General features: G+C 50.5%; 56 protein-coding genes and 9 pseudogenes (1 of these 65 running past the window's edge). 43 read left to right on the top strand and 22 right to left on the bottom strand.

The genetic code is table 11. The features are described from left to right. The first annotated feature begins 465 nt into the window (after window positions 1–465). The 3 genes and pseudogenes from ppnP to KHX94_RS05825 all read left to right on the top strand — a co-directional run bounded on the left by ppnP (window position 466) and on the right by KHX94_RS05825 (window position 1728). Window positions 466–719: pseudogene (ppnP, locus tag KHX94_RS05835) on the top strand (pyrimidine/purine nucleoside phosphorylase). Window positions 720–849: 130 nt separating this feature from the next. Continuing rightward, window positions 850–1365 carry a GNAT family N-acetyltransferase gene (locus KHX94_RS05830; protein ID WP_213682725.1) on the top strand — a complete coding sequence of 172 codons (516 nt, stop codon included), beginning with the start codon at window positions 850–852 and terminating at the stop codon, window positions 1363–1365. A 63-nt stretch (window positions 1366–1428) separates the two neighbouring features. After that, a complete protein-coding gene (locus tag KHX94_RS05825) occupies window positions 1429–1728 on the top strand; it encodes a hypothetical protein (protein ID WP_213682724.1) in 300 nt (99 codons plus the stop codon). 6 nt (window positions 1729–1734) lie between these two features. On the opposite strand, the gene KHX94_RS05820 is transcribed toward KHX94_RS05825, so the two are convergent. From KHX94_RS05820 to nifL, 6 genes are all read right to left on the bottom strand, one after another. Next, window positions 1735–2271, bottom strand: a complete 537-nt coding sequence (locus KHX94_RS05820; protein WP_213682723.1) for a nitrogen fixation protein NifQ — start codon at window positions 2269–2271, stop codon at window positions 1735–1737. Beyond that, entirely contained in the window at window positions 2268–2522 is a 255-nt protein-coding gene (locus tag KHX94_RS05815) for a 4Fe-4S dicluster domain-containing protein (RefSeq protein ID WP_213682722.1), read from the bottom strand. The genes KHX94_RS05820 and KHX94_RS05815 overlap by 4 nt, the downstream gene beginning before the upstream one ends. Continuing rightward, window positions 2503–3423 (bottom strand): NifB/NifX family molybdenum-iron cluster-binding protein, encoded by a 921-nt coding sequence (locus KHX94_RS05810; RefSeq protein WP_213682721.1) that lies wholly within the window; start codon window positions 3421–3423, stop codon window positions 2503–2505. The genes KHX94_RS05815 and KHX94_RS05810 overlap by 20 nt, the downstream gene beginning before the upstream one ends. Continuing rightward, on the bottom strand, window positions 3399–3809 hold the full coding sequence (locus KHX94_RS05805) for a radical SAM protein (RefSeq protein WP_213682720.1): 411 nt from the start codon (window positions 3807–3809) through the stop codon (window positions 3399–3401). Before KHX94_RS05805 ends, KHX94_RS05810 begins: the two co-directional genes overlap by 25 nt. A gap of 151 nt (window positions 3810–3960) precedes the next feature. Further along, entirely contained in the window at window positions 3961–5520 is a 1560-nt protein-coding gene (gene nifA, locus KHX94_RS05800; RefSeq protein ID WP_213682719.1) for a nif-specific transcriptional activator NifA, read from the bottom strand. 6 nt (window positions 5521–5526) lie between these two features. Continuing rightward, complete coding sequence (gene nifL, locus KHX94_RS05795) at window positions 5527–7056, bottom strand: nitrogen fixation negative regulator NifL (protein WP_213682718.1); 1530 nt, start codon at window positions 7054–7056, stop codon at window positions 5527–5529. Window positions 7057–7429: 373 nt separating this feature from the next. Between nifL and KHX94_RS05790 the strand changes: the two genes are divergently transcribed. The 11 genes and pseudogenes from KHX94_RS05790 to KHX94_RS05735 all read left to right on the top strand — a co-directional run bounded on the left by KHX94_RS05790 (window position 7430) and on the right by KHX94_RS05735 (window position 14531). Beyond that, entirely contained in the window at window positions 7430–8449 is a 1020-nt protein-coding gene (locus KHX94_RS05790) for an alpha/beta fold hydrolase (RefSeq protein ID WP_244859349.1), read from the top strand. A 251-nt stretch (window positions 8450–8700) separates the two neighbouring features. Next, window positions 8701–9275 (top strand): annotated as a pseudogene (rsxA, locus tag KHX94_RS05785) (electron transport complex subunit RsxA). A 12-nt stretch (window positions 9276–9287) separates the two neighbouring features. Further along, window positions 9288–9812: an RnfABCDGE type electron transport complex subunit B gene (locus tag KHX94_RS05780; protein ID WP_213682717.1), complete on the top strand. Its 525-nt coding sequence runs from the start codon at window positions 9288–9290 to the stop codon at window positions 9810–9812. Window positions 9813–9822: 10 nt separating this feature from the next. Further along, window positions 9823–10245, top strand: coding sequence for a hypothetical protein (locus KHX94_RS05775; RefSeq protein WP_213682716.1), 423 nt, complete (start codon window positions 9823–9825; stop codon window positions 10243–10245). After that, window positions 10155–10895: an RnfABCDGE type electron transport complex subunit C gene (locus KHX94_RS05770; protein WP_213682715.1), complete on the top strand. Its 741-nt coding sequence runs from the start codon at window positions 10155–10157 to the stop codon at window positions 10893–10895. Before KHX94_RS05775 ends, KHX94_RS05770 begins: the two co-directional genes overlap by 91 nt. Further along, a complete protein-coding gene (locus tag KHX94_RS05765; protein ID WP_213682714.1) occupies window positions 10886–11302 on the top strand; it encodes a 4Fe-4S dicluster domain-containing protein in 417 nt (138 codons plus the stop codon). The genes KHX94_RS05770 and KHX94_RS05765 overlap by 10 nt, the downstream gene beginning before the upstream one ends. Continuing rightward, window positions 11295–12289: pseudogene (locus tag KHX94_RS05760) on the top strand (RnfABCDGE type electron transport complex subunit D). Before KHX94_RS05765 ends, KHX94_RS05760 begins: the two are co-directional and overlap by 8 nt. 2 nt (window positions 12290–12291) lie before the next feature. After that, window positions 12292–12927, top strand: coding sequence for an RnfABCDGE type electron transport complex subunit G (locus KHX94_RS05750; RefSeq protein ID WP_213682711.1), 636 nt, complete (start codon window positions 12292–12294; stop codon window positions 12925–12927). Continuing rightward, window positions 12914–13597 (top strand): electron transport complex subunit E, encoded by a 684-nt coding sequence (locus tag KHX94_RS05745; RefSeq protein WP_213682710.1) that lies wholly within the window; start codon window positions 12914–12916, stop codon window positions 13595–13597. The genes KHX94_RS05750 and KHX94_RS05745 overlap by 14 nt, the downstream gene beginning before the upstream one ends. Further along, on the top strand, window positions 13594–13863 hold the full coding sequence (locus KHX94_RS05740) for an RnfH family protein (protein ID WP_213682709.1): 270 nt from the start codon (window positions 13594–13596) through the stop codon (window positions 13861–13863). The genes KHX94_RS05745 and KHX94_RS05740 overlap by 4 nt, the downstream gene beginning before the upstream one ends. Window positions 13864–13979: 116 nt before the next feature. Then, window positions 13980–14531, top strand: coding sequence for a flavodoxin (locus KHX94_RS05735; RefSeq protein ID WP_213682708.1), 552 nt, complete (start codon window positions 13980–13982; stop codon window positions 14529–14531). A 1-nt stretch (window position 14532) separates the two neighbouring features. Here KHX94_RS05735 and KHX94_RS05730 read toward each other — a convergent pair whose 3' ends face one another. Next, window positions 14533–14805 carry a DUF3861 domain-containing protein gene (locus KHX94_RS05730; protein WP_213682707.1) on the bottom strand — a complete coding sequence of 91 codons (273 nt, stop codon included), beginning with the start codon at window positions 14803–14805 and terminating at the stop codon, window positions 14533–14535. A gap of 98 nt (window positions 14806–14903) precedes the next feature. Between KHX94_RS05730 and KHX94_RS05725 the strand changes: the two genes are divergently transcribed. Together KHX94_RS05725 and KHX94_RS05720 are read left to right on the top strand one after the other, a co-directional pair. Continuing rightward, entirely contained in the window at window positions 14904–15326 is a 423-nt protein-coding gene (locus tag KHX94_RS05725) for a MarR family winged helix-turn-helix transcriptional regulator (RefSeq protein WP_213682706.1), read from the top strand. 202 nt (window positions 15327–15528) lie between these two features. Continuing rightward, entirely contained in the window at window positions 15529–18075 is a 2547-nt protein-coding gene (locus KHX94_RS05720; protein WP_213682705.1) for an EAL domain-containing protein, read from the top strand. Between the two features lie 122 nt (window positions 18076–18197). Here KHX94_RS05720 and KHX94_RS05715 read toward each other — a convergent pair whose 3' ends face one another. From KHX94_RS05715 to KHX94_RS05695, 5 genes and pseudogenes are all read right to left on the bottom strand, one after another. Continuing rightward, a complete protein-coding gene (locus tag KHX94_RS05715) occupies window positions 18198–19094 on the bottom strand; it encodes a SphA family protein (protein ID WP_213682704.1) in 897 nt (298 codons plus the stop codon). A gap of 11 nt (window positions 19095–19105) precedes the next feature. Continuing rightward, complete coding sequence (locus tag KHX94_RS21015; protein WP_213682703.1) at window positions 19106–19882, bottom strand: FAD-binding protein; 777 nt, start codon at window positions 19880–19882, stop codon at window positions 19106–19108. Between the two features lie 23 nt (window positions 19883–19905). Beyond that, window positions 19906–20433, bottom strand: a pseudogene (locus KHX94_RS21010) (FAD-dependent oxidoreductase); the annotation flags it as partial. Next, window positions 20426–20536, bottom strand: coding sequence for an FAD-binding protein (locus KHX94_RS21740; protein WP_425314065.1), 111 nt, complete (start codon window positions 20534–20536; stop codon window positions 20426–20428). The gene KHX94_RS21740 and the pseudogene KHX94_RS21010, both read right to left, overlap by 8 nt. 113 nt (window positions 20537–20649) lie before the next feature. Further along, window positions 20650–21009: a cytochrome c3 family protein gene (locus KHX94_RS05695; RefSeq protein ID WP_213682702.1), complete on the bottom strand. Its 360-nt coding sequence runs from the start codon at window positions 21007–21009 to the stop codon at window positions 20650–20652. Window positions 21010–21386: 377 nt separating this feature from the next. On the opposite strand from KHX94_RS05695, the gene KHX94_RS05690 reads away from it, so the two are divergent. The 5 genes from KHX94_RS05690 to mtgA all read left to right on the top strand — a co-directional run bounded on the left by KHX94_RS05690 (window position 21387) and on the right by mtgA (window position 24270). Further along, window positions 21387–22502 (top strand): PAS domain-containing sensor histidine kinase, encoded by a 1116-nt coding sequence (locus KHX94_RS05690; protein ID WP_280529624.1) that lies wholly within the window; start codon window positions 21387–21389, stop codon window positions 22500–22502. Beyond that, a complete protein-coding gene (locus tag KHX94_RS05685; protein ID WP_213682700.1) occupies window positions 22459–22818 on the top strand; it encodes a sensor histidine kinase in 360 nt (119 codons plus the stop codon). The genes KHX94_RS05690 and KHX94_RS05685 overlap by 44 nt, the downstream gene beginning before the upstream one ends. Further along, the gene (locus KHX94_RS05680; RefSeq protein ID WP_213682699.1) at window positions 22808–23194 is read left to right on the top strand and encodes a response regulator; all 387 of its coding nucleotides are present in this window, start codon (window positions 22808–22810) and stop codon (window positions 23192–23194) included. The genes KHX94_RS05685 and KHX94_RS05680 overlap by 11 nt, the downstream gene beginning before the upstream one ends. Before the next feature lie 8 nt (window positions 23195–23202). Continuing rightward, complete coding sequence (locus KHX94_RS05675; protein WP_213682698.1) at window positions 23203–23466, top strand: response regulator transcription factor; 264 nt, start codon at window positions 23203–23205, stop codon at window positions 23464–23466. 96 nt (window positions 23467–23562) lie between these two features. Then, window positions 23563–24270 carry a monofunctional biosynthetic peptidoglycan transglycosylase gene (gene mtgA / locus KHX94_RS05670; RefSeq protein ID WP_213682697.1) on the top strand — a complete coding sequence of 236 codons (708 nt, stop codon included), beginning with the start codon at window positions 23563–23565 and terminating at the stop codon, window positions 24268–24270. Between the two features lie 54 nt (window positions 24271–24324). Here the strand turns inward: mtgA and KHX94_RS20245 are convergent, their stop codons facing one another. From KHX94_RS20245 to KHX94_RS05655, 5 genes are all read right to left on the bottom strand, one after another. Beyond that, window positions 24325–25434 carry a methyl-accepting chemotaxis protein gene (locus KHX94_RS20245; protein ID WP_244859348.1) on the bottom strand — a complete coding sequence of 370 codons (1110 nt, stop codon included), beginning with the start codon at window positions 25432–25434 and terminating at the stop codon, window positions 24325–24327. Window positions 25435–25481: 47 nt separating this feature from the next. Next, entirely contained in the window at window positions 25482–26216 is a 735-nt protein-coding gene (locus tag KHX94_RS20240; RefSeq protein ID WP_244859347.1) for a PDC sensor domain-containing protein, read from the bottom strand. A 334-nt stretch (window positions 26217–26550) separates the two neighbouring features. Then, window positions 26551–27219 (bottom strand): glutathione S-transferase family protein, encoded by a 669-nt coding sequence (locus tag KHX94_RS05660; RefSeq protein WP_213682696.1) that lies wholly within the window; start codon window positions 27217–27219, stop codon window positions 26551–26553. A gap of 16 nt (window positions 27220–27235) precedes the next feature. Next, window positions 27236–27460, bottom strand: coding sequence for a glutathione S-transferase family protein (locus KHX94_RS20235; RefSeq protein ID WP_244859346.1), 225 nt, complete (start codon window positions 27458–27460; stop codon window positions 27236–27238). Continuing rightward, on the bottom strand, window positions 27412–27846 hold the full coding sequence (locus KHX94_RS05655) for a glutathione S-transferase family protein (RefSeq protein ID WP_244859345.1): 435 nt from the start codon (window positions 27844–27846) through the stop codon (window positions 27412–27414). The genes KHX94_RS20235 and KHX94_RS05655 overlap by 49 nt, the downstream gene beginning before the upstream one ends. 88 nt (window positions 27847–27934) lie before the next feature. Between KHX94_RS05655 and KHX94_RS05650 the strand changes: the two genes are divergently transcribed. Next, window positions 27935–28510: a TetR/AcrR family transcriptional regulator gene (locus KHX94_RS05650; protein WP_213682695.1), complete on the top strand. Its 576-nt coding sequence runs from the start codon at window positions 27935–27937 to the stop codon at window positions 28508–28510. A gap of 50 nt (window positions 28511–28560) precedes the next feature. Here the strand turns inward: KHX94_RS05650 and KHX94_RS05645 are convergent. Together KHX94_RS05645 and KHX94_RS05640 are read right to left on the bottom strand one after the other, a co-directional pair. Next, window positions 28561–30578 (bottom strand): annotated as a pseudogene (locus KHX94_RS05645) (dipeptidyl-peptidase 5). 141 nt (window positions 30579–30719) lie between these two features. Further along, window positions 30720–31943, bottom strand: a complete 1224-nt coding sequence (locus tag KHX94_RS05640; protein ID WP_283105021.1) for an MFS transporter — start codon at window positions 31941–31943, stop codon at window positions 30720–30722. Window positions 31944–32309: 366 nt separating this feature from the next. On the opposite strand from KHX94_RS05640, the gene KHX94_RS05635 reads away from it, so the two are divergent. Continuing rightward, entirely contained in the window at window positions 32310–32855 is a 546-nt protein-coding gene (locus tag KHX94_RS05635) for a phosphatase PAP2 family protein (protein WP_244859344.1), read from the top strand. A gap of 30 nt (window positions 32856–32885) precedes the next feature. After that, window positions 32886–33239 (top strand): diacylglycerol kinase, encoded by a 354-nt coding sequence (locus tag KHX94_RS05630; RefSeq protein WP_244859343.1) that lies wholly within the window; start codon window positions 32886–32888, stop codon window positions 33237–33239. Between the two features lie 75 nt (window positions 33240–33314). On the opposite strand, the gene metH is transcribed toward KHX94_RS05630, so the two are convergent. Then, window positions 33315–37028, bottom strand: a complete 3714-nt coding sequence (gene metH / locus KHX94_RS05625) for a methionine synthase (RefSeq protein WP_213682693.1) — start codon at window positions 37026–37028, stop codon at window positions 33315–33317. 245 nt (window positions 37029–37273) lie between these two features. Between metH and KHX94_RS05620 the strand changes: the two genes are divergently transcribed. From KHX94_RS05620 to cobO, 6 genes and pseudogenes are all read left to right on the top strand, one after another. After that, window positions 37274–37936 (top strand): histidine phosphatase family protein, encoded by a 663-nt coding sequence (locus tag KHX94_RS05620; protein WP_213682692.1) that lies wholly within the window; start codon window positions 37274–37276, stop codon window positions 37934–37936. 108 nt (window positions 37937–38044) lie between these two features. Beyond that, a complete protein-coding gene (locus KHX94_RS05615) occupies window positions 38045–38884 on the top strand; it encodes an ABC transporter ATP-binding protein (protein WP_213682691.1) in 840 nt (279 codons plus the stop codon). Between the two features lie 13 nt (window positions 38885–38897). After that, window positions 38898–39913 (top strand): annotated as a pseudogene (locus KHX94_RS05610) (FecCD family ABC transporter permease). A 17-nt stretch (window positions 39914–39930) separates the two neighbouring features. Continuing rightward, window positions 39931–40986, top strand: a complete 1056-nt coding sequence (cobT, locus tag KHX94_RS05605; RefSeq protein WP_213682690.1) for a nicotinate-nucleotide--dimethylbenzimidazole phosphoribosyltransferase — start codon at window positions 39931–39933, stop codon at window positions 40984–40986. Continuing rightward, window positions 40986–41777, top strand: a complete 792-nt coding sequence (locus KHX94_RS05600; RefSeq protein WP_213682689.1) for an adenosylcobinamide-GDP ribazoletransferase — start codon at window positions 40986–40988, stop codon at window positions 41775–41777. Before cobT ends, KHX94_RS05600 begins: the two co-directional genes overlap by 1 nt. Before the next feature lie 23 nt (window positions 41778–41800). After that, on the top strand, window positions 41801–42403 hold the full coding sequence (gene cobO, locus KHX94_RS05595; RefSeq protein ID WP_244859342.1) for a cob(I)yrinic acid a,c-diamide adenosyltransferase: 603 nt from the start codon (window positions 41801–41803) through the stop codon (window positions 42401–42403). A gap of 186 nt (window positions 42404–42589) precedes the next feature. Here cobO and KHX94_RS05590 read toward each other — a convergent pair whose 3' ends face one another. Further along, window positions 42590–43132 carry a glutathione peroxidase gene (locus KHX94_RS05590; RefSeq protein WP_213682688.1) on the bottom strand — a complete coding sequence of 181 codons (543 nt, stop codon included), beginning with the start codon at window positions 43130–43132 and terminating at the stop codon, window positions 42590–42592. A 212-nt stretch (window positions 43133–43344) separates the two neighbouring features. Between KHX94_RS05590 and KHX94_RS05585 the strand changes: the two genes are divergently transcribed. Continuing rightward, the gene (locus KHX94_RS05585; protein ID WP_213682687.1) at window positions 43345–43710 is read left to right on the top strand and encodes a CidA/LrgA family protein; all 366 of its coding nucleotides are present in this window, start codon (window positions 43345–43347) and stop codon (window positions 43708–43710) included. Beyond that, window positions 43703–44407 (top strand): LrgB family protein, encoded by a 705-nt coding sequence (locus KHX94_RS05580; protein WP_213682686.1) that lies wholly within the window; start codon window positions 43703–43705, stop codon window positions 44405–44407. The genes KHX94_RS05585 and KHX94_RS05580 overlap by 8 nt, the downstream gene beginning before the upstream one ends. Window positions 44408–44434: 27 nt before the next feature. Here the strand turns inward: KHX94_RS05580 and KHX94_RS05575 are convergent, their stop codons facing one another. After that, window positions 44435–46087: a methyl-accepting chemotaxis protein gene (locus KHX94_RS05575; protein WP_213682685.1), complete on the bottom strand. Its 1653-nt coding sequence runs from the start codon at window positions 46085–46087 to the stop codon at window positions 44435–44437. 206 nt (window positions 46088–46293) lie between these two features. Here KHX94_RS05575 and KHX94_RS05570 point away from each other — a divergent pair, with 206 nt between their 5' ends. The 11 genes and pseudogenes from KHX94_RS05570 to KHX94_RS05520 form a co-directional block, all read left to right on the top strand. Beyond that, window positions 46294–47121 carry an HlyD family secretion protein gene (locus KHX94_RS05570; RefSeq protein WP_213682684.1) on the top strand — a complete coding sequence of 276 codons (828 nt, stop codon included), beginning with the start codon at window positions 46294–46296 and terminating at the stop codon, window positions 47119–47121. A 10-nt stretch (window positions 47122–47131) separates the two neighbouring features. Further along, entirely contained in the window at window positions 47132–47563 is a 432-nt protein-coding gene (locus KHX94_RS05565) for an efflux RND transporter periplasmic adaptor subunit (protein ID WP_244859341.1), read from the top strand. Between the two features lie 117 nt (window positions 47564–47680). Beyond that, window positions 47681–48375 (top strand): annotated as a pseudogene (locus KHX94_RS05560) (ABC transporter ATP-binding protein). A gap of 9 nt (window positions 48376–48384) precedes the next feature. Continuing rightward, entirely contained in the window at window positions 48385–49068 is a 684-nt protein-coding gene (locus KHX94_RS05555) for an ABC transporter permease (protein WP_213682682.1), read from the top strand. Next, window positions 49065–49742 (top strand): ABC transporter permease, encoded by a 678-nt coding sequence (locus tag KHX94_RS05550; protein ID WP_213682681.1) that lies wholly within the window; start codon window positions 49065–49067, stop codon window positions 49740–49742. Before KHX94_RS05555 ends, KHX94_RS05550 begins: the two co-directional genes overlap by 4 nt. A gap of 9 nt (window positions 49743–49751) precedes the next feature. Then, window positions 49752–50957: an ABC transporter permease gene (locus KHX94_RS05545; RefSeq protein ID WP_213682680.1), complete on the top strand. Its 1206-nt coding sequence runs from the start codon at window positions 49752–49754 to the stop codon at window positions 50955–50957. A 15-nt stretch (window positions 50958–50972) separates the two neighbouring features. Next, window positions 50973–52303: pseudogene (locus KHX94_RS05540) on the top strand (sigma-54-dependent transcriptional regulator). Next, a complete protein-coding gene (locus KHX94_RS05530; RefSeq protein WP_213682677.1) occupies window positions 52300–53616 on the top strand; it encodes a sensor histidine kinase in 1317 nt (438 codons plus the stop codon). Before KHX94_RS05540 ends, KHX94_RS05530 begins: the two are co-directional and overlap by 4 nt. A gap of 515 nt (window positions 53617–54131) precedes the next feature. Continuing rightward, window positions 54132–54644 carry a methyl-accepting chemotaxis protein gene (locus KHX94_RS21005; RefSeq protein ID WP_280529623.1) on the top strand — a complete coding sequence of 171 codons (513 nt, stop codon included), beginning with the start codon at window positions 54132–54134 and terminating at the stop codon, window positions 54642–54644. Then, complete coding sequence (locus KHX94_RS21000) at window positions 54641–56050, top strand: methyl-accepting chemotaxis protein (RefSeq protein ID WP_280529622.1); 1410 nt, start codon at window positions 54641–54643, stop codon at window positions 56048–56050. Before KHX94_RS21005 ends, KHX94_RS21000 begins: the two co-directional genes overlap by 4 nt. A 143-nt stretch (window positions 56051–56193) precedes the next feature. After that, a pseudogene (locus KHX94_RS05520) lies at window positions 56194–56747 on the top strand (cobalamin-binding protein); it runs 263 nt beyond the window's last position.

Genomic DNA, 56747 nt, shown 5'->3' with positions numbered 1-56747 from the left:
CTGCGTTGAGCACTCAATAGCTTGAATGCGCCAGTCAAGGAGGCCTCAGTTAGCCATTAGGTGTCAGTACAAACGGTCTTAGCCGCAATTCGGCAGCAGTGCTTGGTTAAAGCGCAATAGGGATTGTTAGTCGTTGGCAGAGGACACTGCCGGGATTGCGTTGAAACTTGGGACTAACGGCAGTTTGTAGCTGACCGCTAATGGTAAGGCGCTAAGGTCATGATCATGAGCCCTAGTTGATGGGAAAAGTGCGTCAGCTGTATAACACCAGCGCAATAGCACCATAAGGGTCATTCAGTTTTTTAACGCGAATGTAACAAAAGCACTTTGCACGGTGAAAATCTTAGCGCAGAATCGGATTTTTCACCGATAAATGCCGTTTACTCCCACAGCTTGAGAGGTTCTTATGTCAGCATTTCAGCAAGTTACCGTGGCGAAAAAGCCAATATCTATTTTGATGGCAAAGTGACCAGCCGCCAGCTGACATTTGCCGATGGTTCAGTCAAAACCCTGGGCATCATGTTACCGGGGAATATCAGTTTGGCACTGATGCGCCAGAGCTGATGCAGATCCAGGCCGGAACGCTGGAAGTGCTGCTACCGGGTAGCGAACAGTGGTTAAGCGTGAGCGCTGGTGAACAGTTTGCGGTGCCGGGTAACAGCCGTTTCTCGCTAAAGGTGCACAGTGTGACCGATTATTGCTGTTCCTATCTGAAATAACCGGTTAGGCGCGCGAACCATTGCGGGTGCCAGCCGGGATTGACGCGTTGCGGGTCGCCAAAGAGGTGATTGAACCATGGCAGCAGAAACCGTCTGAATCACCAGTATTTAGTTGTAGCAAGGAGCTGTAATGTTAGATATCAGGGCGTTTACGGAGGCAGATTTCCCATCTGTCAGCGCCATTTATCAGCAGGGTATTGCAAGTGGTAAGGCGACATTTCAGGTCGCCAACAAAAGCTGGCAAGAATGGGACAGTTCCATGCTGCCGCAGTGTCGGCTGGTGGCCGTATCTGGCGACAAGGTGCTGGGGTGGGCGGCGCTGTCGGCCGTATCCAAGCGACCGGTATATGCGGGAGTTGCCGAAGTCAGCATCTATGTGGCTAATGAAGCCAAACAGCGTGGCGTGGGTTCAGCACTGATGAGTCGTCTTATCCATGACTCAGAGGCTGCTGGTTTCTGGACCTTGCAAGCCGGGATTTTCAGTGAAAACCTTGCCAGCATTGCGCTGCACCAAAAGTATGGCTTTAAACTGCTGGGGATCCGCGAAAAACTCGGGCAGCTGCATAGTGTCTGGCGTGACGTTGCCTTTATGGAACGTCGCAGTCAGCTTGTGGGCTTGCCCGCAAGCGTTGAACGGGCGGTGTAATCAGGCAAGTTTTCTAAATTAAGCCATAATAATATCAAAGAGATAAGCCTTGTGAGGCGCGCTATGAAAAAGGCTGTTTTGATCGTGGCCGCATTACTGGCGATTGCCTGGTTACTCACTGGGCTGTTTGTCTGGCGAGAAGCGCGGAATGAAGTGGTTTTTCTCTGTGGTAATTTTACCCCAGGCGTCAGTAAAACCTCGGTGCTCAAGCAACTGGCAACCGGCGAGTTTTTACGGCTGTCAGCCCAGCATATGACCAATGGCAGCCGTATTGTGGCCGACAGCCCTTATACGTTAGGACATTATCGCTGCGTGATTGAGTTTGACGCTAACGACAAGGTGCGTAGGGCTGGGCTTGAATAACGTCAGTTAGTGTTCTTCCGCACCAAAACATTCACTGTATGTCGAACATTCATCACAGCTGGGCGCACGACAGATATAGTCGCCACCCTGTTCACATAACTGTTTGTATAGAAAACGTTTCCAGCGCATATTGCGATCATTGGCGCGGAACAGTTGCGGAAAATACCAAGCAAACATGCGGCTCAGCCTGGGGCGCTCTGGCAATCCCAGATCTTTCCACAGATGGCGATTTCCTAAACAACCACAGGCAATAACTGCCGCGGCAGGTTCTACCAAATTGGCATCAGGGTTGGCATGTTCCAGTAACAGCGCCATCAGCTCCTGATATTCCTTGTGTCGCATATTGCGCAATTGTTGGCGCAGTTGTCGTAACGCGTGCTGATGCTGTTTGTTCAGGGTTTGACGCAGCACGCGGGTCTTGGCTGTTAGTGCCTCATAAGGAGCGTGTTCCAGCCCCAGCATTGGCGGTAATACGGTGTCCCCCGCAATGTATGACAACATGATGGGGAGCCAGAACAGCTCGATTTCATCTTCTTTAGTCATAATGATGCTCCAATCCCGGTGAGACTACCTCGTGGGTTAACCGCTATGTTCAATTCATTGACAATGGCTTCTTCAATGGGGCAGATGCTGGCGCACTGCGGGGCAGCATATTGCCCTTCACAGCCGCTGCAACGACGACGATGAATATGAAAGCGCCCGCTGCTATCTGGATCGGCATATACCGCCTGATTGGGACAAACGAGCTGGCAGGCGTGGCAACCAACGCACTTATCAGTAATGGCATACTTCATCGGCGTTCTCCGTGCTGGTCTGGCTAGCGAGTTTGGCGGCAATACTGTGGAGTGCTGCAACAATCGGTTGGAAGGCAAAATCGACATTGGGGGTAACGCCAAGCTGTTCCAGTGCCCGCCATGGGGTGATGCCCATTCTGGCGCACAACACTGTCTGGCAATCTGCTACTGCCTCAATAATCAGCTGTTTATCACTTTCATCATCGGGGCATGACTGTTGTCCCGCGCAGTATTGGGCAACCTGACGGGTTTCCAGAAAAATGAACTGCCGCTGCTGTGGATCAAAGCGATAGATTTCAAAGCGTTTGGCATGACCGAAGTGGGTTTGGATCAAGGTTTCTCCATTGCTCGCAACCGCCAGTTTATAGCCGCTAGGCGGTGGTGTTGCTTCGTCTTGCCCACAACCTGCCAAGGTGCCAACCGCATCGGCGCGGCACTGTTGGCAATGGGTCATCTGCGGTAGGTACTGCGATGATATGGCGCGAGCTGCTGCCAATTCCTCCGCGGTTGGGCCGCGTTGCCCGTTCAAACCAAAAAAGGTGCCGTGTTCGGCGGCAGAGATCAGCGGCATGATATTGTGCATCAGTGCCCCGCGTTGGCGTACGGCTTGGGCAACCTGCTCGATATGCTGCTCGTTCACTCCGGGAATTAAGACCGTATTTACTTTAACCAACATACCAACGGTAACTGCCGCTTCAAGCCCGAGCAGTTGATTGTGGATCAGGCGTGCGGCGGCCTCTCGGCCACGTAGGCGTTGATGTTGGTAATACACCCACGGGTAGATCTGCGCCCCAATCGCGGGATCAATACAGTTGATGGTGATGGTCAAGTGATGCACACCAACTGCCGCCAGTTCGGCCGCATAATCGGCCAGCATCAAACCGTTGGTGGAGATACACAACTGTGCCTGTGGATCTTCGGCACGAATTTTTTCAAGGTGGCAAAGGTCGCCTGTGGATTGGCCAACGCATCACCGGGGCCGGCGATACCGACCACTGTCAGATTCGGCGCGCGTTTCTTGATACTGCGGAACTGTCGCAGTGCGGCCTCACTGTCCAGCAACCGCGATACCACACCTGGGCGCGACTCGTTGCTACAGTCATACTTGCGGTTGCAGTAATGACATTGGATGTTGCAGGCGGGGGCCACCGGCAGGTGCATACGGGCGTATTGATGCGCCTGTTTAGAATAACAAGGGTGGGTGGCGATCTGCTGTTGGATCTCTTTGGGCAACAGGTGGCGTACTTGCGCTGATGCTGGATGGGTTAAATTTGACTGGTGCTCCATGACTTCCTCAGCAATAAGGTAAACACTGCAAGCACTGTTGCAAACACTGTTCCTGCTATTTATTCATTATTTATCAATATATTAAATTATATTGAGACTGTGGCTTGCCGGACAATTGTCACAAAAGTGACAACTGCACCGACAACCGCTTTTACAGCTGTTTCATCTCGATATTCATGATTTGAATGCGATAAGCGATTTGCCGTGGTGTCATGTTCAGCAACCGCGCCGCCTTGGCTTTTACCCAACCGGAACGTTCCAGTGCGTCAATCACCTGCTCGCGCTCATCCAGGCTCGGCTCCGCAGTGTTGTATTGATGGTGATTGGCGGCATGGGTTTTGGCTGGTTGCAGCAGTTGACTATCCAACTGACTGAAACTAATCAGTTCCGGAACAATAACGCCAGATTCGCTCAGCACCGATGCACGCTCTAGCGTGTTTTCTAGCTCACGCACGTTGCCGGGCCAGCTGTAGCCCATCATCATCCGCAGCGTGCTGTCGCTGAGTGACACCTGGCGCTGCTGCGCCATGCTAAGTTTTTTGGTGATGTGTTCTGCCAGTTCCGGCAGATCTTCGATACGCTCTCTGAGTGGTGGTAAATACATGGGCATGACGTTCAGCCGATAGTACAGATCTTCACGGAAATTGCCCTGGCTGACTTCCTCTTCCAGATTGCGGTTGGTGGCGGCAATAATGCGCACATTGACCGCAATAGTGGAGGTGCCACCAATTCGTTCAAACTCCTTTTCCTGCAATACCCGCAGTAGCTTGGCCTGAAATGCCGCACTGGTTTCACCAATTTCGTCGAGAAAAATCGTGCCGTTATGCGCCATCTCAAAGCGGCCTTTGCGCTGCTTTACCGCCCCGGTAAATGCGCCTTTTTCATGACCAAACAGTTCCGATTCCAGCAGGTTGTCTGGCAGTGCCGCGCAGTTGAGTTTGATAAATGGGTTGTTGGCGCGGGGCGAGTTGTAGTGAATGGCATTGGCCACCAGTTCTTTACCCGTGCCGGACTCACCACGGAGCAACACGGTTGAATCCCAGCGGGACACTAGCCGGATCTGCTCAAAGATCTGCCGCATGGTTTTGGTGTGGCCCACCAAGTTTTTGAAACTGTAATTGTTGCGTACTTTTCGGCGCAGGCCGTCCCGCTCATCCACCAGCTGTTTTTCTTTGGTTTCAACCTTGTAGGCTAATTGCACATTTTTAGCGATCAGGTTAGCAATCATCTCTAAAAACTTGGCGAGAGCCGTCAGTGAATCATCGCGGCATTGGGGCGGCTGGGCTGAGAGCGCGCCGATAACTTTATTGCTGCCATCTTTTAACGGCACACAAATATAGGGCTTTTCATAGTCGTACAGTGCCAGTTTGTCAGCAAAACGCTGGTCATTGCCCAACTGGCGGATAACGATGGAACTGCCGTGTTGCAGCACATCACCAACAATGCCTTCACCCACTTTGTAGTACACCTGTTTTTCATCGGTGAGCGGCCGGGGTAGCGGATTGTGAATTGACTTGATCAGTAAAATATCGCGTTCTTCGTCCAGAATGGTCAGCATGCCACACATCAGCCGACATTCATTGTGCAGGATTTTCAGCACATTGTTGGCCGATTCCGGGTAGTTGAGGCTGGTATTCAGTTCACTACTGATCTTGTACATGGCGGCCAGCAGTTGCCGCTCGAGATCAAACAGATTCAATTCAACAGCCATATGCAATCACCATGTGTGTTTGGGGAATGTCAGGCGAATACTGGCACCGCCAAGGCGGGCGCTGTCGCCAATACTGATGGTGGCTGAGTGCTCGTTGAGCACCTGTTGTACTATCGATAACCCGATACCACGACAACCGGAAATATGGCGTGGCTTGGTACTGTAAAATGGCTGAAAGATCTTCAGACGATCGTTTTCTGGCACGCCACAGCCACTGTCTTCAACGACGATGCAGATATCGCTGTCATCTTCGCTGGTGGTAATCAGCAGGGTGCGCTCCGCGGCTTTGGATGACTGGATAGCGTCAATGGCATTATCAATAAGCTGTTTCAGCGCCAACACCAACCTATGGGGCATTCCAGAAATTGACGGCAACACCGCCTGCAACTGTAATTCCAGATGGGTACAGCTAAGCAGCATCTCATCGGTACTGATAGCGGTAACATCACGGATCACCTGGTTCAGATTGACCGGCTGGAAGGCTTCATTGGCCCGCTCTGGGATCGCCTGTTTAATTTCATTCATGGCACTGACAGCGTTGATCATCGCTTCATCCATGGCGTTGAGCCCCGGGCAGGCATGGTTGGTCTTTTTGAGGATCTTGACTGCCGACTCCAGCATGTTGAATGGCCCTTGCAGTTGATGCAGGGTTGCCATCAGCGCTTCCTGCATGGCATGCACATATTTGTTGTCGCTTGCCATCAGTTTCACGGCGTTGATGCGGCGCTCCTCCACCAGCAGTTTTTCCTTGGTGCGATCGGCAATCGCCACCACGGTATAAAACTCATCGGCGGGGTGAAAATAAGCTTCTGCGGTAGTGTCGGTAACCGGAATTTTGGCCAAGGCATAATCGAACCAGCGCTCCCCTAGCGGGCCACGTTCTTCCATATGCACGCCTTTGTAACGGTTCTGGCGATTGCCAACAAAATGCTCAATGGCTTCGTGGCCATACTCCTGCCGCAGTCCTTGCGCCAGCAGTTCAATGGGTGACATCTGGATGCTGTCACTCAGGTGTTCAAAACGCCGGTTACTGAACAGTACATTGTGGTTATTGTCGATAAGCGCAATAGCGATAGGGGCAGAGTTCAGCACGGCCTGGAACATGGTGTACTGGTTTTTCTGGTGTGTTTGTAGCTTGTGGCTGTCGGTAATATCTTTGTGGATGGAGTAGTAACAGTGTTTGCCGCTGTTATCTTTAAAGGCCGAAATGGAGATTTCGGCAATATAGGGTTGGCCGTTTTTGCGTTTGTTAATCAGCTGTCCTTGCCAATGATCACCGCGGGTGATGGCTCCCCAGAGACTTTCGTAAACACTGCGCGGTGTGGCCTTGTAAGACAGCATAGAGCAGTTATTTCCCAGCAACTCCTCGCGACTGTAGCCAGTGACTTCCAGAAACGTATCATTCACCAACAGCAGATTGCCGCGATTATCAGTGATGCTGATAGCGACAGGGGCATTTTGCAGGATCTGCGCATAGGCATCTAGACCGAATGCCGGAGTGTCAATCTGGGGGACAACATTGTCTCTCTGTTCCATATCCACCTTCCCGAGCTTTGCCGTGGCTGCTTGTGTCGTACATTTGCGAGCAATCAGATAATGGTTTCTGCATAAATCAGACCATTGCAACATTTTGCTAACTTCTACAAAACGCTATTGATATCTATTTGTTTTGTATGTGATTGTTTGTTTTACAACAATCCATTTTTGCCACAATAAAATTGTTAGCTTTACGACAAAACCCCAGACGTTGCTGACAATAGCTGGCACGGGTTATTGCTGATAATTTCACCAAATAGGTGCAGCCTTGCTCTCTGTGGTGGCACCTTGACGGCTTTGACCCTTGGCGCGCTTTGCCCTAGACTTGGCCGCAGTTGGTATTTCATCGAAAGCTGAATAACAGGAGGTGGCGATGTATCGCAGTGGACGGCATTGGTTATGGGGCAGCATGCTGCTTTGCAGCTGTTTCGGGAATGTAGCTCAGGCGGCAGACAAACCCGCTTATGGCGCAGAGTTAGAAGGGTTCAATTATCCATGGCCCGTGGCGCAATATGCGTTTCAATCGCAGCAACAGTCGCTGCATATGGCCTACATGGATCTGCAACCAGCAAAAGCCAATGGTCATACAGTGGTGTTGCTACATGGTAAGAATTTTTGTGGCGCAACCTGGGAAGCCACAGCGCGCAGTCTCAGCGAGGCGGGCTATCGGGTGGTGATGCCGGATCAGATTGGTTTCTGTAAATCCAGCAAACCACGGGCCTACCAATACAGTTTTCAGCAACTGGCACAAAATACTCAGGCTTTGCTGGCCTCCTTGTCGATTGATAAGGCCATTATCATGGGGCATTCCACCGGCGGCATGCTCGCCACCCGTTATAGCTTGATGTATCCCAAGCAGACTGAACAACTGGTGCTGGTTAATCCTATCGGGCTGGAAGATTGGAAAGCCAAGGGCGTTCCTTATATCGGGGTTGATGGCTGGTATCAACGCGAGCTCAAAGTGACCGACGAACGTATCCGTAATTACGAACGTAACACTTATTATGCTGGCGAATGGCGACCCGCCTATGAAAAATGGGTACAGATGCTGGCGGGCATGTATCGCGGCCCGGGTAAGGAGATTGTTGCCTGGAACTCGGCGCTGCTGTACGACATGATTTATAGCCAGCCCGTCTATTATGAGTTGGCACAGATCCAGGTGCCAACCTTGTTGCTGATAGGCGAGAAAGACACCACCGCACCCGGAAAAGATCTGGCTTCTGCGGCCGATAGAGCCAAGCTCGGCAATTACCCGGTACTGGCACGGGAAGCCGCCGCACGTATTCCCGGTGCTGCCTTAGTGTTGTTCCCCGATTATGGACATGCGCCACAGATGCAAGCTCCCGCAGAGTTCCATCAAGCGTTACTGGCGCATCTATTACCCCACCAATAAAAAATCCACTAGCGCCCGTGTCAGTGCGGGCGTTTTCCTCGCCGTCTTTAAACCACATAACGTACTCGCAAGCTGTTCGTTTTAGCGCTGTTTTGTCGGCTTTGCGACAAACACAGCAACGCATTAGCATTGCTCGATTTTTACAGAAAACTTAATAAAAACATTTTGTTGACTAATGCCATTAGGGTTCAAAGACAGTGGCATAAGCGTTGCAAAATTCCCCGCATTGATTGCCAACGGGGAACCCAACCATGACCGATGGTTTACTGATTTTTCTCGGCGCCGCCTTTGTGAATAACGTGGTGTTGGCTAAATTTCTTGGCCTGTGTCCTTTCATGGGCGTCTCGAACAAAATCGACAGCGCTGTAGGTATGGGGCTGGCAACTACCTTTGTGCTGACGTTAGCGGCAGTGGTGAGCTGGCTACTTGAATTTGCGGTACTCAGACCGTTACATCTGGAATTTATGCGCATCATCGCCTTCATTCTGGTGATTGCCGCGGTGGTGCAACTGACCGAACTCTACGTTAAAAAAGCTTCCCGGCGCTATATCAGTCGCTGGGGGTCTTTCTGCCATTGATCACCACCAACTGTGCGGTGCTGGGGGTGGCACTGTTAAGCATTCAGCAACAGTTATCACTGCTACAGACCTTTATGTTCAGTTTCGGTTCTTCCATTGGTTTCATGGTGGTGCTGGTGCTGTTTGCCGGTTTACGGGCGCAGCTCAGCCTGAATCGCATCCCCGCAGCATTCAAGGGAAATCCCATTGCGTTTATTACCGCGGGACTATTGTCGATGGCCTTTATGGGCTTTGCCGGAATTGTCTGAGGAGGCCAGCAGATGATAAGCGTACTGTTTTTTGTGTTATTGGGGGCGATGTTAGGGGCGGCCTTGGGATATGCCTCGCAGGTGTTCAAAGTGGAGAGTAATCCGCTGGTGGAGCAGATAGAAGCATTGATGCCCGGCGGTCAGTGCGGCCAATGCGGTGAAGCCGGTTGTCGTCAGGCGGCGGAAGCTATGGTGCGGGGCGCGCTTAGTCCGGCGGGCTGCCCGCTTGGTGGCGCTAACCTGACACAGCAGGTCGCCGAACTGCTTGGCGTCTCGGTCACTATTGCCGACGCTGACATACAGTGGGTGGCGACAATTGACGAGTCACTGTGCTCTGGCTGTGGTCGCTGTTATAAAGCCTGTCCTTTTGATGCCATTGTGGGCGCGACCAAACAGATGCACACCGTTATTCGAGATGTGTGTACCGGCTGCAAACTTTGTACTCAGGTGTGTCCACAACAGTGCCTGACAACTGTGGCATTGCCGCCAGACAGCCGCAGCTGGTTTTGGCCTAAACCTCAAACGGCTGCGGCTTGAAGGAGGCATTATGTTGAAGTTTTTGCAGCGGCCATTTCGCGGAGGGATCCATCCCGACAGCAATAAATTGCTGACCTGTAATAACGGCATTGACCGGGAATTCTGGCCACGTAATGTCATGCTGTCATTACAGTTGCGCAATGGCGCCAAACTCAATGCGCTGGTGCAGCCGGGGGATAAGGTGTTTCGCGGCCAGAAAATCGCCGACAGCCATTCGGAGATGGTGGCACCGATCCACGCGCCAGTGAATGGCGTGGTGACCGGCATTGCCCAGCATTTTAATTCCCATCCATCGAAAGCCAAATGTGACACCATCATTATCCGCGCCAACAGTGACAGGCGTTGGGGGAGCGTGCGCCACAGGGCAGTTTCTATCAACTGTCTGCCGCAGAAATTATCAGCCGGGTGCGTGAAGCGGGCATTGTCGGTTTAGGTGGCGCTGGGTTTCCCACGGCGGCCAAGTTGCAGTTTGCCCGCAACGCGGCGGTGCACACCTTAGTGATCAACGGCGGTGAGTGTGAACCTTACCTTACCTGTGATGATGTGGCGATGCAGCATTATGCGGCGGAGATCGTTGCCGGGGTAAGGCTGATGTTGACGGCTTGTGGCGCCCAGCAGGCGATTATCGGCATTGAAGACAACAAGCCTAATGCGATTGCACAGTTGCGCTTGGCCGCTTCTGAGGATGAGCAGATCCAGGTTCGCAGTGTTCCCAGCATTTACCCTATGGGCTCGGAACGGCACCTGATTAAGTGCGTCACGGGCAAAACGGTTCCCGTTGGCAAACTCTCTAACTCGGTCGGTATTCTCACCCACAATATCGCCACTACCCGGGCAGTCTATCAGGCGGTACGTTTCCACCGACCACTGGTGAGTCGGGTGATCACGGTTTCTGGCCGCGGTATTGGCAGCCCGCGCAATGTGGAAGTGCCAATGGGCACCCCGGTGCATGAATTGCTGGCTTGGTGTGGTGGTATAAGTGACAGTACCGAACGCTTGTTATTTGGCGGCCCGATGATGGGGCAGGTGATTTCCTCGCCCTATATCCCAATTGATAAAACGGTTGGGGGATTTTGGCGCTGACAGCCGCTGAGGTGCGGCAGCGAACCCCTTCAGATTGCATTCGTTGTGGTCAATGTGTGCGCGCCTGTCCTATGGGGTTGATGCCGTTTCAGATGGCGGCGTTTAGCCGGATTTCCGATTTTACCGCGGCTGAAACGATTGGCATTCAGCATTGTCTTGGCTGTGGTGCTTGCAGTTACGTGTGTCCTTCCGCAATCCCTCTGGTGCAGTACTTTCTCCATGCCAAAGGGTCTCTCAATGCTAACCGCTTGAAAGCACAACGGGCCGCCAAAGCGAAAGAGCTGAATCAAATCCGCTTACAGCGACTCGCCGAAGAAGCGGCGGCTAAACAGGCAGCGAAAGCCGCCAAACGCCGAGAACGTCCCACCAGGGCAAGCCAACCGTTGCAGGAGCTGGAACATGATTGATTACGAACCCTCGTCAGGCCCGTTTGCCCATACGCGCAACAGTAGTGTGCGTATTATGTATACGGTGCTGCTCAGCTTGGTGCCAGCGCTGCTGTTTGCGGTCTATCAATTCGGTGTTGGCAGTTTGCGCACCGTGCTGGTGTGTTGTGTGGTCGCTGTGGTAACGGAATATGTTTGTCTGAAACTGCTGCAACGCCGCACTCGTGCCTGTATCGATGGTTCTGCGCTATTAACCGGTTTACTGCTGGCCATGAGTCTGCCATCCACCGTCCCCATGTGGTTGGCAGCCATGGGCAGCGCTTTTGCTATTGTGGTGGGCAAACAGATTTACGGTGGCCTAGGGCAAAACCTGTTCAATCCGGCAATGCTGGCGCGGGTGATGTTGCTGATCTGTTTTCCGGTGGAAATGACCAGTTGGGCGTTGCCAACGCCGCTGGATTTCAGCCACAACCTGATAACGGTTCCCGATGGTTGGCAGCAGTTTGATGGGGTCACGGCCGCTACCACGCTTTCTGGCCTTGCCAAGACGCCCGATAGCTTGTCATCGATGTTTCTGGGGAGCCAAGCCGGCAGTCTTGGAGAAACCAGCAGTCTATTAATCCTCGCGGGGGCTTACTGCTATTACAACGGCGCATTATCCACTGGGCGATCCCTGTGTCATTTCTCGTCGGGCTGGGATTACCGGCGCTGATAGGGCATTGGTTAGCTCCTGCCACTTTTTTATCTATGCCCACCCAGTTGTTTAGTGGCGGCGCCATGCTGGGCGCTTTTTATATTGCTACCGATCTCGTGACATCGCCCACCAGCGTTCGCGGTCAACTGTTATATGGCTTGGGGTGCGGGTTGTTGATTTGGTTGATCCGCAGTTTTGGCAATTATCCAGAAGGCGTGGCCTTTGCCGTATTGATCATGAATGCGGCCAGCCCACTTATCGACCATTACTTACGGCCAGCCATTTTCGGCAGCCGTTCATTGGCGGAGAAATAGCCATGCTGGCGGTCATTGAAAAATGGAAAGCGGGGATCCCCTACCAGAGCCTATTGCTGGCGAGTATTTGTGGTGTTGCCGCAGCACTATTATTGCTGACAGATAGCCTTACTAAACCGCTGATCGCACAGCGCTTAGAGGAAGATCAGAACGCCTTGCTGACGGAAGTACTCAACGGGGCGCCTTATGCCAATAAGGTGTTCAGCAATGCGCAACAGCTCCAGTTTGCAGGCAGCCACTATGAGATGTTTCCGGTGAAAAACGCCGCTGGCACTGTGACACATTACGTGGTGCGCGGTACTACCGAAGGTTACGGCGGCAGCATCAGTTTTCTGTTGGGGGTTGATAGCAATGGCGTTATCAGCGGTGTGCGTATCCTCAGCCATAGCGAGACCCCAGGACTTGGCGACAAGATTGAGCTGGCAAAAAGCCAGTGGATCCTCAGTTTTAATCAGCATTCTCTGCAAAATACCGCGCTGTGGGCAGTGAAAAAGGACGGCGGCAGTTTTGATCAATTTGCCGGGGCGACTATCACGCCGCGGGCCGTGGTCAATGGCGTCCATCACGCCATGCAGGCGTTGATGCAACAGTTACCGCAGGCGCATCCAGTCGAGGAGGCAACGCATGGCAAACAATGATTACTCACACATCACGGCAGATGGGCTGTGGCACAACAATATCATTCTGAAACAGAGTTTGGCCTTGTGCCCCTTGCTGGCGGTCACTGGCAGTGCCACTAATGGTCTGGGACTTGGGCTGGCGACTACAGTGGTGATGGTGGCTTCCAACATGCTGACATCCATGGCTAAAGGCATTATCAGTAAAGCGGTGCGGATCCCCGCTAACATCATCATCATCGCCTCCTTGGTGACCCTGATTGACGTCATGCTCAACGCTTGGTTACACCCGCTGCATAAAGTGCTGGGACTGTTCATTCCGCTCATCGTAACCAACTGCGCCATCTTGGGGCGGGTGGAATCTTTTGCCAGCAAAGCATCGGTACTGCCGGCCATGGTGGATGGGCTGGCGATGGGCTTGGGGTTCACCTGGGTGTTGACTGTCCTTGGTGGCATTCGCGAGATCATTGGCAGTGGCACTTTGTTTGCCAATGCTAGCCTGTTGCTCGGCCAACATTTTGCTTTTCTGGAAACCACGGTTATCCATGATTACCGCGGCTTGCTGCTGGTGATCCTGCCGCCAGGCGGCTTTTTGGTGTTAGGTGCGGTACTGGCGCTGAAACAGAAAACGTCACTGTGGTTGCAACAACGCAAGGCGGTAGCGGCCGCGGTCTCAGGCGGTGCATCATGAAAGTCAGTGTGGTATATGCCTTGCCACAGGAGCAAGTATGGTTGCCCGTGCAGTTAAGCGACGAGGCCACCTTAATGTCAGCTATCGAGGCTTCAGGCATTTTGGCGATGTTTCCGGCGATTAAATTGGATCGGCAGAAAGTTGGCATATTTGGCAAAATCACCGCGCTGGATGCGCCACTGAAAGATGGCGATCGGGTTGAGATCTATCGGGCAATTACCTGGCAACCGCCGCAAGATGCCGACGATGATGATGACGACGCGTAATTGTCAGCTTTGTGACAAATTGTTAGTGGCTGTGCTACAGATAATTATCTAACTAAATGAAATTCAATATGTTATAGCGGGAACGCGAATTGCACTGTTAGTGCTGAATCCATTTTTTGCAAGGGGCTAATCATGGCAAAAGTCGCAATTTTTTTGGAACAGATACCGGCAGTACCCGCAAGATCGCCAAGCAGATTGCAACACAACTGGGCGACGTGGCTGCCAAACCACTGAACATTAACCGGGTAGAAGATACCGCGGTTTTTGATGAATATGATGTGTTGATTTTTGGCACCCCAACGCTGGGCGACGGGCAATTGCCAGGGCTATCGGCTGAGTGCCAGGAAGCCAGTTGGGAAGAGTTCATGCCTAACTTTGATGAGCTTGATTTGTCCGGTAAGAAAGTTGCCTTGTTTGGGCTCGGCGATCAGGTGAACTACCCCGATGAATTTGTAGATGCGCTCGGTGAGCTTTATGACTGTGTCATCGCTTGTGGTGCCGAGGTTGTGGGGAGTTGGCCGGTTGATGGATACCAATTTAATCAGTCAGCGGCAGTGCTGGACGACCGTTTTGTCGGTCTGGTAATCGACAAAGATAATCAGGCGAGTCTCAGTGATGATCGCGTGGCCACTTGGGTCGCCCAGCTGCAAGCCGAATTAGCGTTGTAACTCAGTTCGCGGATTTAAGCTTTTTCATAAACAGCTTGAGTTGTGGGCCGATTTCGCTGAACAGTGGATGTTTGCGTTCGGCCGTGATCACTTCACCGAACAGTTTCAGACCGATGATAAAATTTTTAGTTTGTTCATCGCTGAAACCTAGGCGGCCATTAGCCCGTTCGAGAATCGCGAAAAAGTCATCGTGATTGGTGGCGTCAAAGCGCAGCGCTTGTACTGGGGTGTCACCATCCATTTTTTCAACGGTGATACGGTATTGATGTGGCATAAGTCGACTCCTGTTGCGATTTGGCACTGTGATAGTTTTGTTTTACCGGTTTAGTTGATAAAATCAATTAAATCCAAAATAGTTGATAAAGTCAACCAATGAATATTGATCAATCCCTGTTTGCCGTACTTGAATCGCACAAGGCGGCGCTGCAAAAGTTGTTTAACCGCGAGCTGCCCGGCATGTCATTGCTGTATTTCTGGGTGTTGAGACAAGTGGGCGCGGGTTATGGCATTACGCCACAATTGGTGGCGCAGAAACTGCACCGTGATAAAGCGCAGGTGACTCGTTTGGTCATGGATATGGAACAACAGGGGTTACTACAGAAATTGCCACACCCGCAGGATCGCCGCAGTATATTGCTGCAATTGACCGCTCAAGGCGGCACCTGTCTGGCGCAGGCCGAAGAACTGCAACGGCAAGTGGCCGAAAAAATGACCTCGGGTATTTCTGCAACTCAGCAGTCGTTGCTGGATGCGGCGTTACAACAAATGCGCGATAACCTGAATTCAGTCGAGTAAACTGCTGAGTGATGACGCTAAAAGTGACCAAGAAGTTACTGTCTGTCATGGAAAAAATGACCTTGCTCGCGGTGGCAGCATGACCCGTTTCTCATTATGTTAAAAGAGATGGCTTGCTTGTTGAATTTTTGAGCTTTTTAACCACAAAATAACTATATCGGTATCGGTGTGTTTCAGCCCTAGATTGACAAGGACAGGGTCAATGTCACTCAGCCGCAAGATGTTATTTGCTGTGCTGGCGGTGTTTGTCGCAGGCTTTTTTACGCTGCAGTACGCCACTTATATTTTTATCCAGCGAGAATCCGAAGAAGAGCTGTTGCAATCAGCTGAACGGATCCGCGCCTTGCTGATGGCGACTCGGCGGGTTTATCACCATCAGTTTCTCGAAAGCGGTCTGCCGTTAACGGATAAAACCTTAGGATTTCTGCCTGCGCATGCGCTGGGATTAATCTCCAAAGATATCCCCAATTGGGAAGATTCCGGTTTTTCATTCGACAATGTCTCCAATATTCCCCGTAATGCTGATCACCAAGCGGATGCCATTGAACAGGCCGCGCTTAGTTATTTTAAGCAACACCCGCAAGCGCAACGTCTGTTTGTGCCCTTCACCGATAAACAGGGGCGACAGTTTTATCATTATGCCCGGCCAATTTGGGTGGAACCCTATTGCTTGACCTGCCACGGTAGCAAGGCGTCTGCGCCAGCAACCATTCGGGCGCATTATGATGCGGCCTACAACTACCAGGTGGGCGATTTGCGCGGCATTGTCAGCATCAAAATTCCCGGTGCGATTGTGATGCAAAGAGTGCAGCACATTTTCTCCATGCAGTTTTGGTGGATTTTTTGCTCTAGCGTGTTACTGCTCCTGGTGATTTTCCTGTTGATCAAACGCAACGTCATCTGGCCAATTGCTAAATTAAACCAGGGCATTGAAAGCATGGGCGACCAAGCCCAGGTTGAGCAGTTGGAAGCATTACCCGGTGAATTTAGCCGTATTGGTCATGCTTTCAACCAGATGGTGGCTCGTATCAAAATGAAAGAAGCCGCGTTGAAGGAAAGTGAATCTAAGTTTCGCACCTTGGTTGAAGTGGCGCAGGACGGTGTGCTGCAAGCTAATCAGCGCGGTGAGGTGATCTTCTGCAACCGCGCGGCCGAATTGCTGTTCGGTTATCGTGAAGATGAGATGGTTGGCAAACCTTTAGCCAATTTGATCCCCAGCCGTTATCTGCCACAGCGATTCGCCAATGGTGGCTTAACCCTTGGCCGCTCAACGGCAGATGTGGGGCGCATCAGCGAAGTGGTCGGGATGCATCGCAATGGCCAACCACTGCAAATCGAGATGTCGCTAAGTAGCTGGCAGCAAGGAGGCGAAACCTATTTTGTGGCGGTAATGCGCGATATTACTGAACGCAAACAAGCGGAGGAACAGATCCGCACTCTGGCATTTTACGATCCTTTGACCGCATTGCCCAATCGCCGATTATTGCTGGAACGGCTGAAAATCGCCCGGACTAACAGTGCTCGCAATGGCCGCTATGATGCGATTCTGCTGCTGGATCTCGACAATTTCAAAATGCTCAATGACACACATGGGCACAGTGTAGGCGACCGGCTATTGGTTGAAGTCGCTAAGCGTATTCAACAGATATTGCCTAAACAGGACACGATGGCGCGCATCGGCGGCGATGAATTTGTCATTCTGTTGGAAGGTCTAGCGCCGGCAATGTGTGACGCGGTTACTGAGGCGACCACCATTGCAAATAATGTCCGTGAGCAATTATTAAAGCCATTTGATATCGATCTGTTGCTTAACGGCTACATGGCAACCGTCAGCATCGGGGTGACGGTTTTTTGTGGTGACGGCCTCTCCATCGATGAAATGTTGACGCAGGTGGATATGGCGCTCAACAAGGCTAAGGCCGGAGGTCGCAATAATATTCAGTTTTTTGATGCGACCATTCAGCAGGCCATATCGCGGCGCAGTCATATTGAGCATGGGCTGAAACAGGCCATTTCACGGCATGAATTACGCCTGTATTATCAGCCGCAGGTGGATAGCAACGGCACTATGTTTGGGGTGGAAGCGCTACTGCGCTGGCAAAAAGCCAATGGGGAACTGGTGTCTCCAGAGCAGTTTATTCCGGTGGCGGAAGAGTCTGGACTCATCAACGAAATAGGCTTGTGGGTGTTACAGCAAGCTTGTCGGCAACTCGTGAGTTGGCAGCAGTCATCTCAGACTCAGGCGTTGAGCATTGCTATCAATGTGAGTGCCCGGCAGTTTTTACGCAGCAATTATGCTGCCGAAGTGTTGTATGAACTGACGCAGTCTGGGGCGCGCGGGGAACGGTTAAAGCTGGAGCTGACAGAAAGCGCGGTATTGCAAGATGTGGATGCTGCCAAGCAAAAAATTCTGCAACTAAAAGCCGTTGGGGTGCAGTTTTCCCTGGATGATTTTGGAACCGGGTATTCCTCTCTGGCCTACTTGAAACAACTGCCGGTAGATCAGGTGAAGATTGACCGATCATTTGTAAAGGATGTAACGGATAACAGTGGGGATGCGGCTATTGTGGAGGCCATTCTTGGCATTTGCGACTCATTGGCGCTGGAAGCGATTGCCGAAGGGGTAGAAACCGCCACTCAGCGAGATTTTCTGTTACAGCATGGCTGCGGCAATTTTCAGGGATTTTTCTTCAGTAAACCGTTACCGATAGAGGAATTGATGGCAACTTTCTTTCCCCATTCCGACTGATAGCTGCTGTCGTCATGAATTACTGATGCGGCGGATGGGTATCCTTTGCCGATAGATAAATCCGCTGTGGCCGACCACAGCGGATTGCATATAACCACACATATTTTGAACAGCAAGAAGGCTTAGAGTGCTAAGGTGACTTTGACCCAGAACTTGTCACCCTCGGGGCGGTTCTCCGCATTCACTTCTTTTTGGTATCTCAGCTCCAAAGACCCCATTTGCCCATCGATTTTTACCGCCGGGCCAATAGCAAATACTTTGCCTTTGTAGCCATCCTGGTAAATTTCGCCGCCCACTTTATCATCGGTTGTCTGCTGATAATAATATCCAGCTAAGCCTAACGTGTAGTTCGCTACGTGGTAACCTAGGGCGTAATCGAAGTGAAATTCTTGACCAGATTTATAGTCGGTATCATCGTTTTTGGCGTTGATATCGTACATAAACTTGGCAGAAGCCTCGAAGCCATTATTCAGGTAAGTCGTCACAAATACTGGCGTTGTTACCCAATAGTTACGGCCGGGATTGGCAAAACGATACTGGTTATATTCGCCAGTGGGGGCCGTAAATTCCAGCGCTGCGGCAAAATGCCAGTGGGTAAAATGCCAGCCTAACATGATAGGCGCGATGGAAATATCGCCGAGGCCGCTAACACTGGAGTGGATATCGGCAGGGCCAGCTTGCAGCTCGCCACTGATGTGTACCAGTGGGATAGTGGTGTACATGCCGTAGTCGGCACCTAACAGCTGATAGTGTGTCATGTAGATGAAACGTGACACATCGGCGCTCGCCTGCAAATTAACGTTGGCACCACTGTTGTGACCATCGGCATCGTTCAAACGGTCAACCGTATAGTGGTTGAGAAAATTCTGATAGTACAGTCCCGCTGGCGGTAATGCTCCCGCCATATAGCCTTCGGCACCGTTAGGGTAAACGCCACCGCCACCTTCTGTGGCCAGCACGCTAGTGCTGAACAGGCCGGCCGTAAGCAGGGCACCGGCTAACGTTGTTAACTTAGTCATAGTGTCTCCGCTCATTTACCGATTTTGATATAGTCGAGTGCATTTTGGGCGGCCTTTCGACCAGAGTAGGTCGCAAAGCCAAAAGCGTGTCCAGAGGCCCATAAGGTGTAGGTATCTGAGTAGATGCCTCCCACATCATTACCACCGGCATACAGCCCCTTAATAGGGTTGTCATCGGTATTGACTACGGACATCTGGGTATTGATGCGCAGCCCGCCAACAGACGTGAAGTGGTAAGGCATCAGTTTCACGGCATACAAACGTCCGTGATTCAATGGGCGTGTCCACATGCGATCTTTATTGAAGGCTTCATCGTAATGGGTTGTCGCGGCCAGATTGTAGCTATCGTAAGCGTGTTTTAGATTGGCAACTGGCACATCAATCGCTTTGGCTAACTGTTCAATACTGGTGGCAGATTTAAAGCTCTCACTCTTGGCTGCCAGCGCATTTTTGATTTCGCTATCGATGTTTTTCAACTTGGTCATCACCGGAACCAACACGCCGACGCCGTTATCAACACCATCATTCTTGGCGTGTTGCAACTCGGCATCATCAAAAATGGCCCAAGCGTAATGGCCCTTTTGCCGGCCAATGGTGTTACCGGCATGGGCAAAACTGAAGGCCACGGTTTCATCGACAAAGCGGTTACCATGAGCATTGACCCACATGTTGGCTGGCTGCCAAGTCATGGTATAGATGTTACCCAGCGGAATAATGCCTTTCCCTTCGGTACCGGGATGCAGCATTAAGGTTTCGCCTTCATGGGCAGCGCCAATCTCACGCCCCATTTCGATGCCGTCACCGGTTTTATTTAGCGGCAGAGTCGGTTTGAAATCTTTTCCATCAAAATGGGTCCACTGGTCGATTTTTTCGGGCTGTTACCAAAACCGCCAGTACCGATAATGACCGCCTTGGCGTGAATGACAATGTCATTGCCTTTGTGATCTTTTGCTTTTACGCCAGTGACTTTGCCATTTTCATAGAGCAAGGTGTTGGCAGGCGTACGCATCAAGAACTGTACTCCGTCTTTTTGGGCATGTTCTTGCAGGGCGGTGACTAGTGCCGCGCCATGTACAAACTGCTCGCGGTTTTTGATCAGATGCCAGGTTTCCGGTTCTTTCGGGGAAATCTGCACCACTTCAAAATCCACCCCGTGCTTGTTTAACCAACGCAGATTGTCGGCAGACTCATCGACAAACTCCCGTTCGATAGCACCATCATTCTTGAAGTGGGAATACTCCATGATGTGTTCATAAGCTTGGTCTTTGGTGAGCGCGTAGGATTTAGCACGCTGATAGTCACTTTCAACGGCAAACAGCCCTTCGGCAAAATTAGAGCTTCCCCCAGGTAAGGATTTTTTCCACGACTATCACTTTGGCACCCGCTTCTGCCCCAGTGACGGCAGCCGATAAGCCCACTGCACCACCGCCGACTACTGCGATATCGGTTGTATATTCAATAGTTTTCCCGTAAGCAGTCTGGCAAGCGCCAGAATGCCCAGGGCAAATACGTTATTCAATGTTGCTTTCATATATGTCACCCTCAATAGCCCGGATTATTTGATTTTGCTGAACTTAGCGTCCCTGACGATAGGACCGTGGCAGTCCTGGCAGAAGTTGGTTAGTTGGGTATGGCTGGCGTGGCAACTGCTGCATTCCAGATTTTCAAAGTGCGGACTCATGTGGGGATTTTGCTGCATATCTTTGGTTTTATTTGCCAGCTCAGCATAGGAGCCATGGCAGGTCAGACAACTGCTGTTTTTTACCGCAGCTTGTGTATCTGCCCCGTGGCAATCCTGACATTTGACCCCATTTTTTAAATGGTAGGCTTGCCACTGGAACTCTTGTGCCTGCGCAATATTGCTGCCACTTAATATCAACAGCGACATGGAAAATGCGATAGTGATTAATTTCATCTTGGTTTACCCTCTTTAGGTGATGCAAAATGATTTGAAATAATAGTTATTTTGCAATGATTATTTTATTTTGTTTTATTTCAGTAACCAGATGCTTAATACCTAGGGTGTGCTAAGTAAAATTACCTAAGCTATTTTTAGTGTTTTTTATTTTTAAAAATAACAGTTATTTATATTGTTTAATTTTTTAATAAATTCTGAAATATAGGTAATATTACCTATTCAAATATGGGCATTGTCACTGAGCTTGAAAGTGAAATGTCTGCGGTAGATTTTAGATATGTGACTAGACTCCCAAATGTCAGTGACATCAGGCCAGACAGGGTTTTAATCACAAGCTAGAATGACAACATGGACAACGCTGAGATTGGGGGCGTATGAACATTCTTGCAGGTTTTTCTCACGAAGGGCTATTACAGGACCGATATAATAATTTATTGATATCGCATGAGCGTTACCGTGCGATGTTTGATAATATCCCGTTGGCATATATGTCTATGGATGAGAATGCCGCTATTATTGATTTTAATAATGCATTTTCAGAGTTGACTGGATATTCATACGAAGAGGTATATCGTAAACCATTTGCTTTCTTTTTATATGATAAAAAGGATGTGGAATACCATATCAATGTGACTTTCCCTCGATTTAAACGCAAGGGCTTGTCTCGTAATCAGCCGTGGAAATTAAAACACAAATCTGGGCGTGAAATATATGTCATTGTTCACGGGAATGTTCGCTACGATAACGACGGGCATTTTATTCAGACACATTGTCTGATAGTCGATGTTACGGAACAGCGCTTAGCCCGTGAAGAATGCCAGCGTGCCGAGTCTAAAGCGCAGTTAATTCTTGATGTTATCTCCGAGCGCGTGACATTTCATGATCGCGCCCACCATATTTTATGGGCGAACAAAAATGCCCGCAGTAACGCCACTAATGCGGGCATTCCAACCCAGCAATCTTGTGTAAATGAGCAGGATTCCTGCGATAAATGCCCGGTAAATCGCGTATTTAAAGACAGTAAGGCGGCCTTTGGCGAAGTACAGGTTCAAGGGCGGCTGTTGCAGGTCTCGGCCTATCCTGTTGTTGAAGACAATGGTGAACTCAGTGGGGTGGTGCAGGTTGCCCGTGACATTACTGAGCAGCGTAATCTGGAAATTGAGTTATTACGCCTCAGCACCAATGAGCGGCGGCGCATTGGTGGCGATTTGCACGATGGCGTTGGACAGGAGCTGACTGGCTTGTCATTTCTGGCCAGTGCCATGGCGAATCAGCTACAAGGTCGTGGCGATCCATTGAGCGAACTGGCCGACAAGATTGTCGAGACCGTTGGCCGGGCGCGGCAGCGAATGTATAACGTGCTGCAAGGCCTCAGCCATGTCCCTGAAGGGCCAGATGGCCTGACGAAAGCGCTATCATCATTGCAGCAATCGGTACAGGATCTCTATGACATTGACTGCTACTTTCAGCAGCCGCGCCATATTGCTTGATGATGATGTGATCAGCGCTCACTTATTCAATATTGCCAGTGAGGCGGTCAGCAATGCCATGAAGTACAGCCAGTGTTCGCAGCTGTTGATCGCGCTAGAGCAACAAGGGCATAGGCTATTGCTCAAGGTGCAGGATAACGGCTGTGGTATTGCCGATGCGGGGCAACGTCGTGGGGCGATGGGACTAAAGATCATGCAGTATCGCGCCACCATGATAGGCGGTGAATTAAAGGTCGAGACTGGCGCACAAGGGACTTGCATTAGTTGTGACGTGGCATTAACTGCCTCCCATAATGGAGCAAATCATGAACGTTGATACACTGAACATCATGCTGGTGGATGATCATGCTATTGTGCGTGAGGGCATCTCCCGCTTAATCGAACAGAGTCCAGATCTACGGGTGTGTGCTCAGGCCGAAAATGCCGAAACCGCCATGCAGCAATTGCAGTTGCAGCATGTCGATCTAGTGATTGTTGATCTGTCACTGGATCAACAAAATGGTTTGGAGTTGGTTAAAGCCATATTGCAGCACGATAATGGCATCACAGTGCTGGTGTTCTCCATGCATCAAGAAGATATCTATGCCGAACGGGCGTTGCGTGCTGGTGCCAAGGGTTATCTGATGAAAAGTGAGTCACCCGACACCCTAATTGTTGCCATCCGTAAACTGCAACAAGGGGCATTTTTCTGAGCGATCGCATGACCAAATCTTTATTAGGCGAAGCGATTCATCAGGGACGAAACCACAGAGTCACCTCATTTGGGATACAGTCGCTGACAGACAGAGAACTGGAAATTTTTACCATGGTCGGTAAGGGCAGTCCCAGTAAAGAGATTGCGGTCAATTTAGGCTTAAGCGTCAAAACCGTTGATGCCGTGCGGCAGAATATCAAAAACAAATTGGGATTCCAGAGTGCATCGCAGATGGTCAAGTTTGCCATCGAATATGCTAATGCCGGGTAGTTCGGTATCTGGCGAATGCTCAAGTGCTGAGTGTTGCCAGCCAGCGCTGAACGGCATAAGCTTTTTCACTCTTAGCGGTGAACACAGAGGTTTTTGATGGCGACTGCCAGAAGCGGATGGTGGCGTGGCTTACAACGTTGGTTATGGCGTTTGTTATGCCTGTGGTTGCTGGTTTCGTTGTTCTCTGTCCTGCTGTTGCGATTTGTGAACCCGCCATACTGGAGTTGGCGTTTAGCTCGTGCTATTGAGCCACCGGGTAAAATCACGCAGGTGCAACAGCAATGGCAACCGCTTTCTGCTATCTCCCGTCATTTGCAACTGGCGGTGATTGCCAGCGAAGACCAGCGTTTTCCTGAACACTTTGGCTTTGATTTTAAACAGATTGGCGATGCCATTGCCGATGCTCGCAAAGGCGATGGTTTACGCGGTGCTAGTACTATCAGCCAGCAAACGGCGAAAAATCTGTTTATGTGGCCTTCACGCAGTTTTGTGCGTAAAGGGCTGGAAGCCTGGTTTACCCTGTTAATCGAACTGTGCTGGGACAAACAGCGGATTTTGGAAGTCTATCTTAACGTGGTGGAATTTGGCCCCGGTATCTATGGTGCCGATGCCGCCGCTCACCATTATTTTCACAAACCCGCATCTAGGTTGAGTCGTTATGAGGCGGCGCTACTGGCCGCAATATTGCCGAATCCTTGGCATTACCGTATTGCACCACCTTCGGCTTATATGGCGGAACGTGCCGACTGGATCAGCACCCAAATGCGGCAGTTGGGGCAGATAACCTTGCAAAAGCTGGATTGAATTCACCTAGCGGATCCGCCTCTGCGTAAATCCGCTAGATGATAAGGGTTGGAATTACAGTCTAAAACGCGACACTTCCTGATGTAACGATTGTGCCAGCGCCGCAAGCTGTTGCGCTTGCTCGGTCGCATCCACTGCTTCATTGGATAGATTTTCAGACACTTCCCTGATGGATTCTGTATTGCGGTTTATCTCACCGGTAACCGATGTTTGTTCTTCGGCCGCGGTGGCTATCTGGCTTGCCATGTCCGAGATGCGGGTTATCGCATCGGAGATATGTGCCAAACTGGCACTGGCAACAGTGACATCTGACACGCTGGTTTCTGCTAAAGCGTAACTAGAATTCATCGACGCCACCGCCTTCGATGCGGTTTGCTGTAAGGTTTCTATCATGTCCTGAATTTCTTGGGTTGAGGCATGCGTTTTTTGCGATAACACCCGCACTTCATCTGCAACCACGGCAAATCCGCGCCCTTGTTCTCCGGCTCTGGCAGCTTCAATGGCGGCATTGAGTGCCAGCAGATTGGTCTGCTCAGCAATATTGCTGATAGTCAGCAAGATACTGTTGATGGTCTGGGATTGGTTGTTCAGCTCTTTGATGATGACACCTGCGTTTTCGACTTCGGTTGCCAGTCCATTGATAGACGAGTGACTTTTTAACACCTGTCCCTTACCTTCATCGGTTAGTAATACGGCTTCTTTGGCGGTATTGGCCGTCTGTTCAGCATTGCTGGCGATTTCTTCGGTGGCACTTGCCATTTCCGTTACTGCGGTGGCTACCATGGTGACTTCGTTCTGCTGCACAGAGATATTCTGACTGTTATTTTCTGCAGAGTTGGTGGTCATTTTCGCTTGTTCTTGGAGGCGTTCGGCAATATCTCGGGTTCTAGAAATCATGCCGTGGAGTCGGGCCACAAAGCGGTTGAACCCAACGGCTAGCTGGCCTATTTCATCACGTTCATTTTTTACTTTGATACTTACCGTTAAATCCCCTTCACCTTCAGAAATATTTTGCAGGGCGGTAGCGACATCTTCTAATTCTTTAAATTGCAGCTTAAATACCATATAGGTTGCTAAGGTGAAAATAACCAAAAAAATAACGCCAGTAATAATCATCTTCCACGCCAGACTTGCGGCTTCATTCATGATATCGCTTTTATTCATGACGAATGCCAATGCCCATTCGGTATTTGGCACGTTGACGACATATATTAGCTGCGCTGAACTATTAATTTTTTCTCATATAAAGCATCGGAATTTGCCATTGATTTCATTTCAGATGGGCTAAAGCTGTCATTAATTTCACGCATCTGTTTGCCGTTGAGTGACGCATCTGGATGGCTGATAATGGTTCCATCATGATCAAATAAAATGCCATAACCATTACCGGGCAGATGTAGTTTGCGCACGGCTTCGGTCAGCTCATCAATGGCAACATTGACTGTAGCTACTCCGTAGAATTCGCCGTTTTTCTTGACGGGGGCGGCAATCGTCACCACCATTTTTTTCATGGCGGCACTGACATAGGGTTTGGTCACAAACATTGCGTCTGCGTTTTTCACACCCTTGTACCAAGGCCGAACCCGAGGATCGAAGCCGGGGGTGACGATAGAAGGATCCTGACGGATCATATTGCCCTGTTCATCCCCCATAGATGTTAACCCAAACTGCATGGCTTGGTGGATTAGCACCAAGTAAGGCACCGGCGATTCATCCAAATGTTGCTCAAGTGTTTTGGCCAAGCTTTGCACGGCATTTTTTCGGTCAAGTATCCATTGTCCTTTATCTGCCGCAAAAGTATTGGAGAGTTCTTTTACTTCTCTTCTGGTATTTGATAATGAGGTATCACGAATGACATAAGAGGATAGTGCTACCATTAAAGTTAAGATAAGCATTATTGACAATACACAAAAAACAAGCAGTCTAGACTTTAATGTAAAATACATAACCATTGCCTTAATTAGAAATATTACAATAAATGAGAGATATTTATTGATGATCGCTAATTAGTCATTTCGTGCATATTTAAATATGTTGAATATTATTCGTTGATCACATAATTACTGGTTATTTAACTGGATTAATATGTATCGGCATATAATCTATAACATAGATATTTAATACTTATTTAATGAGAATGTGAAAATAATATTAATTATTAAAGTGGAATAATTAGCACTGGATAATTATTGCTGTATTTTTATGAGATGACGGCTTTATCAAGTTTGTGTAAAAAAGCCGGAGACAACCGCGGAGATGATCGATTGCCTCCGGGTGGGATTAACGGGTGACCATGTTACGTATCCGTTCGGCTTTTTCTTCTGAGGATTCCGTGGTTGGGGCCGGCACCTGCATGCCTCTTTGCACTGCCGGGCGGGCGGCAATGGCGGCTAACCAGCGTTGCAGATGGGGTAAGTCGGTAAGACTGATACCACTCCATTCATGGATATTAACCCACGGCCAAGTGGCAATGTCGGCAATACTATAAACATCACCCGCAAGGTATTGATGAGTGGCCAATTGGCTGTCCATTACTTCAAATAGGCGACGCCCTTCATTTTGATAACGCTCAATGGCTTCGGGGATCTTTTTCGGGAAGTAGCGGTAAAATACGTTTGCCTGACCCATCATGGGGCCAACACCGCCCATTTGAAACATCAGCCACTGGATCACTTGTGAGCGTGCTTTTGTCTCTGTTGGTAATAACTTGCCGGTTTTTTCTGCCAGATATAGCAAAATTGCGCCCGATTCAAACACGGCAAAATCATCATTGTCGCGATCGACAATGGCAGGAATACGGCCATTGGGATTGATCTTTAAAAATGCCGGCTGTTTTTGATCTTTGGCCGCCAAATCCAGCGCGTGAACCTGATAATCCAGCCCTAACTCTTCTAACGCAATCGAAACCTTGTGACCGTTAGGTGTGGCGGCGGTATACAACTCAATCATGGGAACTCCTTTACGGTTATAAGAACGCATCATGCTGCTGTAACGCCTGATACCAGTCGCTGATGTGCGGGTAGCTGCCAATAATGACTAACTGTAATTGGGCTTCGCAGAAGGTGATCAACACATAGGCACTGATATCGGCAACGGTCAGTTTCTTGCCAGCGATGTAGCGCTGCTGTTGCAGTTGTTGCTCTAGCAATGGCAAAAATTCGCTGACACGCTTTTTACTTTCTTCCCCCAACTGTTGATGCAGGTTTCCCGATCACGGTAAACACCGGAAAGATTGCGAAATGCCTGAAATGCTGGAATGAGTCCTTGCCATTCCACAATGCGGTTCCACATCTCTACTTGGGCTTTTTCTAACGCGGTTTGCCCAAACAGATATTGATGGTTCGTGGTGATTTCATCAAAGTAGCGGCAAATTGCCAGGCTTTCGCACAGGTGCGTTTCCGCATCAATCTCCAGCAATGGCACTTTCAAATTGACACTCATTTGCCGATAGGCTTCTGACAAGTTTTCCCCGCCGCGAATGTTCACCGTGACGCGTTCCACTTCAACACCAAGTGCTTTGAGAAAAATATTCACCCGGCGACAACTGGGGCTGGCAGCAACTTCATACAGCTTCATTAAGCGTGATCCTTTTTCGGAACGATCGTTTAGATTACACTCTAGATAATATCGGAACGATCAGTCAAGAATAACTTGAGGAAATGTTATGGCACGCAGTTGCTGTTTTGACCGCGAACAAAAACTGGAGCAAGCGATGCAGTTGTTCTGGGAGAAAGGTTTTGCCAACACCTCAGTAGCGGATTTGGTGCAGCGACTGGGCATTAACCGTTTCAGCCTGTACAACAGTTTTGGCGATAAACAGGCGTTATATGCGGCGGCGTTGCAGCGCTATTTTGCCAAAGTGACTCACGTGCATTTGCAACCGTTACAGCAGGATGATGCTGGATTACCACAGATTGAGTTGTTCTTGCGGCAGTTTGAACAGCGGCAGCAAGACAACCCTTTTGGCTGTTTTATTCAAAATGCCGTGGTTGAACACGCCGGAACCGATGCTAGGGTAGTGGCTCAAGGTGAGCAGTTATTTAGCCAGGTCAAAGCCGCGTTGCAGGCGGCGCTGACAAATGGTCAGCGGCGAGGAGAAATAAATCAGCAGATGACGGCAGATGCTTTAGCATCGTTGATTCTAGTGCAGATGCAGGGCATGCGGGTGCTGAGCAAAGCCCAGCGTTATCAAGACATCAGCAGTGCCGTGGATAGTCTGTTACAGATATTACGCAGTTAAATGCTTGCAAACGAGGCGGCTACAGCCGCCTTTGTTAGGTTGAATACTTATTATTGGGCTCCTGGTGGAGCAAATTTTGCCATCCACTCCTGCACTTGGTGGTACCAATAGAGGGAATTATTGGGTTTTAGGATCCAGTGGTTTTCATCTGGAAAATACAGCATGCGTGATTCCACACCACGACTTTGTAAGGTGCGGAACAGCTCAAATCCCTGCCCAACAGGCACGCGAAGATCTAGTTGTCCGTGGCTGACTAACGTTGGCGTATTGAAATTTGCGGCAAAGTAATGTGGCGAGATACTCTGATATAACGCGGGATTTTCCCAATATTGACCGAAGCGAGTACTGTGTACCGCAAAGTCTGATGCCATCTGTGAATACATATCGTAAACCGCAGCATGGATCAGCAACGCCTTGAATGGCTGTTGCGGCGTGCCAAGAATAATAGAACTCAGGTATCCCCCGTAACTGCCACCTCCAGCGACCATACGTTCACTGTCTATCCATGGTTGATTTTTAAACCAATCGGCGGCTTTCAGCACATCTTCCAATGATTTGCTTTTCCAGTCTGGGTTGATGGCATCGGCATAGGCTTGACCAAAACCACTGGAACCATGGAAATTAGGCCAGGCGGTAACATAGCCCCAGGAAGCAAAGGTCTGGGCGTTCCAGCGAAAGTGGAAACCGTCGCCGATGGCATTGTGTGGCCCACCATGGATCAGCAGAAACAATGGATACTTCTTACTGCGATCAAAACCGGGTGGATAATGTACCCACATCTGAATATCGTCACCGTTGTAGCCTTTATAAGTGACAGATTCATAACTACCAAGCTGCACATCTTTTAATACATCATCATTAAAGGTGTCCAAACGTGACATTTTGCCATTTTTGGGATTAATGCTAACTAACTGTGGCGGTTGCAGAAAGCTTTCATTGGTGGCAACCAACAACCCAGTATGACTCACTGACGGTAGGCTGAAATTAGTGTTATGTGTAATGGCACGATGCTTACCGCTTTGGGCATCAATGTAGTAGATACGATTGGTCGCGGCATCATCTATGCTGGCGTAAAAGCCTTTGCTATCAGGGGCCCAGCGGAATTGATTGATGGAGCGATCCCAGTTGTCAGTCAGACTGCGCAGTTTACGGCTGCGCATATCCAGTAATACCAGCCGCGCGGTGTCAGCGTAAAACCCAGGAATATGTTGTTGGCTAAAGGCCAGCGTTTTTCCATCAGGGCTGAACTGTGGGGCATCGTCAGCAGCTGGATTGTCCGGGGTAATATTCTCGGTGTTGTTGCTACCAATAGCTGCTAGGAACAGATCCAGCTTGGGATCGACACGGTTGGCTGAGCCATAACTGGAAAATGCTATCCATTTTTCATCGGCTGAAACATCGTAACTGCTGCGTCCTTGATTGGAGCGGAACAGCTCATGGTTTAATGGCTGAGTAATTGCCTCAACCTCGCCACCGGCAGCCGGGATACGAAATACATGCGCTTCACGGCGCTCATCCAGCCAGTGGTCAAAAGATGCATAGGGCAAGGCATTCCATTGATGGGCGCTGACTCTATTATCTTTATCGGCTTTCAACTGCTCTTTCATCTGTTCCCAGTTTTTGCCTGGAAAAATACTGCTGATGAAATATAGATGCTTGCCGACCCACTTGAGAGCAGAAACACCACTGGGGACTTCACTCAGTCGTTGCGCTTCACCAGGACGGTCCAACGGCAACAGGTATATTTGACCCGCTTCGTCATCATTGCGTTTGCTGATAAATGCCAACGTGTTGCCATCGGGGAAAATACAGGTTCACTGACTTTTATCCCGGCAATAGTTAATGGTCGTTGCTGTTGCTTATTCGCGGTAAACCACCATAGCTGGGTCGAACTTTTATCGGTTTTAACATCGTACTCCGTGACCGGGGCAACGATGTGATTGCCAGAAGGGGCGACCACGGGTGTCCCAATACGTTTAAGCTGCCACAGAACTTCCGCCGATAACGGTTTATTGGCTTCAGCCAGTGCTGACCCCATCGGCAGCAGTAGGCTGAGCAGAACTAACATGGTTTTTCTCACTCGCAGGCTCCTTGGAATAGTGAATGGCAGCTTAACTGCCAGTGATTTCCAGCGTTAACTATAGTCGCGAATGTTGAAAATAAACTGAGTGGTCAGGCGAGAGGCCTGGTATCAGCATGCTGATACCAATCAGTCCACGCGAGGGCTATCGGATTGGGGTTTACTCAGACTGGTGAAGTCCGGGCGCGGCAGACGATCTAATATGCGGTACAAATAGATAACCAGTACCGTTAGCGAGGCTGCAGTGACAAATAGCGCCGGGCCACCCCAGTGATCAAGAATGATCCCACCGCCCAGAGGAGCCAGTGCAAAGCCGAAATCATAGGCTGAGGCCGCGCCAAAATAGGCCCCACGCAGATGATCAGGTGCCAGTCTGTCGATGTGTACGTTCATGGTAGGAAACAGAATAGTTTCCCCTAGGCTGAGTACCACAATGGCACCAATCCAGCCCCAGAACAGCTCTATAGGATTTAGTGCCAGCCACAGCTGCGACACCAACAGCAATAGTAAGCCAATCTGAATGCGCCGTGTCAGTGGATAACTCGCTAACAATTTCAGTAGCAGAAACTGCGATGAAATAATGACACAGGCATTGGTAAAGATAATGCTTGAGATTAACGACAACAGTCCCGGAGCCTCTGCACGTGTCAGATACTGGACCAACGAGCTATCGGTTTGGGCATAAATAAACATGCAAAGAATATTTGCTAGGATCAGGCACTGCAGCAGTCTGTCGGCTAGCAGCACTTTCAGCGTCATTCCCATGCCGTATTTGGCCGTTGGCTGAGCATTATCAAGCTGAACAATGGGTCTTTGTTGCTGCCGTTTGAAGCCCCAATGCAGCATCAATATCAGTAAGGCAAAGGCGACCGCCGTAATATAAAAGCTGGATTGTTTTCCGGTCAAACCCATCCAGACCCCGGCCATAGGGCCGACAGCACAACCCGCGTTGACCATGAAATACAAAGACTGCATTGCCAGTTCTCGGGTCTGCGGTTCGGCGATGATATCGCCGATAGTCGCCGCCGTTAGTGGGCGCCATAGCGAGGTGGCTATGGCACAAAGCGTCATCACTACCACATAACCACTGACCGAATTTACCTGCGCCAATAGTGAAAAAGAGATGACATACAGCACCCCGGTGAAATACATCAGCCTGCGGCGGCCAAAGTGGTCAGAGAGCGAACTGCCAATAAAGCTGGTAAATACCGCAATTATCGCAGCATTTGACAGCACTAGGCCCACCTGTGTCGCGGTTAGCGCGAATTTTTCATATAAGATCACCGCCAAAAAAGGCCATACCATGAAATAGCTGCCACGGGTAAAGAATGACCCTAACAGCAGTACCCACATTAATGGGGGAAATTGCCGAAAGCGGGCAAAGGTAATATCGCTGTACACCTGTGTTGTTAAACCTGAAATGTTAATAAAATGAGCGAGCTTGGGATTGTAACTGTGCGATGTTTTTTTAGATAGTCAGTCAAAAATTTTTATGCTGGCATCTGTACTTTAATGGCATGGTGGCGGGGTGAGTGCGGCTTTGCTTATCGTTAATGAGGGTTTTTTGACAGCATTTCCAGCTGCCACCGTTTAAAAATTGTGACGGGATATTTACAGAGCGTTAATTATCACTTAATTTTTGCCCCCTAGTTTGGCCTGTCTGACTCTCAGCACAGCATGTAGTTAACCGTGCTAATTATGGATAAAACAAGGGAAGCGATGAAATATTTTCAATCACTGTTTACCGCTGCAATAGTGAGCGGCGCGATGATGTATCACGTCAATGCTCAGGCAGCTAACAGCACAATTGAAACCTCGGGTGATGTGGGATTAGTACTGGTTCCGGCACTGGCCTGGGGCATGAGCCAATGGAAGGATGATAGTGAAGGTCAGCAACAGTTTTACTGGTCGATGGGGAGCACATTACTGACCACCGAACTGCTTAAATATACCATCCATGAACGGCGCCCAGACGGCAACAGTAACGACAGCTTTCCTTCGGCGCATACTTCATTAACTTTTTCTGCGGCCACTTATATCCAGCAACGTTATGGCTGGAAAAGTGCTCTGCCATTTTATGCCGCAGCTAGTTATGTGGGGTGGACGCGGGTGCAATCGGATCGGCATTACACTAAGGATGTCGTTGCAGGTGCCTTGATCGGCTATCTTAACGCCCGTTACTTTACTGAGCCTTATCATGGTGTGCAGGTTTCTGCTTACGCGGAAGGTGGTAGTATCGGCTTGAACTTGCATATGGCATTCTAGATGGATCGTTTTTGTTAGCCGGAATATTGAGTGAAAAATCAGTCTTTCATCAAAAAGTTAGCATATGCCGTTGATGGTTTTGTCTATGCGGTAAAGCAGGAGCACAACATGCGCCGTCATCTGCTGGCGGCGTTGTTGGCAATCTTGGTATTTGTCTGGTTACAGCCCGCCGCATTGTGGTGGGCGCTCATTGTGCTGTGTATTGCTTTGGTGTGGTCGGCCGAGCTGATTAACTCGGCACTGGAAGCCTTAATTGATCATTTACATCCACAGCTGCACCCGCAGATAAAACATGTGAAAGACATGTTGGCCGCTATGGTGCTGGTGTTCAGCCTGGCGGCGCTGATCGTCGGGTTACTGGCAATGTACAGTACCTTGGATTAGCTGTCTTTCTATCAAGAAAGGGCACTATGATGTGCCCCTTTCTTCCTAAGTTATCATTTACGACCGCAGCCAATTTTACTCTGGGTCGTAGTCCAGCACTGGTGCCAGCCACTTTTCCACTTCGGCGATCGTCATCCCTTTGCGCTGGGCGTAATCCGCTACCTGATCGCGACCAATATTGGTGATACCAAAATAGCGTGACTGTGGATTGGCAAAATACCATCCCGATACGGCTGCGGTTGGATACATGGCGTAGCTTTCGGTGAGTCGCAGATCAATCCGTTGATCCGGTTGCAGCAGTTGCCACAACAAGCCTTTTTCGGTGTGATCCGGGCAAGCGGGGTAGCCAGGCGCTGGGCGGATGCCTTTGTACTTCTCACGGATGAGCGCATCGTTATTGAGGTCTTCATCAGCGGCATAACCCCAGAACTCCTTGCGCACGCGTTCATGTAGGCGTTCGGCAAAGGCTTCCGCCAGTCGGTCTGCCAGACATTTCAGCATAATAGCGCTGTAGTCATCGTGGGCGGCTTCAAATTTTGCCAAGTGTTTCTCAATGCCGTGACCCGTCGTGACGGCAAAGGCGCCCATATAGTCAGAAACACCGCTGTCTTTGGGGGCAACAAAATCTGCCAGACAGAAGTTATGATTACCCACACGTTCTAGCTGCATGCGTAAGTGATGGGTGGTCAGCAAGGTTTGTTGACGCGCTTCACTGTCGTACAGTTCGATATCGTCATCATTGATGCTATTGGCCGGGAATAAGCCAAATACTGCTTTGGCGGTGAGCCATTTTTCATCAATGATTTTATGCAGCATAGCTTTGCCATCGGCATAGACCTTACGGGCTTCTTCACCCACCACCATATCGTCCAGAATATCTGGGAAATGGCCGTGCAGTTCCCAAGCGCGGAAAAATGGCGTCCAGTCGATGCGGCCCAGCAGATCTTCTAATGGATAATCCTCAAATACCTGAATGCCCAATTGCTGTGGCTTCACGGGTGGATTGGCCTGCCAGTCGTGCTGCACTTTGTTGTCGCGGGCGGCAGGCAATGGCACCAGTGTCTTGCGTTTGGTCTGTGCCAGGCGTTTCTCGCGCATCACTTCGTATTCGGCGTAGATATCCGCGATGGTCTTAGCGCGGGTCTCGTCATTGATCAGTTTGCTCACCATAGGCACCGCGCGGGAAGCATCTGGAATGTAGATGGCGCCATGTGGATAGTGCGGGGCAATCTTGACCGCGGTATGAATTTTTGAGGTCGTCGCACCACCGATAATCGCCGGAATGGTCAGGCCTTCACGGGCGAAGGTTTTGACGTTATGCACCATCTCATCCAGACTGGGGGTAATAAGCCCCGACATACCGATAATATCGACCTGCTCTTTACGGGCGGTTTCGATGATCTGTTCTACTGGCACCATGACCCCGAGGTCTATTACCTCGTAACCATTACAGGCCAGTACCACACCGACGATATTTTTACCTATGTCGTGCACATCGCCTTTAACGGTGACCATCAAGACTTTACCGTTGCTGGAGCCTTGCACCTTTTCTGCTTCAATGAACGGATTCAGGTAGGCTACCGCTTTTTTCATCACTCGCGCCGATTTCACTACTTGCGGCAGGAACATCTTGCCGGCGCCAAACAGATCGCCGACCACATTCATGCCATCCATCAGTGGCCCTTCGATCACATCGAGTGGACGCGTCGCGGCTAGGCGGGCGGCTTCAGTGTCTTCATCGATAAATTCAGTAATGCCTTTGACCAGCGCATATTCCAGCCGTTTGTTCACTGGCCAGTGTCGCCACGCCTGATCTTCCTGCTTGCCAACACCGCTTTGGCCGCCACGGAATTTTTCGGCAATATCCAGTAGCTGTTCGGTATTGCTGGAGCCAGCAACTGGGCATGGCAGATTCAGCACTACCGCTTCGACGCGCTGCTTCAGAATGGGGTCAATATCATCGTAAATCGCCAACTGCCCGGCGTTGACTATGCCCATATCCATGCCCGCCTTGATGGCGTGATACAGAAACACCGCATGGATGGCTTCGCGCACCGGGTTGTTGCCGCGGAAGGAGAAGGACACGTTAGACACCCCGCCAGACACCATGGCGTGTGGCAAAGTGGCCTTGATATCTTTCACGGCATTGATGAAGTCCACCGCGTAGTTGTCGTGTTCTTCAATGCCGGTGGCGATGGCAAAGATATTCGGGTCGAAAATAATATCTTCTGGCGGAAAACCGACCTTATCGACCAATATGCGGTAGGCGCGGGTACAGATATTGATTTTGCGTGCGTGGGTATCGGCTTGGCCTTGTTCATCGAACGCCATGATGATTGCCGCTGCGCCATAACGTTTTACCAGTTGTGCATGTGCAATGAAGCTGGCTTCACCCTCTTTCAGCGAGATAGAGTTGACGATGCCTTTTCCCTGAATGCACTTTAATCCGGCTTCAATCACTTCCCATTTGGAGGAGTCGATCATCACTGGCACTTTGCTGATGTCGGGTTCAGAGGCGATAAGATTGAGAAACTTCTGCATCATCTCTACGCCGTCCAGCATGCCTTCATCCATGTTGACGTCGATGATCTGCGCGCCGCTTTCTACCTGTTCGCGAGCCACATCAAGCGCGGTTTCAAATTGTCCCTCTTTAATCAACCGTAAGAATTTAGCAGAGCCGGTGACGTTGGTGCGCTCTCCCACGTTAACAAACAGACTGTTGGTGTCTATGGTCAGCGGTTCCAGCCCGGCAAGACGGCAAGCAACGGGCAATTCGGGTAACTGCCGGGGTTGATGCTGACTGACGGCTTCACGGATGGCTTTAATGTGCGCCGGAGTTGTCCCACAACAACCACCGACTAAGTTAACCAGCCCTTCTTTGGCCCACTGACCGATGACTTCGGCCATCTGTGCCGGGGTTTCATCGTAACCGCCAAATTCGTTGGGCAGCCCCGCGTTGGGATGCACCGAAACAAAGGTTTCACTGATGCGTGCCAATTCTTCTACGTAGGGGCGTAATTCTTTCGGCCCAAGGGCGCAGTTAAGGCCAAATGATAACGGCTTGATGTGGCGCAATGAGTTGTAAAAAGCTTCAGTAGTCTGGCCGGTGAGGGTACGGCCGGAGGCATCGGTAATGGTGCCGGAAATCATCACTGGCAGTCGTACGCCAAGTTTTTCGAACACTTCATCAATGGCAAACAATGCCGCTTTGGCATTGAGGGTGTCGAAGATGGTTTCGACCATCAGTATGTCCGCGCCGCCTTTGATAAGCGCTTCAGTGGCTTGTATGTAAGCAGCCACTAACTCATCGAAATGGATATTGCGAAACCCTGGGTCATTGACATCGGGACTGATGGAACAGGTGCGATTCGTCGGGCCTAACACCCCGGCAACATAACGGGGTATTCCAGTCGCTGCCGCCACTTCATCGGCGGCTTCTCTGGCGAGTCTGGCGGCTTGTTCATTAATTTCGCTCACCAGCGCCTGCATGTCGTAATCTGCCATAGCGATGGTGGTGGCATTGAAACTGTTGGTTTCAATGATGTCGGCACCTGCTTGCAGATACTGGCGGTGAATCGACTTAATAATCTGCGGCTGAGTTAATACCAGCAGGTCATTGTTACCTTTGACGTCGCAATGCCAGTCGCGAAAACGTTCACCACGATAATCGGCTTCTTCCAACTTGAAGCTCTGGATCATAGTGCCCATGGCACCGTCGATAATCAAAATTCGCTGCGCCAGAGCATCGTGTATCTTGCGGCTCACAGCAGTGGCAGAAGTGTTAATCATTCGAAGCCTTAATTACCTGTTACTAAAATAAAAATTAACAAATACAAACTTTTAAAATTGAGTTATGATCCAGATCACATTACTGTGATTATGACAGTAAACAAGCATCATAGTATGGCTGCGGAATAACTACAGGGCTGTTTTGGATGTTTATACGTATAGACGTCCATAATAAGGATTCCAGCGTTCTGCGGCAAGGTGAAATTGTTGCCCCCAACCTGGGTAGTTAAATCGAAGGAACCATCATGTCCTGCTACAGAAAATTGACAGTATATCTGATGCGCCACGGCCGCTGTGCCGATGGCGATATTCTAAGAGGCCGTACCGATTCGCCATTGAGCGAGCAGGGACAGGAGCAGATGTGGAACGCTTGGCGTGAGCTGTGTAATCATCTGCCAGAAGGCAAGTTACGACTGTTGAGTTCACCGCTGCAACGTTGCAGCCTGTTTGCCGACAGCCTAGCCAGCGAGATGCCGGAATTTTTCGAAAGTCCATTAGCCACCGCTGACTGGTTGCAGGAACTGAATTTTGGTGAGTGGGACGGTAAGTCTTTGGCATCACTGCAAGCCGACTATCCTAAAGCCACCGCCGCTTATGGATGCGATCCGCTCAACCATACCCCGCCAAAAGCTGAAAGCGTGAATGAACTGTACCAGCGTATTAGTCGTGGCTGGAGTAGCTTGCTACAGGAACTGCTAAGCAGCCAGCAAGATAATGCCTTGTTGATCACTCATGGTGGCGTGATCCGGACGCTCATCAGCGAAATGATCAACCCAGGAAAACCGCCATTAAACGGTATCTTCAGCGGCCTAGAACTGCCTTACGGCGCACTGCTGAAAATTGAAGTGGATGCCCATGAAGTTGATGGTGACTGGGAATGCCTGCCAAAACTGCATTGGCAGTTATAAACATCGCCAGTTGTCTGCCTCTGCCACCGTCAGCGGATGACTGGCGGCAGAGCGCCATATACTGTTAGCCTATTGAGCCTGAAATAATCATGTTGGTGGAGGCGGCCCATGGAGCCGGCCCTAAAGGCTGATAATATTTGCTGGTCAGTAGCAGGCAAGCCGATATTGTCTGGTGTCAGCTTTAGCTTGCCCAAAGGGCAAGTGTTGGGACTCATAGGTCCTAACGGTGCTGGTAAGTCCAGTTTATTGCGATGTCTGTACCGCTATATTCAGCCCGATACTGGTAATATCCTGTTGCATGGTGATGCTATCGATGGCATGTCGCTGCAAACTTTTGCGCGTCAGGTGGCGGTGGTGCAGCAGGATATGCCTCTGGCGTCAGAGCTGAGTTTGCGGCAACTCGTCGCAACCGGTCTGACCCCTTATAAAAGACTTTTCGAGCGCAATTCGGCAGAGGATAATAATGCTGTTGACGCGGCATTGGCGCAGGTTGGTCTGCACCAGCAAGCGGAGGCAATGTTTCGACATCTGTCTGGTGGCGAAAAACAGCGGGCATTGATAGCTAGAGCAATCGTGCAAAAACCTGCGTTGCTATTGCTGGACGAGCCGACGAACCATCTGGATATTCGTTATCAGATCCAGATCCTCGAGCTTGTCAGAAGTCTTGGTGTGAGTGTTATTGCCTCTATCCATGATCTTAATTTGGCAGCGGCGATGTGTGATGAGTTGTTGTTATTGCATCAAGGGCGTGTGATTGCTGCCGGTGATGCGGCAACTGTGCTAACAGAGCAGCGTGTGAGCGAAGTTTTTGGTGTCTGTTGCCAAATAAGTCGGCATTCACAGACAGGCAAACCGCTGCTCCAGTATTTTTACGGTTATGCGCCGCCGACCGCCGATAAGACAGATGCTGTGCGGTGTGATAACGGAGTGAACTATGCCGCCAAGTAAACGCCCGCCATTGATGGGGGACAAGCGGTTACAGGGCTGCTGGTTAGTGGTGGTGTTGCTGCTGCTGATCACACCCTTGGCAGCAACTGCTTTTGGTGCCGCCGATAATATTGGCGTGCTGGAAGTCGCTCGGGTTTTAGGTCACAAAATTTCAGGCATGGGGCAAGTGTCTGAGATTGACCAACGGATTATCTGGGAGTTACGACTCCCACGAGTGTTACTGGCATTTGTTGCCGGTAGTGGTTTAGCCATGTGTGGTTTGGTGTTGCAAAGTGTGACCCGTAATCCGTTGGCTGACCCCTACTTGTTTGGTATCAGTGCGGGTGCTTCTTTTGGCGGTGTATTGGCCATGACATTACTGGGCGGCACTTGGCTGGCCTGGGTGTCATTACCATTAGGGGCCTTCGTCGGCGCGAGTTTGTCGGTATTGTTGGTTTTGGCAATGGCGGGGGACAGGCAGAACGTCAGGTCGAACGTTTGTTACTGTCTGGTGTGGCAGTGTCTTTTATGTTCGGTGCGTTTACCAGCTTGTTGTTGTATTTTTCTACACCACAGGCAACCGCATCCATGCTGTTCTGGACGCTGGGGAGTTTTGCCCGAGCGGACTGGCATAGTTTATGGGTGCCAGTAGTTGTGGTGCTGGTGGCACTGGTACTGATCGTCGGGTACCGACGACAGATCTTAGTCATGCTAAGCGGCGATGAGACCGCGCACACCTTGGGGGTTAGGGTGTTGCGGATGCGGCTAGGAATGTTGTTATTGTGTTCACTTATCACTGCCACACTGGTAGCTCAGTGTGGTGGTATTGGTTTTGTGGGGCTGATGGTGCCTCACCTGCTGCGTTTGCTGTTGCCGGGACGGTATTCAATGATGCTGACGGCGCTGGCAGGCGGGTTATTTATGGTATGGGTTGATGTGCTGGCGCGCAGTCTGTTACCCACCCAGGAACTTCCGGTCGGCATTATTACGTCGGCAATCGGCAGTGTGTTTTTTGGCTGTTCTGCATCAGCGCAGGCAGTATTAATTTAGATTAAGGTCAATCTATTATGTATTCGGTAACTCCCGTCAATCACGCATTTGATGAAGCTATCAAATCGCGGATACACCATAAAACTAAGTTACGTGGTTCACTCGGAAAACTGGAAGAAGTGGCGCTGAAGCTAGCACGCATCCAGTTTAAGTCCCCTGACGATAAACTTGCCATCAAAAAGCCGGTCATGCTGGTATTTGCTGCCGATCATGGTGTGGCTGATTTTGGTGTGTCAGTCGGTGACAGTGAACTCACCGCTGAAATGATCGAGAACTTTGTCAAAGGTGGGGCGGCTATTAACGTCTTCTGCCGCCAAAATGGCCTAGAACTGGAAGTGATTGACTGTGGTACTCGTCATCAGTTGGCATTACCGCAAGTGGTAAACCAGCGGTTAGGGGACGCCACTAAACCGATACATCAACAAGAAGCCATGTCCATTGAAACCGTCTTTGAAGGTTTCCGCATGGCAAAAGAACTGGTGAAACGCCATATCTATAACGGCAGTAACATGCTGGCTGTCGGAGAAATTGGCATAGGCAATACTACCTCCGCCTCCGCGGTGATGGCGGCACTTACCGGCATTCCTGTGGCAGAATGTACTGGCCGTGGCTCAGGCATTGATGAAGAAGCGCTGAAACACAAACGTATGATTGTGGAACGTGCGCTGCAACTTCACTATGCCAATCTGACCGATCCGGTGCGGGTACTGGCGTGCCTCGGTGGTTATGAAATCGTACAGATGACTGGTGCCATGCTGGCCGCTGCTGAGTTTGGTGTCCCAGTGGTGGTTGATGGCTTTACTTCCTCCGTTGCTGCATTGGCCGCAGTAAAATTGGCTCCAGGTGTACGCGAATATCTGATTTTTGCACATCAATCAGCCGTTTATGGGCACAAGCAATTACTGGCTCGTTTGGATGCGCACCCTATGCTGCATCTGAATCTGCGCCTAGGTGAAGGCTCTGGTGCTGCCTTGGCGATGCCTCTGTTGCACTCTGCGGTCAATTTCTACAATGAAATGGCCGCTGTAGACGGAGCTGATGCTGTTGATAGCAAAGGCTCAGGAGCAAATTAATGGGTAAATGGGCTTTCTGGCTGGAGCAGCTACGGCTGTTTGTGATTGCCGTTGGCTTTTTTACCCGAATTCCGTTACTGCGACGCATCAGTCCTGACAATGACACCATCAATCGCGCCAGCCGCTACTATGGGCTGGTGGGAACGCTGGTGGGCGGCCTGTCAGCGCTGGTGTTGTGGCTGTTGTCTATCTATCTGCCATTGTCGGTAGCCATCGTGTTGTCGATGATCACCAGTGTCTGGCTGACCGGCGGGTTTGATGAACATGGTCTGGCAGTCACGGCTGACAGTTTTGGTGCTGGCGACTCTGCCGGACAAAAACTGCAGATGATGAAAGAACGGCGTCTTGGCAGCTACGGGGTATTGGCGCTGGTGCTGGCACTGCTGCTGAAGTTTGAGTTGCTGATGGAACTGGCGCTGTACGATCCAACGCTGACCGCTTTGGCTTTGGTACTGGGACATACCCTCAGCCGGGTGACGTCCGCCAGCCTTATTTTTGGCGAAACCTGTGTTCATGAAGAGGGGCTAAGCCGCCATCCGGTGCAACGCCAGAGTATCAATGAACTGAGCTTCCTGCTGGTGACCGGTGTCGTTGTGATGCTGCTGTTTTCTCGCGGTCAACTGATCCCTTTAGTGATTGGCCTGCTACTGCTGCGTTTTATTCTGGCCCGGTGGTTCCGCCATCAGATTGATGGATACACAGGTGATACGTTAGGTGCCGGCCAACAGTTGGCCGAAGTGCTGGTATATATCATAGTGTTGGCCGGCTGGAATGCCGCCAGCCGCAGTTAACACATATTGCTCAGGATACGATAGTGACGGACAAAGATGATAATGCTCGCCACCAAGCGCGGCAGCAAAAGTTAAAACAGGCGGTCGATGCCAGAGTCGCAACGGCGACAGAAGAAAAAGGAATTCTGCTGGTACTGACCGGCAATGGTAAAGGTAAATCCACTTCTGGGTTTGGGACTGTGGCGCGTGCCGTGGGGCATGGTAAGAATGCCGCTGTGGTGCAGTTTATTAAGGGCAACTGGGAGTGTGGCGAGCGCAAATTGCTGGAAAATGCCGGCGTGCGCTTTGAGGTCATGGCCACCGGTTTTACCTGGGATACGCAAAATCGTGCCAGTGACACTGCCGCGGCAGAAAAAGCCTGGATGGTGGCCGAACAGTGGTTGCAAGACCCCGCCATTGATGTGCTGCTGTTAGATGAATTGACCTATATGTTGAGCTTCCATTATCTGGATTTGCAACGGGTGCTGAGAGCATTGACGAATCGACCACCACAACAACATGTGATTGTCACTGGTCGTAATTGCCATCGGCAGTTACTGGAAGTAGCTGATACCATCAGCGAAATCCATAATGTCAGACATGCCTTTGAGCATGGCATAAAAGCCCAGCCTGGATTTGACTACTGAATTTCTCAGTGAAGCATTGTCGTGCTGCAAAGTAGTGCAGCAATTTCACGAGTGAGCATTTTTAGTCGCGAATGCCACATCATCGGCTATCGGCAATGCTCTTGTGCACCATGGCAGCGACCAAAGTTGGCGATGGGTTAAAGGATGGTAGTCACACCATCCTTTTCTTTTATCTTGTCGCTAGATTCAGGCCAGGGCTTTATTGAGCGCTGACAGGAAAACATCGGATGTGACTGTCACATCTGGCGCAAAACGTGCCAGTACAGTGCCATCTTTGCCCACCAGAAATTTTTCAAAATTCCACAAGATGTCATCTTGGTGTTTCGGCGCTTGTCCCAGTTCTACAAGCTTGGCTTTGAGTTTTTCATCCGCGGTGGTAATTGCCTTAGGTTGTGACAGGATCAATGTCTTGTACAACGGATGGCGCTGCTCGCCATTGACCTCAAGCTTGGCAAACATCGGGAAAGTAACCTGATAGTTTAGGCTGCAAAATTGCTGAATTTCAGCTTCAGTGCCGGGTTCCTGTCCTAGAAATTGGTTGCAGGGAAAACCGAGGATCTCTAAACCTTCAGCCGCTTTTTCCTGGTAGAGCGCCTGCAACTGTTCATATTGCGGGGTTAAACCGCATTTAGAGGCGGTGTTAACAATCAGCAGCACTTTGCCGTGAAAATCCGCCAGCAGTTGATTCTCACCGGTAATGGTTTTGACCTGGATGTCATAAATACTCATGATACTTCCCTTGAATGATATTTGATCTGCATCACACTGCACCAGTTGATTGTTACCTGCAAGTCTGGATTGCTGTGGTCTGTTGCAACAATCATTCATGGTTCCCGCTAAAGCCGTTGAGGACTGCTAATGCTAGCTTCGCAGAGGCTGATAAACAGGGTAATCTTGAGCTTTATTATAAGCTATTGCTGATAAATCACTGGAGAACAACTTTGCCTGTAAATGGTTTAACCTGGCTGGTGGTATTGCAGTTGTTAGGCGCCATGCTGCACCACTGGCTACTGCCAAGTTTACCCGGCCCAATCATTGGGTTACTGATATTGTTTATCTGGCTGTTGTGTTATGGCCGCTTACCTAAATCATTGGAAGCCGCCGCGTCACCGTTATTGCAGTATCTCCCCTTGTTGCTGGTCGTGCCCTGTGTCGGCCTGATGAATAATCTGGACACTTTACAGTCCCAATGGTTGGTGATTGCCGGGTCACTATTTGGCGCCATGCTGATCACCATTCCTCTTAGCGGCTGGTTGATGCAATGGTTAATTCGTCGCCAACAACAAAAGCGAGGGCGCCATGATTGAATCATTGCTGGCGAGCCTGCAAGCATTAAAATCCACCCCAGAATTTGCGGTTGGCCTGACGCTGCTCGCCTTCCAACTGGCATTGCTGTTTTATCGCAAAAGCAAAATTGTGCTGCTGCAACCGGTAATTGTGGCGGTTACTATGGTGATTGCTGTGTTGCTATTGTTGGATGTGCCCTATCGTGACTATCAGTTGGCTGCCGAGCCTGTGGCATTTCTCATCGGTCCGGCAACAATAGCACTGGCAGTGCCTTTGTATAGTCAGCTCCGGCGCATTCGCCAGTTGTTTGGGCCGATCCTGATAACCCTTGTATGTGGTGGCAGCCTGACCGTTATACTGAGCGTGCTCTTTTGCTGGCTGCTAGGCGGTTCTGAGGTGTTGCAGATGAGTCTGGCTCCCCGTTCAGTCACTATGCCAATCGCTATTCTGGTGTCAGATAGTCTTGGCGGCAGCATGTCATTGACTGCGGCATTCGTGATGATTACCGGTGTTTTTGGCGCAGCGTTAGCTCCGTGGTTGTTTAAACTAGCCAGAGTGACAGAACCTGCGGCGAGAGGGCTGAGCTACGGTATTAATGCTCATGCCATCGGTACCGTTAGAGCGTTGGAAGAAGGCGAAGAATGCGGCGCGTTTTCTGCCTTGGGCATGAGCATCTTTGGTGTCTTGCTAGCGCTGTCGCTGCCTTGGTTGCTGTAGTGGTGAACCAAGGCAGCCCAGCCGCGGTTACACGTGAAAGTGCTGCATCTGCTGATTGAGGCGTTTGGACGATTCATACACTTCGCCACTGGCACTCGACGTATTTTGAGCATTTGCCAACACGTTATGGGAATGCTCACTGATGTTTTCCATATTGCGGTTGATATGGTCAATCACGGTACTTTGCTGTTCAGTGGCGGCAGCAATCTGAATCGAAATCCCTAACATGTCGTCCAGCAACACCACTATTTGATCCAGCGAGATCCCGGCCGCTGACGCTTTGGCGGCCGTGCTGTTAACCCGCTCGGAACTGAGATTGATCACTTCTACCGCATGTTGTACTCCCTGATTCAGCCGGTCGATCATACTCTGGATATTCTGGGTCGATTCCTGGGTCTTCATCGCTAAGGCCCTTACCTCATCGGCCACCACCGCGAAGCCGCGACCAGAGTCGCCGGCGCGTGCAGCCTCAATTGCGGCATTTAGCGCCAGCAGGTTAGTTTGGTCGGCGATGCCACCAATGACATCCAGTACCGAAATAATATTCTTACTCTCTTGCTCTAGTTGGGTGATGGTGCTGATGGCATTGTTCATGTCATCGACCAAGCCAGAAATCTGCTCAATGGTGCCGATGATCTGTTGATGTGACTGTTGCATCTCCTGCTGGGCATTGTGGGCCTTATCTGACGATTGCTGGGTTTGATGGGTGATCTCTTTAACGGCGCTGTTCATCTCGGATACTGCACTGACGGCATCTTCAATATAACGGAACTGTTCGGTAGCGCTGTTGCCTGTGGAGGATGATGCCTCAACCAGTGCCGCAGTATGTGCATGGATATTGCGGGTTTCATCGTTTACCTGGCGGATCAACTGCTGTAGATAATGGATGAAGCTATTAATGGCATTGATCAATTTACCTAGCTCATTATCCCCCATTGCGGGTAAACGTAAGGTCAGATCGCCGCCGGATTGACTTAGCTGAGCCATCTTGGCGGTAACGCCATCAATGGTGCCACTGATGGTTTTGGGAATGATCAGGGTAAACAGCACGCCGAAAATAATCGCCAGGCAAGCAATGCCAAGAATGATGTATAGCTGCTCTGTTTCTTGTTGCAATGTGGCGGCGGAGATCCGTTGCCGTTGGGCTGTCAGCTCTTCTTCAAACTGGTCATAAAAGCCACGCAAAGTGCTGAACAGCTGTTCGTGTGGACCCACTAACAGTTCATAAGCCTTATCGAAATCCTGCTGTTCTATAGCTTGCATGATCTGCTCTGTGAGTGTTTTCCACTCGTTATAGGCGCGTTCGAAATCTGCATTCCGCTCCGGATAGAGTTTCACCCTCAATGGATGCCATCGCTCGCGATTGCAGCATACGATCATAAGCCTGCTGTCGGTTTTCCAGCACTGTATCGCGACTTTTTTAACGGTAGCGTTATCCAGCTGTCGCTGCGCCTGTACTTTGTAATCACGCAATGCCACCGCAGCCTGATACAGGTCACGATCCGCATTGAGCACCAATTCAGACGCGGGTGCCAGATGATCAGTCAACATCCGGATTTTGTACACCATCTGTATGCTGTTATACCAACCCACTACTGCCAGCAACAGTATCAACAGCGTGAGCAACATAATCGGCGTTGCTATCTGTATTCTGATGGGTAAGTGATTGAAAAATTTCATCGCGAGATTCCTTCCCTGAAAATACACCTGCATTCGGTGACTTTAAGCATAGTCCATAAATCGCGTGGAACTTTTAAGCGCGGACAGTGACGGACGGCGGACACCAGAAACGGACAGGTGATTCAATTTAAATACAATAAAAACAGTGTGTTAAATGTTGGCCTGAAACTTGTTTAATCACAGTCAGACAACTATCGGGGAACGATATGATCAGAGATACCGCGGGCCAAGATGTAATACTGCAGCCGAAGTTTAAGTCCCGTTACGGCATATATGGCGCCATTGCGCTGATCCTAGTCGCGCTGATAGCGCTGTTAGTCCAGCGCTGGCAGTTGGCCGCCGCTACCGATATGACGGTGCCAAGAGCCTCAGTGCAGATTGCCACCGTATCTACTGGCGATGTGCAGCGGGATCTCAGTGTTCAGGGCAAGGTTGTGGCGGCTAACAGCCCCACGCTTTACAGCACCGCCCAGGGGATAGTGACCTATAAGGTGAAAGCTGGCGATAGGGTTAACAGTGGTCAGCTACTGGCTCAGTTGGACAGCCCTCAAACTACCTCACAGCTAAAACAGCAACAGGCAACCCTGGCACAGTTACAAGGCGAGTTAGAACAACACCGCATTAAAGCCAAGCGCGATCTGCTAGAAAAACAACAGGCGCAGGACTTGGCACAGGTGGATCTTAATGCCGCCAACCGCGAGTTACAGCGTAATGCCGATGCGCGGCAGGATAAGGTGATCAGTGATCGTGACTACCAACGCAGTAAGGACGAACTGGCGCGCGCCGAGGTGGTATTCAAACAGTCACAGGCCTCGCTGACATTAGCGCGGCAGTCTATCCGCTATGAAGAGGAAACCCTGGCACAACAGATCAAAGCACAGCAACTGCTGGTGGCCGAGTGGCAGCGGCAGGCCGATAACCTGCAGGTGTTGTCGCCGGTGGATGGCATGGTTGGGAGCCTCGCGGAAGCGCAGAAGGCTGCGGTGCCTGGCTTATCAGCCATTACTGACTGTTGTGGATCTATCCGGCTATGAAGTCGAGGTAATGGTGCCTGAAAGTTATGCCAACGATCTCGCGCTGAACATGCCGGTAGAGATCTCCTCTGATGGTCATCAGTATCCAGGGCAAATCGCTGCGATTAGTCCAGAAATCACCAATGGGCAGGTTGTGGCACGGTTAGGTTTCTCGGCAGAGACACCAGCACAGATCCGCCAGAACCAACGGCTTTCTGGCCGGATCTTACTCGAAAATCGCCAGCAGGTAATCCGGGTCGACCGTGGCAGTTTTGTGGACTCAGACAACGGCCGCAGCGTGTTTGTGGTCGAGGGCAATCAGGCCAGACGGGTGCCGTTAACACTGGGTGCTAGCGGTTTCAAATATGTCGAAATCACCAGCGGCGTTAAACCCGGACAGCAGGTGATAGTGTCTGATACCAGTCGTTTTAAAACGGCCGACAGCTTATTGCTGACCGATTGAGCTTGTTAAGGAGACTTCCCGACGTTGGCACAGGGAGTGTGCCGTATTTTTTACGCTGCGGCGCAATATGCCGCTAACTGAATTTTTGACGACCTGAACCACAGGGAGAACACCGCTATGCTGCAGATGGAAAACATCAGCAAGGTTTATCGTACCGAAACCGTCGCCACTCATGCCTTACGGGATTTTAATCTGCATGTGCATTCAGGCGAATTTGTCTCGGTGACCGGGCCATCCGGCGCAGGCAAAACCACTTTTTGAACATCGCCGGTTTGCTGGAGCAATTTGATAACGGCCGCTATCTGCTGGATGGTATCAGTGTTAGCGGCTTGTCTGACAGCGCCCGCTCCAAACTGAGAAATGAAAAAATAGGTTTTATCTTTCAGGGGTTTAATCTTATCCCTGATTTGAATGTGTATGACAATGTCGATGTGCCATTGCGCTACCGCGGTTTTGGTCGCAAGGAGCGGCAGCGGCGTATCGATAAAGCGCTGGAGCAAGTGGGCTTGGCCGCTCGTCACAAACACCTGCCTTCTCAGCTCAGTGGTGGTCAGCAGCAGCGTGCCGCTATTGCCAGAGCCTTAGCCGGCGAGCCCGCATTTCTGCTGGCGGACGAACCCACAGGTAATCTCGACTCAATTATGGCAAGGCAGGTGATGGAACTGTTGGAACAGATTAACAGCCAAGGAACCACCATCATCATGGTAACTCATGACCCGGATCTGGCGCGTCGCGCTCAGCGCAACATCCAGATAGTGGATGGTGAAGTCGCGGATTTTCACGGTTTTAACGCAACTGCGGCAGCGGTATAAGGAGCCATCATGCTGAGTTACTACCTGCAATTGGCTTGGCTCTCGGTGCGGCGCACCCCGGTGATGTCATTGCTGATGATCCTCACATTAGCGGTAGGCGTGGCAGTCTCCATGACCATGCTGACCTTGCAACACGTGATGTCCGCTAATGGCCTGGCTGCCAAAAACGATACCCTGTATGCCTTGCAGATTGATAATGCCTCGGCGGGGGACAGTGGCGCTACCAGCAGCAATAAGCTGAGCAACGGTTTGCCCTTCCTGCTGTCTTACCGCACTGTCACTGCTTTATTACGTTCAGGTATTCCGCCACATCAGGCGGCTATGCATCGTTGGGCGGCAGCATTGTCACTGGATAACAATCAGGTCCGGCCTAGCAAAGAACTGGTGCGGGTCACCAGTCGCGATTTCTTTGCGCTGTTTGGCGTGCCATTTCTCTATGGGCAAGTGTGGGATAACAGTGCCGATAACGATGCTCGTTATCAGGTGGTGATTGACCGCACCATGAACCAGCGCTTGTTTAATGGTGAAAATTCAGTTGGCCGCAGTTTGCAACTGGATGGTCGTCCTTACCAGGTGATTGGCGTGGTTGAGGATTTCAATCCAAAGCCCTCGGTGCAGGATCTGACGCAGGGTGCCTTTGGGGGAATGCCAGTATCTATCTACCCTTTGGCTTACATCGGGCATTGCGGATGATGCCTTATGGCAATATGACCTATTCATCCAGTCACCCACGACCACAGCAAGATGGCCCTTTAACGCCTGAGCAGCAGTACGAGCGCATCCTACAGGAGCGTTATTTCTGGTTGCAGTATTGGGTGGAATTACCAGACGCCGACACTAAGAATGCGTTTGTCAGTTATTTGCATAACTATTTTGATGAGCAGCGCAAAAGTGACTTTTTTGAGCGCGACTTTAAGTATGCGCTGTCTACGCCATCGCAATGGCTGGCGTTGAATCAGGTGGTTAGCAACGATACCCGGGTGATGACCTGGCTGGCATTGGTCTTTCTGGCGGTGTGTATTATCAACACCATCGCATTACTGTTAGCCAAACTACTAAAGCAGGCTCCAGAAACCGGCATACGTCGTGCTTTAGGGGCCAGCCGCAGTGCCATTTTTATTCAAAATCTGGTGGAAAGCGGTGTTATCGGTGGGCTTGGGGGCTTGTTAGGGATCGCACTGAGTCAGCTCGGCTTGGGGCTGATCCGCATGTTGGTTAGCCGTGAGGAAGCCGCAGTCGTTTACAGTGATGGTCTGACATTGTTGTTAACCATTGCACTGGCTGTACTGGCCAGCTTGATTGCCGGTTGTTACCCCGCTTGGCGTATCAGCACCACGTCTCCGGCTTACTACCTGAAAAATCAATAGGAGAGCACCATGTTTGAATTCGGCCCCATAGTGCGTACCCTGTGGCGCAATAAAACCGGTGCGATACTGATCATTATTCAGACCGCACTGACACTGGGCATTGTTGCCAATGCTACGTTTGTGGTTGAGCAACGGCGACAGATTATTGAGCGCCCAACCGGTATTGATGATCAACATCTGTTTGCGCTGCAGTTAGCGCCTTTGAGTGAAACCAACTTCAGCTATCAAGATGTACAGCGGGATCTACACGAGATCCGGCAGTTACCTGGCGTGATAGACGCCTCATTCGGTAATACTGCCCCACTGTCTAACTCTGGCAGCTCTAGTGACCTGAATAATGAAGAAGATCCCCAGAAACCGCTGTCGGCCATTGCCGATCTGTTCTCCACCGATAGTCACGGCCTCAATACGCTAGGGCTCACATTGCTCTCTGGGCGTTTTATTGACGATAGTGAAATTACCGCTAGTTCAACACTGGAGGATGGCGCTGATAGCATCAAGGCGGTAGTGCTGAGCCGTTCGTTAGCCGATAAGCTATTCGGTAAAGATGTGGATCCAACCGGTAAACTGCTTAACGGCTTGCCGGTGGTGGGGGTGGTGACGTCGGCAATGGTGTCCTATGTCAAACCCGGTTATGTTGATGGTGTGGCGTTTATCCCACGTTTTGCCACTAATTATCCGCCCAACTATGTGATTCGTTGTCAGCCGCAGCAATGTCAACAACTGATGGTTAAGGTGCCGGAATTACTGGAGAAACTCGATCCTAACCGGATAGTGCGTAATGTTCGCTCTATGGCTGAAAACAAATACGATTCATATCGGCGCGACCGCTCAATGGTGGTGATGATGACTGCCACCATTATTTTGGTCTCAGCGGTGACCGGTTTGGGAATTGTCGGGTTGACTTTGTTGTGGGTAAACCAGCGGCGGCGGCAGATAGGTATCCGCCGGGCACTTGGGGCAACACAGTTGGCCATCATCCGTTATTTTTTGCTGGAAAATGTTGTCATTACCGGCATTGGTATTGCTGTCGGCGTGATCATATCGCTGGTGATTAATCAGCTGATGGTGCAGCATTACAGTATGACCGCCTTGCCTGTGTCCTATCTGCTGAATGGCATGGGCGCTGTATGGTTACTCGGGATCTTGGCCGCATTGGTGCCAGCCTGGCGTACCATGCGGATTTCACCGGCATTGGCGACCCGTAATATCTAAGACAAGTGACTGAGCATGGATACCATTCTTATCATTGATGATAATCCGGCAGTATGTGAGGCCCTCTCCTTGCTGCTGGCCGTGCATGGCTTTAATGCCGAGACGGCCGCCACGCCGATAGCCGGGTTACAGCGGCTGGCGCGGCAGGATATTGCCTTGGTGATCCAAGATATGAATTTCAGTCGCGATCAGAGTAGTGGTGAAGAGGGGCGGCAGCTGTTTTATGCGATTCGGGAGCAGTATCCCGATCTGCCGCTGATCCTGTTGACCGCCTGGACCGAGTTGGAGATGGCGGTGGAACTGGTGAAAGCTGGCGCTGCCGATTATCTGGGCAAACCGTGGGACGATGCCAAACTGCTGGCAACAGTGACCAATCTGCTGGAACTGTCAGAGTTATCAAGGCGTCAGCGCCAGCAGCAGCAAGCGCTGGCAGAGCGGCGACAGCAACTGGCAAAACGTTTTGATCTCAGCGGTCTTATCTACCAGTCAGATGCCATGCAGCGGCTGGTGGAAACCGCGTTGCAGGTAGCTCGGGCAGATGTGCCGATATTGATCACCGGTGCCAATGGTGCCGGTAAGGAGAAGATTGCTGAGTTAATTCAGCACAACTCAGCCGTCAAGAGTGGCCCGTTTATTCGTGTCAATGCTGGCGCTCTGCCCGATGAGCTGATGGAAGCTGAACTGTTTGGGGCTGAACCTGGCGCTTATACCGGCCTTAACAAAACCCGTATTGGCCGTTTTGAGGCCGCCGATGGTGGCACCTTGTTTCTGGATGAAATTGGCAATCTGTCACTCTCTGGGCAGATGAAACTGTTGCGGGTATTGCAGACAGGGGAATTCGAACGTCTTGGTTCCTCTCAGACTCGTCGTTGCCGGGTGCGGTTGATTTCAGCCACTAACACTGACTTGCCCCAAGCTATCCGCAGCGGCGAATTTCGTGAAGATCTGTATTACCGTTTGAATGTGATTGAATTGCAATTACCGCCGTTGCACCAGCGACCTGATGATATTTTGCCGTTGGCCCGGCATTTTTTGCGGGGCCGAGCTTTGACCACTGAAGCGGTGCGGGCATTGGAAGCCTATAGCTGGCCCGGCAATGTGCGCGAATTGCAAAATACCTTGATCCGCGCTGATTTACTGGCTCAAGGAGAACAGATTACGTTGACAGACCTGGGTTTACCTGCCGCTGCGGGGTGGTGCCACGTGCGGCGTTTGAGCCTGATGCCACACAGATCCGCGAAATGTTAGCGAACACCAGTTCCTTGGCAGAAGCGGCGCGACAACTGGGCTTGTCACGGCAGGCGCTTTATCGGCGTATGGAAAAATACGGGATAGCTTCAGCTTGAGTATTGAAGGCAAACTCACATGGGTGCTGCTGCTGACGCTGTCGCTGATGGCGGCGGTGACAGGGCTATTGTTAACTTGGCACTGGCCGCTGATACTGGCCTTAGCCGCTGGCGGGCTAGCGGGGTTGCTGCTGGCTTTATATTTGGGGCGCTACATCACTCGCCGTATCAATTGTGGGTTACAGGCATTAACCACCGGACTGTTGAATTTTCAGGACCATGATTTTTCGGTGTCGCTGACACTCGATGGTCATGATGAATGGCGGGAACTGGCCGCCTTGTTTAATACGGCAACCGCGCGCTTACGCAAACAACGGGCACACATTTATCAACGTGAACTGTTACTGGATTCGGTATTACAAAATACCAGTTTGGCCATTGTGTTGACGGATGAACAGCGACGGGTGTTGTATGCCAATCTGGCTGCACGGCATTTGCTCGCCCAGGGTTCGCCGTTAGAGGGTAAGCGTTTGCCGGAGTTGGTTGGCGATCAGGACGAAATCGCCAAGCTGTTGCAGAAAGCAAAATCTGGGGTGTTTTCCATCAACCGCCAGCAACAACAGCAGATTTGGCATCTGAATTGTGCCGTTATGCGGATGAACGGCGTGCAACATCATCTGTATCAGTTCAAACCATTGACACAGGAATTAACGCGGGCGGAGATCCAGACCTGGAAAAAAGTGATCCGGGTGATCAGCCACGAGCTGAATAATTCACTGGCGCCCATCAGTTCCATGGCCCATTCCGGACAACGATTGCTACAGACAAATGCTGACCCCAAAGTCTTGGCGCGGATATTCGATACTATTAGTGAGCGCAGTGCCCATCTCAATACGTTTTTGCAGGAATATGCTGATTTCGCACGATTGCCGTTACCTCAGTGCAGTCAGTTTAACTGGCCGGATTTGCTCAATACTCTCCAGAGTTTACAGCCTTTCACCATTGTTGAACCGCTACCGGAAAACCCCGGGTGGGGCGATGCCCGGCAATTGGGCCAGGTGTTGCTCAATCTGTTAAAAAATGCCGCGGAGGCTGGTTCGGCCGCAGCAGATATTCTGTTGGAGTTGCGTATTACGCCCCATCGGCAGTGGCTAACGGTGAGTGATCGCGGTGAAGGCATGGCCGCTGAGGCATTGAGTCAGGCGCTACTCCCTTTTTACTCCACAAAAGCAGGGGGCACCGGATTGGGGCTGGCACTATGCCGGGAGATCATCGAAAACCATGGCGGACAACTGGCGATCAGTAATCGTGAAGACGGTGGGTTACAGGTGCGGTTTTGGCTGCCTTGTGTTGATACTGAAGATGAACGCTGAGTCTGCTTCGCATCACATTCTCGATAATGGGCTGAAAATTAGCTGTTAATTTCTAAAGTTACGCTAGCACATGGCCGCTGTTATGATAGACAGCAGTATTGCACTATGCCGTTAATGTTGTGGGGAATAACTAGCGGTAACTGATGGCTGCTTGCTTCTATGTCAGTTACTGTAATTGCCTCATTGTCTCATCTGCAAGGGAATATGCTTAGACAGACTCATGCCTGCATGACCGCAGTCTCTATCGCGGTTGCTATGTTTTCAAAAGTGTTAGTTGCGGTGATATCCAACCGTGACTGTTGCGCCGCTGATAAAATTTCCATACATCCCTTGCGGTTAATATTTATTCGTTATAATTGAGGCTAAATAGCTCAACCGGCACCACAGCTCACGATGGCCTGTAGTGTGATGACTGCCACAGTAAGAATTTCTAACTAATTCATACTTAAAGTGTTTTTCATTACTATAGGCAGCATCCATCAGTATGGATAACTACCTGCCAAAGGGACATTGCTATGACACTATTACACCGTTTATTGGATAACATTGCTGTTTCCCGCAAGCTGGGCGTGGGCTTCGGTTTAGTTGTGTTGCTAACGTTTGTTATGGCTTGGGTTGGCTACAGCGGTGTTGGAATGATGATCGACCGCAGTCATAAAGTGGCGGTGGCATCTGAGTTGAAGGATGTACTCTATCAACTCAAGGTTATCCGTCAGGACTTTATGCAAACGGGTAGCCAACAGCAGCTGTCGCAGTTTGATGAACTGATTGCCAAGGCTCACGAAGCACTACAACGTGAGGCAGCAACTTACGCCGATGTTACAGATCAACAGCATATTCGTGACGCCCAATCAGCCCTGGCTAAATATGAAAAAGGGTTTAATCAGATAAAGCAGTTGCAGACAGATAAAGCCGCACTACGTAAAGCTTGGGTGGCAATAGGTAATAATGTCATCGGTGATTTTTCTAAGTTAGAACAACATATTGGACAACAATCACAACTGGCAGATAGCTGGCAGCAGCGTTGAGTGCTGCCCGGATAAACCAACAGATTGCCATGATGCGTTACCACGTGCGTGGTTACGTATTTGAGCCAACGCAAAAGCATTTAGATGGTGCTAAGCAGCAGATTGCCGATATTCGGCGTCAAGGGCAGGCTTTAACCGTGGCGGCAACTGAGCAGGAACTACTCAACGGCGCATTGGCCGGGCTTAATGACTATGAAGCCAAACTTGATGGCTTGGTCAATATTGACCAGAGCATTAGCGATACCAAAGCCACGCTGGAGCTGGATGCGTCATCGCTACTCACCAATGTTACCAATTTGGTGGAGTCTCAATCAGCTAAGCGTTTGGCTGATGGAGACCGAGCCAAGCTACTGGTGCTTATTGTTGCGGTGTTGGCGCTTGTCTTGGGCGTTGGATGTTCGTTGCTCATCACCAAACAGATCATTGTGCCTTTGCAGCAAACCGTCAGTGCCGCGCGCCGCATCGCTGCTGGTGATTTGACACAGCATATCCGCAGCGAACGTAAAGATGAATTAGGCACATTGCTGCAGGCAATGGGGGAAATGAACGATACCCTCAAGGATGTCATGGGGCAGATTGATGGCAGCGTTGTGCAGCTTGCTAGCTCGGCAGAACAGCTATCTGCGGTATCGGAACAAAACAGTGCCGGTATGCAGAGTCAGCGTAGTGAAACCGATCAGGTCGCCGCGGCAATTAACGAAATGACCGCCTCGGTACAGGAAGTGGCTGGTAACGCGGAACAGGCGGCGCAAGCGGCAATGGAAGCGGATAACGTCACCGCCACTGGCAACAAGATGGTGTCAGAAGCCGTGCAGCACATTGAACGCCTATCTGCTGAAATCGCCAGTACCGCTGAAGCGATGACAGAGCTGAAAGCCGAAAGTGACAGCATTGGTTCGGTGTTGGATGTGATCAAAGCGGTTGCTGAACAGACTAACTTGTTAGCACTGAATGCCGCCATTGAAGCTGCGCGCGCTGGTGAAGCTGGTCGTGGATTTGCGGTGGTTGCCGACGAAGTCCGTAACCTTGCCAGCCGGACTCAGGCTTCCACTGAAGAAATTGAGAAACTGATTTCCAATCTGCAACACGGAACTCAGGAGTCAGTGCAGAAGATGGCGCGCAGCCGTGAACTTAGCGAAGAAGCGGTAGGCTTGTCTCGCAAGTCTGGCAGCATGCTGGACGATATTGCTCGCGCCGTGGCGAAAATTCAGGATATGAACCATCAGATTGCTGCGGCAGCGGAACAACAGAGCGCGGTGGCAGAAGATATTAATAAGAGCGTGGTGCGAGTGCGGGATATTGCGGAGCAGACGGCTCAGGCATCCGAAGAAACCGCGCAAGCCACCGAAGGTGTTGCTTCGCTCGGGTTACAGTTGAAGGGATTGCTCAGTCACTTCAAACTGTAATTTCTGCTGGCAGGCAAACTTTGGTTCATTGCCTGCCATCTGCCCCCATTCATCTACATTGATCTTTGCTCCATATCGCTATACTGTCCCCGCTCTTATCTTAAGAAGATTTATGCTGCTTTAATGCTGGTGGAAAAATAGCTATGAGATGGTGTTGCTTGGTGCTGCTGATGTTTTCAGTGTCAGCCGTGGCAGATGTTGCCAAACGTATTGTGGCGTTATCTCCGCATACGGTTGAATTACTGTATGCCATCGGTGCTGGTGACGCGATTGTTGCCACTACCGATTTTGCGGACTATCCAGAAGCCGCCAAACAGATCCCTCGTATCGGCGGCAATTATGGTATCCAACTCGACAAGCTGTTGGCCTATGCCCCAGATTTAGTGGTTGTGTGGGGGATGGTAATCAGGCTCAGGACATTGCCAAGATCCGCCAACTGGGACTGAAGCTGTACGTTAGCGAACCGCATACATTGCAGGATGTCGCTAAAGATTTACGGCAATTGGGCAAGCTTACCGGACATGAAGTTCAGGCTGAACAAGCCGCCGCAGCATATACAAAACAGCTGCAAACCATTCAACAGCAAAATGCCAGCAAAACCCCGATAAAAGTGTTTTATCAGTTGTGGTCAAATCCGTTGATGACAGTGGCAAAAGGCAGTTGGATGCAGCAATTGCTACCTGTGTGTCGTGCTGAC

The organism is Shewanella dokdonensis (assembly GCF_018394335.1).
In the GTDB taxonomy this organism is placed as follows: Bacteria; Pseudomonadota; Gammaproteobacteria; order Enterobacterales; family Shewanellaceae; genus Shewanella; species Shewanella dokdonensis.
This window is presented reverse-complemented; position numbering and strand designations above follow the sequence as displayed.

What these genes read in the sequence shown, in the direction of transcription:
- KHX94_RS05660 (WP_213682696.1), bottom strand. Translation starts at nt 27,219, where the DNA reads ATGATTGAGTTGTATACCGCCGCCACACCTAACGGTCACAAGGTTTCG.
- KHX94_RS05550 (WP_213682681.1), top strand. Translation starts at nt 49,065, where the DNA reads ATGATGCCTTATGGCAATATGACCTATTCATCCAGTCACCCACGACCA.
- KHX94_RS05600 (WP_213682689.1), top strand. Translation starts at nt 40,986, where the DNA reads ATGGGTAAATGGGCTTTCTGGCTGGAGCAGCTACGGCTGTTTGTGATT.
- KHX94_RS20245 (WP_244859348.1), bottom strand. Translation starts at nt 25,434, where the DNA reads ATGAATAAAAGCGATATCATGAATGAAGCCGCAAGTCTGGCGTGGAAG.
- KHX94_RS05555 (WP_213682682.1), top strand. Translation starts at nt 48,385, where the DNA reads ATGCTGAGTTACTACCTGCAATTGGCTTGGCTCTCGGTGCGGCGCACC.
- KHX94_RS05565 (WP_244859341.1), top strand. Translation starts at nt 47,132, where the DNA reads ATGGTGCCTGAAAGTTATGCCAACGATCTCGCGCTGAACATGCCGGTA.
- KHX94_RS05685 (WP_213682700.1), top strand. Translation starts at nt 22,459, where the DNA reads ATGACATTGACTGCTACTTTCAGCAGCCGCGCCATATTGCTTGATGAT.
- KHX94_RS05570 (WP_213682684.1), top strand. Translation starts at nt 46,294, where the DNA reads ATGATCAGAGATACCGCGGGCCAAGATGTAATACTGCAGCCGAAGTTT.
- KHX94_RS05615 (WP_213682691.1), top strand. Translation starts at nt 38,045, where the DNA reads ATGGAGCCGGCCCTAAAGGCTGATAATATTTGCTGGTCAGTAGCAGGC.
- KHX94_RS05775 (WP_213682716.1), top strand. Translation starts at nt 9,823, where the DNA reads ATGTTGAAGTTTTTGCAGCGGCCATTTCGCGGAGGGATCCATCCCGAC.
- KHX94_RS05695 (WP_213682702.1), bottom strand. Translation starts at nt 21,009, where the DNA reads ATGAAATTAATCACTATCGCATTTTCCATGTCGCTGTTGATATTAAGT.
- KHX94_RS21005 (WP_280529623.1), top strand. Translation starts at nt 54,132, where the DNA reads ATGACACTATTACACCGTTTATTGGATAACATTGCTGTTTCCCGCAAG.
- KHX94_RS05675 (WP_213682698.1), top strand. Translation starts at nt 23,203, where the DNA reads ATGACCAAATCTTTATTAGGCGAAGCGATTCATCAGGGACGAAACCAC.
- mtgA (WP_213682697.1), top strand. Translation starts at nt 23,563, where the DNA reads ATGGCGACTGCCAGAAGCGGATGGTGGCGTGGCTTACAACGTTGGTTA.
- metH (WP_213682693.1), bottom strand. Translation starts at nt 37,028, where the DNA reads ATGATTAACACTTCTGCCACTGCTGTGAGCCGCAAGATACACGATGCT.
- KHX94_RS05725 (WP_213682706.1), top strand. Translation starts at nt 14,904, where the DNA reads ATGAATATTGATCAATCCCTGTTTGCCGTACTTGAATCGCACAAGGCG.
- KHX94_RS05655 (WP_244859345.1), bottom strand. Translation starts at nt 27,846, where the DNA reads ATGAAGCTGTATGAAGTTGCTGCCAGCCCCAGTTGTCGCCGGGTGAAT.
- KHX94_RS05650 (WP_213682695.1), top strand. Translation starts at nt 27,935, where the DNA reads ATGGCACGCAGTTGCTGTTTTGACCGCGAACAAAAACTGGAGCAAGCG.
- KHX94_RS05825 (WP_213682724.1), top strand. Translation starts at nt 1,429, where the DNA reads ATGAAAAAGGCTGTTTTGATCGTGGCCGCATTACTGGCGATTGCCTGG.
- KHX94_RS05680 (WP_213682699.1), top strand. Translation starts at nt 22,808, where the DNA reads ATGAACGTTGATACACTGAACATCATGCTGGTGGATGATCATGCTATT.
- KHX94_RS05745 (WP_213682710.1), top strand. Translation starts at nt 12,914, where the DNA reads ATGGCAAACAATGATTACTCACACATCACGGCAGATGGGCTGTGGCAC.
- KHX94_RS05635 (WP_244859344.1), top strand. Translation starts at nt 32,310, where the DNA reads ATGAAATATTTTCAATCACTGTTTACCGCTGCAATAGTGAGCGGCGCG.
- nifA (WP_213682719.1), bottom strand. Translation starts at nt 5,520, where the DNA reads ATGGCTGTTGAATTGAATCTGTTTGATCTCGAGCGGCAACTGCTGGCC.
- KHX94_RS05575 (WP_213682685.1), bottom strand. Translation starts at nt 46,087, where the DNA reads ATGAAATTTTTCAATCACTTACCCATCAGAATACAGATAGCAACGCCG.
- KHX94_RS20240 (WP_244859347.1), bottom strand. Translation starts at nt 26,216, where the DNA reads ATGTATTTTACATTAAAGTCTAGACTGCTTGTTTTTTGTGTATTGTCA.
- nifL (WP_213682718.1), bottom strand. Translation starts at nt 7,056, where the DNA reads ATGGAACAGAGAGACAATGTTGTCCCCCAGATTGACACTCCGGCATTC.
- KHX94_RS05590 (WP_213682688.1), bottom strand. Translation starts at nt 43,132, where the DNA reads ATGAGTATTTATGACATCCAGGTCAAAACCATTACCGGTGAGAATCAA.
- KHX94_RS05805 (WP_213682720.1), bottom strand. Translation starts at nt 3,809, where the DNA reads ATGGAGCACCAGTCAAATTTAACCCATCCAGCATCAGCGCAAGTACGC.
- KHX94_RS05545 (WP_213682680.1), top strand. Translation starts at nt 49,752, where the DNA reads ATGTTTGAATTCGGCCCCATAGTGCGTACCCTGTGGCGCAATAAAACC.
- KHX94_RS05730 (WP_213682707.1), bottom strand. Translation starts at nt 14,805, where the DNA reads ATGCCACATCAATACCGTATCACCGTTGAAAAAATGGATGGTGACACC.
- KHX94_RS05740 (WP_213682709.1), top strand. Translation starts at nt 13,594, where the DNA reads ATGAAAGTCAGTGTGGTATATGCCTTGCCACAGGAGCAAGTATGGTTG.
- KHX94_RS05640 (WP_283105021.1), bottom strand. Translation starts at nt 31,943, where the DNA reads ATGTGGGTACTGCTGTTAGGGTCATTCTTTACCCGTGGCAGCTATTTC.
- KHX94_RS05750 (WP_213682711.1), top strand. Translation starts at nt 12,292, where the DNA reads ATGCTGGCGGTCATTGAAAAATGGAAAGCGGGGATCCCCTACCAGAGC.
- KHX94_RS05580 (WP_213682686.1), top strand. Translation starts at nt 43,703, where the DNA reads ATGATTGAATCATTGCTGGCGAGCCTGCAAGCATTAAAATCCACCCCA.
- KHX94_RS05780 (WP_213682717.1), top strand. Translation starts at nt 9,288, where the DNA reads ATGATAAGCGTACTGTTTTTTGTGTTATTGGGGGCGATGTTAGGGGCG.
- KHX94_RS21015 (WP_213682703.1), bottom strand. Translation starts at nt 19,882, where the DNA reads ATGGGGCGTGAGATTGGCGCTGCCCATGAAGGCGAAACCTTAATGCTG.
- KHX94_RS05830 (WP_213682725.1), top strand. Translation starts at nt 850, where the DNA reads ATGTTAGATATCAGGGCGTTTACGGAGGCAGATTTCCCATCTGTCAGC.
- KHX94_RS05690 (WP_280529624.1), top strand. Translation starts at nt 21,387, where the DNA reads ATGAACATTCTTGCAGGTTTTTCTCACGAAGGGCTATTACAGGACCGA.
- KHX94_RS05815 (WP_213682722.1), bottom strand. Translation starts at nt 2,522, where the DNA reads ATGAAGTATGCCATTACTGATAAGTGCGTTGGTTGCCACGCCTGCCAG.
- KHX94_RS05720 (WP_213682705.1), top strand. Translation starts at nt 15,529, where the DNA reads ATGTCACTCAGCCGCAAGATGTTATTTGCTGTGCTGGCGGTGTTTGTC.
- KHX94_RS05820 (WP_213682723.1), bottom strand. Translation starts at nt 2,271, where the DNA reads ATGACTAAAGAAGATGAAATCGAGCTGTTCTGGCTCCCCATCATGTTG.
- KHX94_RS05620 (WP_213682692.1), top strand. Translation starts at nt 37,274, where the DNA reads ATGTCCTGCTACAGAAAATTGACAGTATATCTGATGCGCCACGGCCGC.
- KHX94_RS05790 (WP_244859349.1), top strand. Translation starts at nt 7,430, where the DNA reads ATGTATCGCAGTGGACGGCATTGGTTATGGGGCAGCATGCTGCTTTGC.
- cobT (WP_213682690.1), top strand. Translation starts at nt 39,931, where the DNA reads ATGTATTCGGTAACTCCCGTCAATCACGCATTTGATGAAGCTATCAAA.
- KHX94_RS05715 (WP_213682704.1), bottom strand. Translation starts at nt 19,094, where the DNA reads ATGACTAAGTTAACAACGTTAGCCGGTGCCCTGCTTACGGCCGGCCTG.